The sequence below is a fragment of the Alkalihalobacillus sp. MEB130 genome (genome assembly GCF_032335535.1).
Taxonomy (GTDB): domain Bacteria; phylum Bacillota; class Bacilli; order Bacillales; family Bacillaceae_D; genus Halalkalibacter.
Map to the genome: position 1 here is coordinate 115,344 of NZ_JAOANA010000002.1, position 57,671 is coordinate 173,014.

Annotated in this window: 56 protein-coding genes and 1 other annotated feature (2 of these 57 cut by a window edge); of the genes, 2 read left to right on the forward strand and 54 right to left on the reverse strand. The window is 38.9% G+C overall.

Annotated features, from left to right (window positions below):
- The 8 genes from plsX to N0O92_RS02425 form a co-directional block, all read right to left on the reverse strand.
- Window positions 1-505: the 5' portion of a phosphate acyltransferase PlsX gene (gene plsX / locus N0O92_RS02390; RefSeq protein WP_315613012.1), read on the reverse strand. Its footprint begins 491 nt before the window's first position; only the first 505 of its 996 coding nucleotides appear in the window; it begins with the start codon at window positions 503-505; the stop codon falls past the left edge of the window.
- Window positions 505-1,083 (reverse strand): transcription factor FapR, encoded by a 579-nt coding sequence (gene fapR / locus N0O92_RS02395; protein WP_315613013.1) that lies wholly within the window; start codon window positions 1,081-1,083, stop codon window positions 505-507. The genes plsX and fapR overlap by 1 nt, the downstream gene beginning before the upstream one ends.
- 83 nt (window positions 1,084-1,166) lie before the next feature.
- Entirely contained in the window at window positions 1,167-3,215 is a 2,049-nt protein-coding gene (gene recG, locus N0O92_RS02400; protein ID WP_315613014.1) for an ATP-dependent DNA helicase RecG, read from the reverse strand.
- The gene (gene sdaAA, locus N0O92_RS02405) at window positions 3,212-4,099 is read right to left on the reverse strand and encodes an L-serine ammonia-lyase, iron-sulfur-dependent, subunit alpha (RefSeq protein ID WP_315613015.1); all 888 of its coding nucleotides are present in this window, start codon (window positions 4,097-4,099) and stop codon (window positions 3,212-3,214) included. Before sdaAA ends, recG begins: the two co-directional genes overlap by 4 nt.
- A gap of 29 nt (window positions 4,100-4,128) precedes the next feature.
- Entirely contained in the window at window positions 4,129-4,791 is a 663-nt protein-coding gene (gene sdaAB, locus N0O92_RS02410) for an L-serine ammonia-lyase, iron-sulfur-dependent subunit beta (protein ID WP_315613016.1), read from the reverse strand.
- A gap of 165 nt (window positions 4,792-4,956) precedes the next feature.
- A complete protein-coding gene (locus N0O92_RS02415; protein WP_315613017.1) occupies window positions 4,957-5,811 on the reverse strand; it encodes a DegV family protein in 855 nt (284 codons plus the stop codon).
- Between the two features lie 22 nt (window positions 5,812-5,833).
- Window positions 5,834-7,486, reverse strand: coding sequence for a DAK2 domain-containing protein (locus N0O92_RS02420; RefSeq protein WP_315613239.1), 1,653 nt, complete (start codon window positions 7,484-7,486; stop codon window positions 5,834-5,836).
- Between the two features lie 61 nt (window positions 7,487-7,547).
- On the reverse strand, window positions 7,548-7,907 hold the full coding sequence (locus N0O92_RS02425; RefSeq protein ID WP_315613018.1) for an Asp23/Gls24 family envelope stress response protein: 360 nt from the start codon (window positions 7,905-7,907) through the stop codon (window positions 7,548-7,550).
- Between the two features lie 219 nt (window positions 7,908-8,126).
- On the opposite strand from N0O92_RS02425, the gene rpmB reads away from it, so the two are divergent.
- Window positions 8,127-8,315, forward strand: coding sequence for a 50S ribosomal protein L28 (gene rpmB / locus N0O92_RS02430; protein WP_250095351.1), 189 nt, complete (start codon window positions 8,127-8,129; stop codon window positions 8,313-8,315).
- Between the two features lie 81 nt (window positions 8,316-8,396).
- On the opposite strand, the gene spoVM is transcribed toward rpmB, so the two are convergent.
- The 15 genes from spoVM to N0O92_RS02505 form a co-directional block, all read right to left on the reverse strand.
- On the reverse strand, window positions 8,397-8,477 hold the full coding sequence (gene spoVM, locus N0O92_RS02435; RefSeq protein WP_034629734.1) for a stage V sporulation protein SpoVM: 81 nt from the start codon (window positions 8,475-8,477) through the stop codon (window positions 8,397-8,399).
- Between the two features lie 419 nt (window positions 8,478-8,896).
- Window positions 8,897-9,541 carry a ribulose-phosphate 3-epimerase gene (rpe, locus tag N0O92_RS02440; RefSeq protein ID WP_315613019.1) on the reverse strand — a complete coding sequence of 215 codons (645 nt, stop codon included), beginning with the start codon at window positions 9,539-9,541 and terminating at the stop codon, window positions 8,897-8,899.
- A complete protein-coding gene (gene rsgA / locus N0O92_RS02445; protein ID WP_315613020.1) occupies window positions 9,541-10,425 on the reverse strand; it encodes a ribosome small subunit-dependent GTPase A in 885 nt (294 codons plus the stop codon). Before rsgA ends, rpe begins: the two co-directional genes overlap by 1 nt.
- Before the next feature lie 77 nt (window positions 10,426-10,502).
- Window positions 10,503-12,509, reverse strand: a complete 2,007-nt coding sequence (pknB, locus tag N0O92_RS02450; protein ID WP_315613021.1) for a Stk1 family PASTA domain-containing Ser/Thr kinase — start codon at window positions 12,507-12,509, stop codon at window positions 10,503-10,505.
- Entirely contained in the window at window positions 12,506-13,264 is a 759-nt protein-coding gene (locus N0O92_RS02455; RefSeq protein WP_315613022.1) for a Stp1/IreP family PP2C-type Ser/Thr phosphatase, read from the reverse strand. The genes pknB and N0O92_RS02455 overlap by 4 nt, the downstream gene beginning before the upstream one ends.
- Window positions 13,265-13,273: 9 nt before the next feature.
- On the reverse strand, window positions 13,274-14,362 hold the full coding sequence (gene rlmN / locus N0O92_RS02460) for a dual-specificity RNA methyltransferase RlmN (protein WP_315613023.1): 1,089 nt from the start codon (window positions 14,360-14,362) through the stop codon (window positions 13,274-13,276).
- A gap of 24 nt (window positions 14,363-14,386) precedes the next feature.
- Window positions 14,387-15,724, reverse strand: coding sequence for a 16S rRNA (cytosine(967)-C(5))-methyltransferase RsmB (gene rsmB / locus N0O92_RS02465; protein WP_315613024.1), 1,338 nt, complete (start codon window positions 15,722-15,724; stop codon window positions 14,387-14,389).
- On the reverse strand, window positions 15,717-16,667 hold the full coding sequence (fmt, locus tag N0O92_RS02470) for a methionyl-tRNA formyltransferase (RefSeq protein WP_315613025.1): 951 nt from the start codon (window positions 16,665-16,667) through the stop codon (window positions 15,717-15,719). The genes rsmB and fmt overlap by 8 nt, the downstream gene beginning before the upstream one ends.
- A 303-nt stretch (window positions 16,668-16,970) precedes the next feature.
- Window positions 16,971-19,370 (reverse strand): primosomal protein N', encoded by a 2,400-nt coding sequence (gene priA / locus N0O92_RS02475; RefSeq protein ID WP_315613026.1) that lies wholly within the window; start codon window positions 19,368-19,370, stop codon window positions 16,971-16,973.
- A complete protein-coding gene (gene coaBC / locus N0O92_RS02480) occupies window positions 19,367-20,578 on the reverse strand; it encodes a bifunctional phosphopantothenoylcysteine decarboxylase/phosphopantothenate--cysteine ligase CoaBC (RefSeq protein WP_315613240.1) in 1,212 nt (403 codons plus the stop codon). Before coaBC ends, priA begins: the two co-directional genes overlap by 4 nt.
- A gap of 147 nt (window positions 20,579-20,725) precedes the next feature.
- Complete coding sequence (rpoZ, locus tag N0O92_RS02485; RefSeq protein ID WP_315613027.1) at window positions 20,726-20,947, reverse strand: DNA-directed RNA polymerase subunit omega; 222 nt, start codon at window positions 20,945-20,947, stop codon at window positions 20,726-20,728.
- Window positions 20,947-21,561 carry a guanylate kinase gene (gmk, locus tag N0O92_RS02490; protein ID WP_315613028.1) on the reverse strand — a complete coding sequence of 205 codons (615 nt, stop codon included), beginning with the start codon at window positions 21,559-21,561 and terminating at the stop codon, window positions 20,947-20,949. The genes rpoZ and gmk overlap by 1 nt, the downstream gene beginning before the upstream one ends.
- 56 nt (window positions 21,562-21,617) lie before the next feature.
- Window positions 21,618-21,878: an extracellular matrix/biofilm regulator RemA gene (gene remA / locus N0O92_RS02495; protein WP_315613029.1), complete on the reverse strand. Its 261-nt coding sequence runs from the start codon at window positions 21,876-21,878 to the stop codon at window positions 21,618-21,620.
- 96 nt (window positions 21,879-21,974) lie between these two features.
- Complete coding sequence (locus N0O92_RS02500; protein WP_483860622.1) at window positions 21,975-22,856, reverse strand: YicC/YloC family endoribonuclease; 882 nt, start codon at window positions 22,854-22,856, stop codon at window positions 21,975-21,977.
- Window positions 22,857-23,014: 158 nt separating this feature from the next.
- Window positions 23,015-25,720, reverse strand: coding sequence for a cation-translocating P-type ATPase (locus tag N0O92_RS02505; protein WP_315613030.1), 2,706 nt, complete (start codon window positions 25,718-25,720; stop codon window positions 23,015-23,017).
- 183 nt (window positions 25,721-25,903) lie between these two features.
- On the opposite strand from N0O92_RS02505, the gene N0O92_RS02510 reads away from it, so the two are divergent.
- Window positions 25,904-27,613 (forward strand): Rqc2 family fibronectin-binding protein, encoded by a 1,710-nt coding sequence (locus N0O92_RS02510; RefSeq protein ID WP_315613031.1) that lies wholly within the window; start codon window positions 25,904-25,906, stop codon window positions 27,611-27,613.
- A gap of 69 nt (window positions 27,614-27,682) precedes the next feature.
- On the opposite strand, the gene N0O92_RS02515 is transcribed toward N0O92_RS02510, so the two are convergent.
- From N0O92_RS02515 to N0O92_RS02665, 31 genes are all read right to left on the reverse strand, one after another.
- A complete protein-coding gene (locus tag N0O92_RS02515) occupies window positions 27,683-28,342 on the reverse strand; it encodes a methyltransferase domain-containing protein (protein ID WP_396334460.1) in 660 nt (219 codons plus the stop codon).
- A 127-nt stretch (window positions 28,343-28,469) separates the two neighbouring features.
- A complete protein-coding gene (gene pyrE, locus N0O92_RS02520) occupies window positions 28,470-29,102 on the reverse strand; it encodes an orotate phosphoribosyltransferase (protein WP_315613033.1) in 633 nt (210 codons plus the stop codon).
- 3 nt (window positions 29,103-29,105) lie between these two features.
- Window positions 29,106-29,813, reverse strand: coding sequence for an orotidine-5'-phosphate decarboxylase (gene pyrF / locus N0O92_RS02525; protein WP_315613034.1), 708 nt, complete (start codon window positions 29,811-29,813; stop codon window positions 29,106-29,108).
- Window positions 29,795-30,724 (reverse strand): dihydroorotate dehydrogenase, encoded by a 930-nt coding sequence (locus tag N0O92_RS02530; protein ID WP_315613035.1) that lies wholly within the window; start codon window positions 30,722-30,724, stop codon window positions 29,795-29,797. The genes pyrF and N0O92_RS02530 overlap by 19 nt, the downstream gene beginning before the upstream one ends.
- The gene (locus N0O92_RS02535) at window positions 30,721-31,500 is read right to left on the reverse strand and encodes a dihydroorotate dehydrogenase electron transfer subunit (RefSeq protein ID WP_315613036.1); all 780 of its coding nucleotides are present in this window, start codon (window positions 31,498-31,500) and stop codon (window positions 30,721-30,723) included. Before N0O92_RS02535 ends, N0O92_RS02530 begins: the two co-directional genes overlap by 4 nt.
- Before the next feature lie 16 nt (window positions 31,501-31,516).
- Window positions 31,517-34,708, reverse strand: a complete 3,192-nt coding sequence (gene carB, locus N0O92_RS02540) for a carbamoyl-phosphate synthase large subunit (RefSeq protein ID WP_315613037.1) — start codon at window positions 34,706-34,708, stop codon at window positions 31,517-31,519.
- A gap of 19 nt (window positions 34,709-34,727) precedes the next feature.
- Window positions 34,728-35,816: a carbamoyl phosphate synthase small subunit gene (locus N0O92_RS02545; protein WP_315613038.1), complete on the reverse strand. Its 1,089-nt coding sequence runs from the start codon at window positions 35,814-35,816 to the stop codon at window positions 34,728-34,730.
- Window positions 35,813-37,096, reverse strand: a complete 1,284-nt coding sequence (locus N0O92_RS02550; RefSeq protein ID WP_315613039.1) for a dihydroorotase — start codon at window positions 37,094-37,096, stop codon at window positions 35,813-35,815. The genes N0O92_RS02545 and N0O92_RS02550 overlap by 4 nt, the downstream gene beginning before the upstream one ends.
- A 12-nt stretch (window positions 37,097-37,108) precedes the next feature.
- Window positions 37,109-38,023 carry an aspartate carbamoyltransferase catalytic subunit gene (locus N0O92_RS02555; RefSeq protein ID WP_315613040.1) on the reverse strand — a complete coding sequence of 305 codons (915 nt, stop codon included), beginning with the start codon at window positions 38,021-38,023 and terminating at the stop codon, window positions 37,109-37,111.
- Between the two features lie 160 nt (window positions 38,024-38,183).
- A complete protein-coding gene (locus N0O92_RS02560) occupies window positions 38,184-39,479 on the reverse strand; it encodes a solute carrier family 23 protein (protein WP_315613041.1) in 1,296 nt (431 codons plus the stop codon).
- 119 nt (window positions 39,480-39,598) lie between these two features.
- Entirely contained in the window at window positions 39,599-40,165 is a 567-nt protein-coding gene (gene pyrR / locus N0O92_RS02565; RefSeq protein WP_315613242.1) for a bifunctional pyr operon transcriptional regulator/uracil phosphoribosyltransferase PyrR, read from the reverse strand.
- 186 nt (window positions 40,166-40,351) lie between these two features.
- On the reverse strand, window positions 40,352-41,263 hold the full coding sequence (locus N0O92_RS02570; protein ID WP_315613042.1) for an RluA family pseudouridine synthase: 912 nt from the start codon (window positions 41,261-41,263) through the stop codon (window positions 40,352-40,354).
- The gene (gene lspA / locus N0O92_RS02575; protein ID WP_315613243.1) at window positions 41,263-41,730 is read right to left on the reverse strand and encodes a signal peptidase II; all 468 of its coding nucleotides are present in this window, start codon (window positions 41,728-41,730) and stop codon (window positions 41,263-41,265) included. Before lspA ends, N0O92_RS02570 begins: the two co-directional genes overlap by 1 nt.
- Window positions 41,731-41,799: 69 nt before the next feature.
- Entirely contained in the window at window positions 41,800-42,450 is a 651-nt protein-coding gene (locus tag N0O92_RS02580) for a TraR/DksA C4-type zinc finger protein (protein WP_315613043.1), read from the reverse strand.
- Between the two features lie 186 nt (window positions 42,451-42,636).
- Window positions 42,637-45,399 carry an isoleucine--tRNA ligase gene (gene ileS, locus N0O92_RS02585; protein ID WP_315613044.1) on the reverse strand — a complete coding sequence of 921 codons (2,763 nt, stop codon included), beginning with the start codon at window positions 45,397-45,399 and terminating at the stop codon, window positions 42,637-42,639.
- 61 nt (window positions 45,400-45,460) lie between these two features.
- Window positions 45,461-45,678 (reverse strand) — a binding site (T-box leader).
- 70 nt (window positions 45,679-45,748) lie between these two features.
- Complete coding sequence (locus tag N0O92_RS02590; RefSeq protein ID WP_315613045.1) at window positions 45,749-46,237, reverse strand: DivIVA domain-containing protein; 489 nt, start codon at window positions 46,235-46,237, stop codon at window positions 45,749-45,751.
- Between the two features lie 135 nt (window positions 46,238-46,372).
- Window positions 46,373-46,987, reverse strand: a complete 615-nt coding sequence (locus N0O92_RS02595; protein ID WP_315613046.1) for a YlmH family RNA-binding protein — start codon at window positions 46,985-46,987, stop codon at window positions 46,373-46,375.
- 181 nt (window positions 46,988-47,168) lie between these two features.
- The gene (locus N0O92_RS02600; RefSeq protein ID WP_315613047.1) at window positions 47,169-47,426 is read right to left on the reverse strand and encodes a YggT family protein; all 258 of its coding nucleotides are present in this window, start codon (window positions 47,424-47,426) and stop codon (window positions 47,169-47,171) included.
- Between the two features lie 25 nt (window positions 47,427-47,451).
- Window positions 47,452-47,907 carry a cell division protein SepF gene (locus N0O92_RS02605; protein WP_315613048.1) on the reverse strand — a complete coding sequence of 152 codons (456 nt, stop codon included), beginning with the start codon at window positions 47,905-47,907 and terminating at the stop codon, window positions 47,452-47,454.
- A gap of 22 nt (window positions 47,908-47,929) precedes the next feature.
- Entirely contained in the window at window positions 47,930-48,610 is a 681-nt protein-coding gene (locus N0O92_RS02610) for a YggS family pyridoxal phosphate-dependent enzyme (protein ID WP_315613049.1), read from the reverse strand.
- 2 nt (window positions 48,611-48,612) lie between these two features.
- Entirely contained in the window at window positions 48,613-49,440 is an 828-nt protein-coding gene (gene pgeF, locus N0O92_RS02615) for a peptidoglycan editing factor PgeF (RefSeq protein WP_315613050.1), read from the reverse strand.
- Between the two features lie 108 nt (window positions 49,441-49,548).
- Window positions 49,549-49,845, reverse strand: coding sequence for a YlmC/YmxH family sporulation protein (locus N0O92_RS02620; protein WP_315613051.1), 297 nt, complete (start codon window positions 49,843-49,845; stop codon window positions 49,549-49,551).
- 205 nt (window positions 49,846-50,050) lie between these two features.
- Window positions 50,051-50,836, reverse strand: coding sequence for an RNA polymerase sporulation sigma factor SigG (gene sigG, locus N0O92_RS02625; RefSeq protein ID WP_034740762.1), 786 nt, complete (start codon window positions 50,834-50,836; stop codon window positions 50,051-50,053).
- 273 nt (window positions 50,837-51,109) lie between these two features.
- Window positions 51,110-51,823 carry an RNA polymerase sporulation sigma factor SigE gene (gene sigE / locus N0O92_RS02630; protein WP_034740756.1) on the reverse strand — a complete coding sequence of 238 codons (714 nt, stop codon included), beginning with the start codon at window positions 51,821-51,823 and terminating at the stop codon, window positions 51,110-51,112.
- Window positions 51,824-51,845: 22 nt separating this feature from the next.
- A complete protein-coding gene (spoIIGA, locus tag N0O92_RS02635; RefSeq protein WP_315613052.1) occupies window positions 51,846-52,769 on the reverse strand; it encodes a sigma-E processing peptidase SpoIIGA in 924 nt (307 codons plus the stop codon).
- Between the two features lie 225 nt (window positions 52,770-52,994).
- Entirely contained in the window at window positions 52,995-54,131 is a 1,137-nt protein-coding gene (ftsZ, locus tag N0O92_RS02640) for a cell division protein FtsZ (protein ID WP_315613053.1), read from the reverse strand.
- A gap of 38 nt (window positions 54,132-54,169) precedes the next feature.
- Window positions 54,170-55,450, reverse strand: coding sequence for a cell division protein FtsA (ftsA, locus tag N0O92_RS02645; protein ID WP_315613054.1), 1,281 nt, complete (start codon window positions 55,448-55,450; stop codon window positions 54,170-54,172).
- Between the two features lie 195 nt (window positions 55,451-55,645).
- Window positions 55,646-55,996, reverse strand: a complete 351-nt coding sequence (locus N0O92_RS02650; protein WP_315613055.1) for a small basic family protein — start codon at window positions 55,994-55,996, stop codon at window positions 55,646-55,648.
- Between the two features lie 3 nt (window positions 55,997-55,999).
- The gene (locus tag N0O92_RS02655; protein WP_315613056.1) at window positions 56,000-56,710 is read right to left on the reverse strand and encodes a DUF881 domain-containing protein; all 711 of its coding nucleotides are present in this window, start codon (window positions 56,708-56,710) and stop codon (window positions 56,000-56,002) included.
- 4 nt (window positions 56,711-56,714) lie between these two features.
- Window positions 56,715-57,431 (reverse strand): DUF881 domain-containing protein, encoded by a 717-nt coding sequence (locus tag N0O92_RS02660; protein ID WP_315613057.1) that lies wholly within the window; start codon window positions 57,429-57,431, stop codon window positions 56,715-56,717.
- Window positions 57,415-57,671, reverse strand: partial view of a cell division protein FtsQ/DivIB gene (locus N0O92_RS02665; protein ID WP_315613058.1) — the 3' portion only. It continues 523 nt past the right edge of the window; 257 of the gene's 780 nt are visible here — the last part of the coding sequence; its start codon lies off the right edge, out of view; the stop codon is at window positions 57,415-57,417. Before N0O92_RS02665 ends, N0O92_RS02660 begins: the two co-directional genes overlap by 17 nt.

A 57,671-nucleotide genomic window follows, 5' to 3' on the forward strand; every position in this document is an offset into this window, starting at 1 on the left:
TTTTAACGTTTCGTACCATTTCCATATATGTCTTACCAATAATGGCATATTGTTGTAGGTGTTCAGGCTTTGCATCCATATTGGCACCTACATCTAATAATAAAAATCCTTTCCCATCAAGTGTAGGTAACATAGGAGATAATGCAGGACGATCAATCCCTTTTATGCGACCCACATGTAATAACCCTGCAGTCATTAACGCCCCTGTATTCCCTGAGGAAATACATGCATCAGCACGGCCTTCCTTGACCTCTCTGACGGCTAATACCATTGAAGAATCTTTTTTTCTTCGAACAGCTGTTGTTGGTTGATCTGTATCTTCAATTTTTTCCGTTGTATGTAATATCTTTAATTGCTTTTCGCTCGTAATATGTTTTTTAATTTCTGCTTCATTTCCTACTAATGTAATCTCCAGTTCAGGAAACGCTTGAATCGCTTTTTGAGCAGCTTCTACTTGTGCTTTAGGCGCATGATCTCCTCCCATAGCATCAATGGATATGTTCATTAGGACTCTCTCCTTCTCGTCTCTCTTTCCGTTGTCCGAAACATCACAAATTCACCTGAAAATACTAGCTCTTGATCTACATAGCTTTTCACTTCTACTGATGTTCTTCCTTTTTCAATACCTGTTATATTTGCTTTTGCTATAACTCTTTCCCCAGCTTGTACTTGTCTAGTGAATCGAATGGTTGCCTTTTGTGTAAGAGCCATCTCATCATCAATTATTGCCACCGCTAACGAATTCGCTTGAGCGAATAAATGATGTCCACGAGCAATTCCGCTCCGAGTAAAAACATGTTCAGTTCTTACGTCTAAAATGGAGATTGCCCGTTCATCTAATTGCAAATCAACAATTTCTCCAATCACTTCTTCTGGAGAAAGTGCTTTAACATCGTCAAGTTGTTTCTTAGCCACACCTTTTATTCGTTCTCTTAACTCAGGAATAGCTAGCTCTAGTCGATCAAGGCGGATCGTTTGGATACTAACAGAAAATTGATCGGCAAGATCTTCATCTGTCATAAAAGGATTCTCTTCTAACGTTACTTTTAAGAGGTCTTGTCTTTCCTTTTTCTTTCGTTTCATGGCATGCACCGCCCACTTTGCTCATTGAATATATGACTAGGTCCTAAGAGTAGTATATAATTGCTGTTCACTGATTTCAATAGTCAATCGATCTTTTGACCGTTTAAGACCCCTTTTTCCTCAATATAACGACGTAATCCTTCATACCTTTTTTCAGTCCAAAATTCAGCTGATTCAACTAGTTTTACAGCATCTTGCCTCGCTACTTCCAGCGCCCGATAATCATGGACAACATCCGCAACTTTAAAATCTGGGAGTCCGCTTTGCTTCGCACCAAAGAAGTCACCTGGACCTCTCAACTCTAAATCCCGTTCAGAAAGAACAAAACCATCATTCGTTTCCGTCATAATTTTCATTCGTTCTTTCCCAACTTCAGACTTAGGATCTGCTAGTAACACGCAATACGACTGAGCCTCTCCTCGACCCACTCTGCCTCGTAGTTGATGAAGCTGCGCTAGCCCAAAGCGTTCCGCATCATAAATGACCATAATAGTAGCATTAGGAACATTTACTCCTACTTCTACCACTGTTGTAGAAACTAGAATTTGCGTTTCATTCACACTGAACGATTCCATTACAGCTTCTTTTTCAGAGGCATGAAGACGCCCATGCATTAAACCGACTTTCCATTTCCCTTTATAGTGTTGCTCTAAAATCATGTGAACATCAATGGCATTTTGGACATCGAGTTTTTCTGACTCTTCAATGAGTGGACAAATTACATATGCTTGTCTACCTGCCCGAAGCTCTTTTTCTATAAATTCTAACACCCGCTCGAGCATGTCTGGCTTAGCCCAATACGTTTCAATTTTCTTTCTTCCCGCTGGCATTTCATCAATAATCGACACATCCATATCACCAAATACTGAAATAGCCAAAGTTCGCGGGATAGGAGTAGCTGTCATAAAAAGAACATCTGGATTTTCTCCTTTGTCCCGTAAAACTCTCCTTTGTTCCACACCAAAACGATGTTGTTCATCCGTAACAACCAATCCTAGTTTATGAAACTTCACATCGTCTTGAATCAAAGCATGTGTACCGACTACCAAAGGCAAATCACCATTTTCCAATAACGCCAATCGCTCAGCCCTTTTTTTCCCTTTAACAGAACCTGATAACAGTTCAACAGGAATTCCGTATGGTTCTAAAATGCCTTTTAATGATTGAACATGTTGTTCAGCAAGTATTTCTGTCGGAACCATTAATGCAGCTTGATAGCCTGCACGAATGACGGCGTACATACAAATAGCTGCAACAACCGTTTTTCCTGACCCAACATCACCTTGAAGCAACCGGTTCATCCGATAACTTGATTGAATGTCGGTAATAATTTCATGGACTACTCGCCTTTGCGCACCTGTTAAAGGAAATGGAAGATTGTCTATAAATACTGAAATCTCATAATCAGGAACTTGAAGGGCTCTCCCATTCGTATGATCTCTATTTGCCTTTCGGAACGCTTGCATTTTTAATTGAAATAATAAAAATTCCTCATAGACCATTCTTCTTCGAGCATGTTTCATTGATTCCGCATTGGGAGGAAAATGAAGTCTAGATAACGCTTCTTTTTTACTAGGAAGTTTGTACATATGTAAGATTTCACTTGGAAGAATATCATCAATCTCAGAACCATATTGATTCATTGCTTGATAAATAAACTTATGAATACCTTTTGTTGTTAACTTACCCGATACCGAGTAAATCGGAGAAATCGTCTGCTCTTTTTCTTCCCGACCTTTATGTAGTTCACTTCCCGTAATCGTCATCCTATGCTGATCCCATTTCCCCGTAATCGTCAGTTCGGATCCAACACTAATTTGACTTTTTAAAAAAGCTCGATTGAAGAATGTAACGGTTATTAAAATTTGATTAACTAAAAATCGAAAGGAAAGGCGATTTTTCTTCTTGCCAAAATAGCGAACAGTCGGTTCACTCTGGACAGCCCCATTTACGGTTACCCGTTCTTCGTGTTTTACTTCATGTAAATCTTTTAATTTGTAGTCTTCATAACGAAAAGGAAAATGCTCCAGTAAATCGCCAACTGTATAAATTCGTAAGCCTTGTAATTGCTTTGCCGTTTCTTCTCCAACGCCCGCCACTTCTGTAACGGGCCTATTCATTGCATCATTCATTTCTTATCGAGCGACACACCATAAATTTTCGCTTCAAGCTCACGCCCTGTTGGTGTCGCAGCCAACCCTCCTTGTGCTGTTTCTCTTAACGCTTCAGGCATTGTTTGACCTATCTTATACATCGCATCTATTACTTCATCACAAGGAATTCTGCTCGTAATTCCTGCCAGAGCCATATCTGCTGCTACGACAGCAATTGAAGCTCCAATTGCATTTCGTTTCACACAAGGGACTTCCACCAGACCAGCAACAGGGTCGCACACTAGTCCTAACATATTTTTTAGAGCAATGGCCATTGCTTCAGCAGATTGACTTGGAGTGCCTCCTGCAAGTTCAACAAGAGCAGCAGCAGCCATTCCAGTAGCAGACCCTACTTCTGCTTGACATCCCCCTGCTGCACCCGAAATGGATGCATTATTTGCAACAACAAATCCGAAGGCACCTGCTACAAATAAATAATGGACCATTTGTTCATCTGTCGGCTCTAGTTTTTTTGTCATTCCAAATAAGACACCTGGAACTACTCCTGCAGAACCAGCTGTAGGTGTAGCACAAATGGTTCCCATGGCAGCATTCACTTCATTCGTTGCCACCGCTTTACTTACTGCATCCAAAACGGTTTCACTTGATAGGTAGTTTCCTTTTTTTATATATTCTTGAAGCAAAACCGCATCTCCGCCGGTTAAACCTGACACAGAGCGAACCTTCTCGGTTATTCCTCTTTCTACCGCCGCTTTCATAACCTGTAGATTTTTTTGCATCTGCCCCTTAATCTCTTCCACTGTGCGACCTGTTACCTCTACCTCTTGTTCAATCATCACGTCTGAGATTTTCTTATTACTAGATTCAGCAAGTTCAATTAATTCAGCTACGTTTCTAAACACAAAAGCCACCTCCACTTCGTACACTTTTTCTAATCGTGAATTTTTGTTACATTCATAATATTCGGCAATTTCTCTAATTGAAGCAAAATTGAATCGTCTACATTTTGATCTACTTCAATAACCATTAACGCCTCTTTTCCACGTTCTTTCCGCGATACTTCCATATGTCCGATGTTTATTTCATATTTCGCGAGTACATTAGACACACTAGCAATAACCCCATATCGATCGTTATGAACAACAAGGATAGCAGGATGATTTCCTGATAAGCGAAGAACAAAACCATTTAATTCAATAATTTCAATTTTTCCTCCTCCAATCGATATACCCACAAGTTCTATCGATTCCCCATCTTTTGTTAGCACAACTTTCGCTGTATTTGGATGGTCAGTGATAGCCTCCTCTTCATGAAAGTTCACTTCGATCGCTTGATCTTTGGCAATAGTTAATGCTTCAGTAATACGAGTATCAAAAGTGTCAAAGTCCAACACTCCACCGACAATGGCAACATCTGTCCCATGCCCTCTGTATGTTTTTGCAAAAGAACCGTAAAAATAAATATCTGCTCGGTCTGGTTTTTGCCCAAATAACGTACGAGCAACCCTCCCAATCCTAGCTGCGCCCGCTGTATGTGAGCTCGATGGTCCAATCATTACTGGACCTATAATGTCAAAGACTGTACGATACTTCATTGTAACCCCCCTATTCTAATGCCATTATACAAAAAAAGAAAAAGTGACTCAGGAGAAGTGCCGACTAGCGAACACAATATCGTTTCAACGAAAAGGTGGAACCATTTTCATTGTCAATTGCACACTAGATGTCAGGCATCTTCAACGTGAGTCACCCTAATATAATTAAGCTTTTGTCATAGCTATAGAAACCGTTCCAGGTCCAACATGCGAACCAATAACGGCTCCTATTGATGTAATTACATCGCTTTTTACATCAAACTCTTTTTTAATGTTTGACATCATTTCTTGAGCCAACGAATCATTAACAGCATGTGAAATTCCTACATGTACTGGATCGGTCCCGTATTTTTCTTTTAAGATTTCAAGAATACGGTTCATTGCTTTTTTCTGACCACGCACTTTCTCAAATGGGTACACTTCCCCTTCTTCTGATAAAGATAAAATAGGTTTTATCTTTAACATAGACCCAAAAATGGCTGAAGCTTTGCCAATTCGTCCATTTTTTTGTAGGTACTCAAGTGTATCAACCATAAAAAACACATTCGTATCTTGAAGGAGTTCCTCTAATCTGGCACGACAATCTTCTAAAGAATGACCTTCTTTGGCCATTTTTGCTAATTCAACAACGATGATTCCAACTGCATAAGACGCTCGTTTTGAATCAATAACGTGGATCGAATCTTCAGCTTCCATAGATTGCTTAGCAATGGTAGCAGCTTGGTACGTTCCACTCATCTTAGAAGATAAATGAATAGAAAGAATCGTGCATTCCTCATCATTTAAAAGGGAGCGGTATACTTCTTCAAACTGGTAAGGTGTTGGCTGAGATGTAGATGGTATCGTATTTGTTTCCTCGACTTTTTTGTAAAAATCATCAGCTAACAAGGTTACTCCATCTTCATACGATTCTGTTTCTGAGAAGATGACATTTAACGGTACGATCGTAAGACCTAACTCTTCAGCTAAATCAGCTGGAATATCTGCCGTGCTATCTGTTACAATTTTCACTTTTGGCATGACTTTCCTCCTTCACTCTACTTTACTCAACAGAGATAATATACGAGTAAAGTGGCTGATTTCCTACGTGTACATCGACTTCAACATCTGGGAACTCGTCTTCTATAAAACCAACAAGCGAATTTGTCTGCTCTTCAGACGCGTCTTCGCCTTGCAAAAGAGTAACAATTTCACTTTCATCGTCAATCATCTGCTTGAAAAGTTCTTTTGTTACTTCAAGAATATCGGCACCAGAACTAACAATTTTCTTCTCAGCAATACCCATAAAATCATCTTTTTTAATATCAATTCCATCAATATTCGTATCACGAACAGCAAACGTCACCTGACCTGACTTAACTGTCGACAACGCGTCTTTCATCATGCCAGCATTGATCTCTAAACCTTGAGTTGGATTAAATGATAATAAGGCAGCTAGACCTTGTGGAACGGTTTTTGAAGGAACAACGACTGCTTTCTCACCGACCACTTCGGCAGCTTGCTCAGCAGCCATAATAATGTTTCCATTGTTAGGTAAGATAATCACTTTTTCTGCATGAACTTCCTCAATTGCATTAATGATATCTTCCGTACTTGGATTCATTGTTTGGCCACCTTCAATTACAACCCCAGCACCTAACCCTTTAAAAAGATTAGCAATACCTTCTCCCATTGCAACCGTTACAATTCCAAATTCACTCTTTTCCTTTTTCTTATCAACAGGAGTTGATTCTTGTCCGTACACTTCTTTTGTTTCATCAAGAAGGTGAGTATGTTGTTCACGCATATTCTCTATCTTAATATTAATTAATTCCCCATACCTTTGCGCCTTCGTTAAAACTTCTCCTGGCTGCTCAGCATGAATATGTACTTTAATTAAATCATCATCTGAAACAACAAGAAGTGAATCACCAACCTGACTTAATTCTTCTCTAAAATCAGTTTCAACAAATGGATGTTTCTTTGTTTTTTCAGTATCAATTCGAACCATCACTTCTGTACAGAACCCAAACTCAATATCTTCAGTAGCCATATGACTTTGAGCATTGTGATGTTCAACCTTTACTAGATTCTCCATGGAAACTTCGTCTACTGGTGAAATATTTTCTGAGAGCTTTTCCCCTTTTAATACAGCAAGAAAACCTTCATAAATATAAACCAATCCTTGTCCTCCAGAATCGACTACACCTACCTCTTTTAAGACAGGAAGCAAATCTGGTGTTCGCTTTAACGAAGCTTTTGCTTCTTTTAACGTTTCTTCCATCACATAAATAACATCATCATGTTTCTTCGCTACTTTTAAAGAGTGTTTGGCAGCATCTTTGGCGACAGTTAAAATCGTACCTTCTACAGGTTTCATAACCGCTTTATAGGCTGTTTCAACTCCACTCTCAAATGCCTGCGCTAAATCAGAAGCTGTAATTTGTTTTTTTCCTTCAACCTGCTTAGAGAACCCTCTAAATAGTTGTGAAAGGATTACACCTGAATTCCCTCTTGCTCCCATTAGCAACCCTTTTGCAAACGAAGCAGCTACTTTACTCGAGTCATCTTGAATGTTTTGTTTTACTTCCTTTACTCCAGAAGTAATAGACAGGTTCATATTTGTCCCTGTGTCTCCATCTGGTACAGGAAACACATTTAATGCATCTACCACTTTCACGTGCCTCGCTAAATTAGCTGCTCCTTCAATAAACATATAGGCAAGCTTATTACCCTCAATTTGTTTTGCCACGAACTTTTTCCTCCTAACCAAGCGCTTACGGCGTGACGCGGACCCCTTGAACAAAGATATTCACAGAATCAACATCAAGACCCAACATTTGTTCTAGTTGATATTTCACTTTTGTTTGTACGTTGTAAGCCACTTCAGAAATTTTTGTTCCATAGCTGACAATGATGTACATATCAATATGAATTTGTTCTTCGTCTTCACGAATGACGACACCCCGACGGAAATTTTCTTTCCCTAATAAATCGGAAAGACCGTCTTTCAATTGCTTTTGAGAAGCCATACCTACGATCCCATAACAATCTATCGCAGCTCCACCAGCAATTGTTGCAACAACATCCTTTGAAACATCTACAACACCTAGTTGAGTTTTCATTTCAATTGACATTTCCATTCCTCCCTCTCGAAGACAAACTTGATTCATTAAGGTTATTTTACTATACTATACCTCAATTTAAAAGCGTATTCGAATTGCAACCTTTTTGCAAGTGTCAAGCAAGATTACTTGATAAAGTTTCTAGGAAGCTATTGCATTATACCAAGGGCTATGCTACTATATTCAAGTATGATTTCAAGTGTCTGTATTGGGAATAAGGAGGTGCATATCATGGCACGTAAATGTTATATTACTGGAAGACAAGCTCGTACTGGAAACAAACGCTCTCACGCACTTAATAAAACGAAGCGCCGTTGGGGTGCAAACGTTCAAAAGGTACGTATTTTAGTAGACGGCAAACCTAAACGTGTATACGTTTCGACTCGCGCACTTAAGTCTGGTAAAGTTGAACGCGTATAAGTTGTGAATATTCATTCACACAGGTAGTGAAGAACTTTTACTACTGTAGCAAAAAAGCACCGTATACCGGTGCTTTTTTGTTTACCCTTTTTTTAATGAGTTCAATACTGCCTTGACAAACCCACCTAAAAACTTAGGTAGCTTGATCGTGTAGAATTTCATAGCTCCTCCTCCTCAACGTGAATAGCCACCACGGGGATAATGTTAAAGAAACTTGACTCACGACCTAGGACGCGAAGCATGTGCTCCTATCCACCAAGCCATTTTGTTTCAGACAAGAATCAATGATAAGGATTAAAATAATTGCTCTTTTAAAAATATATAACTAGATACGACAAACTATTCCTATTTTTTTAGATTCCCGATTGTCTTATCTTTTTGCCAATGAGCAATTTATCCTTGTCTCTTTATCATTATGCATATGCCCTATACCTCAATATATGTCTAGAGAAAAAGAATGTTCATCTTCAAAGAAAATAATCGCCCCCTCTAAACCACCCCTCACCGCACTACATAATTGATCGATCAATCAAAAATAAACCTATAAAAAAACAACACACTACTGGAGTGTGTTGTTACCCTTACCCTCTAATTTCCGCTATGGCTTGAGCACGATCTTCTTGATTATAAATAGCAGACCCGGCTACTAACACATTAGCACCAGCTTCCACACATTTTTTAGCTGTCTTCGGATTCACTCCACCATCAACCTCAATTTCAATTGATAACTGACGATCGTTAACTAAGCGCGCTAATTTCTCAATCTTATTTAATACAGCTTCAATGAATCGTTGACCACCAAATCCAGGATTAACGGTCATTAAAAGGACGAGATCTACTTCCTCTAGTATAGGTTCAATCAACTCTACAGGTGTAGCTGGATTTAAAACGACCCCAGCTTTTACCCCTTGTTCTTTTATTAAATGGATGGTTCTGTGTAAATGAGGGCAGGCCTCAACATGTACAGATATAATATCCGCTCCTGCTTTTGCAAATTGCGGGATATAAACATCCGGATTTTGAATCATTAAATGAACGTCTAAAGGTAAGTTTGTAATTGGTCGAATGGCTTCCACAACAAGTGGCCCAATCGTAATGTTCGGAACAAAATGTCCATCCATGACATCAACATGAATGTAATCAGCTCCAGCGTTCTCCACATCTTTAATATCCTTAGCTAAATTAGCAAAATTAGCCGATAAGATTGACGGTGCAATTTTAACCATTAATCATATCTCCTTCTCTGACTTTTAATCTCTTCTAAAAATTGCAGATAATGCTTCATTCTTGTAGGACTAATTTGTCCTTGATCAAAAGCCGCTTTAACCGCACACTTTGGCTCTGATGTATGAGTACAGCCTCTAAACTTGCAATCTGCTGATAATTCTTCCATCTCAGGAAAACAACGAGATAAATCCTCTGCCTCTAAATCAATAAAGTCAAGAGAACTAAAACCAGGTGTATCAGCGACTAACCCTCCGCCGATAGACAATAATTCAACATGCCTCGTTGTATGTTTTCCTCTACCTAAATGAGATGAAATCTCATTCGTTTCAATATTTAATTCAGGCTTCAAGCTGTTCAAAAGCGAAGATTTCCCTACACCTGATTGCCCAGCTACGACACTTACTTTTCCTTGTAAATAGGGAAAAATATCTTCCATGCCATTGTTTTTTAACGTAGATGTTAATAAAACAGAATAACCGATTTCTTCGTACTCTTTTTTATAAACTTCAATCTCATGTAGGTTCGATTCATCAAGGAGATCCACCTTACTAATGATGATAACTGGAGTTAGATCATTTGCTTCAATATGTACAAGAAAACGGTCCAGTAGCAATGGACTAAAGTCTGGTTCTAATGCAGAGAACACGAGTAGAGCCTGATCGACATTTGCTATTGGCGGTCGCACTAGTTCATTTTTACGCTCAAATACATCAAGAATATAGCCATCAGTGACATTTTCAGCTTCGAACTCTACTTCGTCTCCTACTAAAGGTTTAATTTGACGCTTCCTGAAATTTCCTCTCCCACGACATTGGAAAATACCGTCTTCTGTTTGAACATAATAAAAACCACTCAATGCTTTAACAATCATTCCAGTTGCCATTCAGGAACCTCCTAATTTAGTAACCAATGATTTAGAGGCACATACTACCCATGCATGCCTCTAATCACTTTGTAAATTTAACGTCTCCGGTACTCATATGGACCTAAATTCTTTTCCAACTGACCATTTATATAAATATCGATATATCCACTTTGCGACGGGGTTGTTTGTAACGGGATTTGAAATAACTTCGTCTCGTCGATGGTATCTTCAAAATACACCTTATCTTGCCCATCGGTCGTCTTATCTCTAAATACAATCCGAACATCAAATGATTCACCTGCATCACGTTCCTCTTGTGACATATGAATTTCTTGATTCACTTCGTAGTTAAATACAGGCTCCTCTTCTGGCTCTGGTGCTGGTTCTCGGCCTTGCGAGACGGTTAATCGAACACCTTCTCCCTTGCTCAATTCTGTATTTGCGGAGGGGGATTGTCTTAAGACCCTACCAGATTCAATCGTATTAGAATATTCGTAACTAAAATTATACGTAAGCCCGACTTCGTCTAAATAATTAATAACGTCAGATTCTCTTTCGTTCACTAGATCACGTAACGTAATCATTCTTTCTACACTGTATGTTAAGTGGACCGTTGTTTCATCAGGAATGACAAGAGTTCCTTCTGCAGGAATTTGGGTGAGAACAATACCCTCTGACTCCTCATCCGTCTCAGTCTCAGATGTCTCAACAGTAAAACCAAGCCCTCTTAAAATATTCTCAGCACGTTCAATTCGCATTCCGACTACATCTTCAAGTTCAATCTCTTCTTTCCCAAGACTTACAAATAACCGTATAGAAGAACCCTCTTTTACTATAGAACCTGGTGTTTGACTTTGTCTAATAACACGATTATGCGGGATATCATCATGCTCTTCATCTTCCCTTACAACAACAAGGTTTAAAGCTGTTAATTGTTCTTCTGCTTCATCAAAAGGAAGTTCTAAAACATTGGGAACTTCCACTTCTCCCACTTGAAAAATGGATGGCAGTAACGCAAACGCTGCAACAAATCCACCTAGAATAAGAAAAGCTAAGATAACTAAAGTAGCAAACCATTTTTTCCCTTTGCTCTTCTTACTTTTTTTAGGTTTTTGAGGTTCTATGTTTTTATTCACCTGCTCTACAGGTTGATTCATAGGTTTTACTGGCGCTTCAACCGTCTTATCTAAATCAGCGTTTTGGTGATCATTCCGAATAATTGGAATAGCTTTCGTTGCTTCGTCATCTTCACTCGTTAGTACGAACACTTTTTCGTTGAACCGCTCTGGTGATAATGCCGTTGCAACATCCTCTTCCATCTCTTGAACACTCGGATATCGTTTAAGAGGATCTTTCACTGTTGCCTTTTTGATAATATTTTCAATACTTTGCGGCAAGGTTGGAATTTTTTCTTTCGCTGAAGGAACATCCGTTTGCAAATGTTTGATTGCAATAGAGACAGCTGTATCCCCTTGAAAAGGAAGCTCTCCTGTTACCATTTCATATAAAACGATACCTAACGAATAAATATCTGACTTATAGGTAACATGTCCTCCTCTGGCTTGTTCTGGCGAAAGGTAATGAACTGAACCCATAACGGAATTTGTATGAGTAATCGTAGCGGCAGAGATAGCTCTAGCAATCCCAAAATCAGTTACCTTTACGATCCCATCTTTACTGATTAGAATATTATGCGGCTTTATATCACGATGGATGATATGATTGGCATGCGAATGTTCTAAAGCTGCAAGCATTTGCTCCATATAGTCAGTGGCTTCTTCAACGGAAATGGGTCCACGGGATTGAATTAATTCTTTTAACGTTTGACCCTCTACATATTCCATTACTATGTAGTACGTGTTTCCTTCTTCTCCAACATCATAAATATTGACAATGTTAGGGTGAGCTAGACTGGTAGCCGATTGTGCTTCACGTCTAAACCGTTGAATAAATTGTTCATCGTCTGAAAACTGAGGTTGCAACACCTTTACGGCAACATGGCGGTCTAGAATGACATCGAGCGCTTTATAAACATTTGCCATTCCACCGCCGCCAATCGTCTCAAGGATCTGATAACGACCACTAATACGCTGACCGATCATTGAGCGTTGCTCCGCTCATTTGATTCTTCTTTATAGTGGACAAGAGCAACTGTTATATTATCTTCCCCACCGCGCTCGTTTGCCAAATGAACTAACTTCTCCGCTTTTATTGACAATTCTCCAGCGCCCTCAAGATGCGCCTTCAATTCATCGTGGTTAACTTTATTCGTCAAGCCATCCGAGCATAGCAAAACATGTTGCTCCTCTTCAACTTGTAAAGTTGTCACATCAATTTTAATTTCACGTTCTGTCCCAAGTGCCTGTAATAAAACATTTCGTCTTGGGTGATGCTCGGCTTCTTCTTCAGATATTTGACCGTTACGAACAAGCTCTTGAACAAGAGAATGATCTGATGTTTTTAATTGAAATCCAAATTCATTATATATATAAGCTCGACTGTCTCCAATGTGGGCAATTGAGATAAATTCTTCCGTACATAAAGCAACCACAAGTGTCGTTCCCATTCCCCTGCATTCAGAATGTTTCTCTGCATGAGCATATAAATGTTCATTAATTTGTTCAAACTGTTCTATTAGCCACTTTTCTGCATCGACCACCGTAGCCATTTCTTCTACTTCTCCCCATACATCCTGCAGATAGGTTGTAGTCATTGCACTAGCCACATCTCCAGCACGGTGTCCACCCATGCCATCAGCTACAACAGCGAGAACACCTATGTCATTTTTAAAAACACCACCACTGTCCTCGTTGTGTGCACGAATTTTCCCTACATCTGTTCGAAATGTAAACTCCATCTCCTACAATCACCTCGTCTCCTCTTTTCGCTCCTTTGCCCGAAGCTGACCACAAGCTGCATCAATATCATGACCTTGCTCTCTTCTGATCGTTACATTCACATTTTTGCTTTTCAATACTTTTTCAAAAGCAAAAATTTGTTCTCTTGGTGTTCGTACATAATCACGTTCTAACACATAGTTTACAGGAATTAAATTAACATGACATTTAATTCCTTTAATTAGCTCTGCCAATTGATGTGCATGTTCCTCTTGATCATTTACACCACCAAACAATCCATATTCAAACGTAACTCGTCTACCTGTTGTCTCTATATAATATCGAATAGACTCCATCAGTTTCTCAAGTGGCCAAGCGCGGTTTACAGGCATAAGTTTACTGCGTATTTCCGTTGTTGGTGCATGTAAAGAAATAGCAAAGTTAATTTGCATTTTCTCATCAGCAAATTTATAAATTTTCGGAACAACACCACTCGTAGAGACCGTGATATGTCTAGCACCTATATTTAAGCCTTTTTCATGATTGATTGTCTTCAAGAAAGGAACAAGCTCGTCATAATTATCAAAAGGCTCACCGATTCCCATAACGACAACCGAACTAACTCTTTCTTCCACTTCGTCCATCGCTCTTTGCGATTCTAACACTTGTGCAACAATTTCCCCAGCTTCTAAATTACGCTTTAATCCACCTAATGTTGATGCACAAAACGTACAGCCAAGTCTACATCCAACCTGTGTTGTAACACAAACACTATTTCCGTAATCATGGCGCATGACAACAGTCTCTATTGAATATCCATCATGCAATTCAAATAAAAACTTTACCGTTCCATCCGAGGAAACTTGTCTAGTGACAATTTTCAAGGTTGTGATTGTAAAAGAAGCTTTTAGTTTTTCACGTAAATCTTTTGATAGGTTTAACATATCCTCAAATGTAGTAACACGCTTTTGGTATAACCACTCAAATATTTGCGTAGCACGAAATTGAGGCTCCCCTTGTTCTTTTAACCATTCTTGTAAATCTTCGAATTTCAACGAGTAAATGGACCGAAGTTGATCCATCTCCGGTACTTTTACTGTCTTTTTTAATTCTTCCATAGTCGCACACCTTTCGCCTTTTAGTTATTGTTTGACTAGGCTTGCAATGAAAAAGCCATCCGTTTGGAAATCTTGAGGAAGGATGGTGACCATTCCTTCTTCATAACGAGCTAGTGCTTTCTCGGGAAGCCTGTCTTTTAACGTTTTGTCTAGTTGGAATTCTGGATGTTCAGCTAAGAAATTTGCGACACTTTCTTCATTTTCATCTTTATCTACCGTACAAGTGCTATAAATGAGCGACCCACCTTGTTTTACGAAAGGGGCGACAGCTTTTAAGATTTCTTGCTGAATCTGTTTAATTGCTTGAATATCTTTTTCACGTTTGGACCACTTAATATCTGGCTTGCGTCTTATCACACCAAACCCACTACAAGGTGCATCAACTAAAACGCGATCAAATTGTTCCGTTACCTTATCATGAAGGTTTCTTGCATCCATTGCCTCTGCCTGAATACAAGTTAATCCAAGTCTCTTAGTCTGATCATGAATGAGCTTTACTTTGTGATCATGTAAATCAAACGATAAGACTGTTCCTGTATCATCCATTTGTTCAGCGATATGCGTAGATTTCCCTCCAGGTGCAGCGCACGTATCGGCGACCCTCATTCCTGGTTTGGCTCCTAGAGCTCGTCCAACTAACATCGAGCTTTCATCTTGCGCCGTGACATATCCTTGTTTATACGCATCTGTTTGGAAGACATTCCCTTTTTCTATCACAATAGCATCTGGAGACAAGACCCCTTTTTTTACTTTTAGTCCATCTTTTTCTAATAAGAAAAGTGCTTCCTCCACCGTTGCTTTCACCTGATTCACACGAACTGTCACATGAGGCGGTTCTAAACCAGATTGGCACATAGCCTTTGTTTCGGTCAACCCATATTGATCTTCCCAACGCTTTACTAACCAAACTGGATAACTAAATTCTAGAGCTACCTTTTTTGTTTCATTTTTTATTCCTTCTAAAGAAGGAAGACCTTCTCTTAAAATAGATCGTAACACTCCATTAACCATGCCACTAATTCCTTTATGACCACGTTTTTTGGCAATTGTTACGGCTTCATGAACAACAGCACGGTCTGGCACTCGATCTAAGTAAGCTAATTGATAGACCGATAATCGTAACAGCACCTTAACCCAGTCTTGTAGCGAGTCTACCCCTTTTTTAACAAATGAATTCAAGTAATAGTCTAGCGTATCTCTTCGCTGTATCGTGCCGTACACGATTTCAGTCAATAAACCAACATCTCTAGGATCTAGTTTGCTTCGATTAACGGTTTGATTTAGCAGTAGATTGCTGTATGCCTGATTTTTTTCAATTTGTAGCAATATTTCTAAGGCTACTTCACGAACTGGTTTACTCATTAGATTCTCCTAGCTTCATGCCTTTTTCTAGATGGGATCCTGCCCCTCGAATAAAAGATGTTGCATCCATCTTCTTTTTACCAGAAGGCTGAAGTTCTGTTATTTTTATCGCTGTAGTTGACCCTGTTGCAACAACGATCCCATCTTCATCAATCTTTTCAATTGTTCCAGGTACAACTGTTTGATTAGATGGTACTTTCTCTCCCCACCATACTTTTAACGGCTTCCCTTCCATGATAGTGTAAGCTACCGGCCATGGGTGTAATCCTCTTATTTGATTGTACAACTCTTCTCCTGAACGATTCCAATCCAGTAATTCCATATCACGTGTAATATTTCTAGCAAAAGAAACATGTGATTCTTCCTGTTTTTGAGGTGAAATCGTACCATTGATTAATTCAGGAATCGTATCTAACAGGAGTTTCGCCCCTGCAACACTTAGCTTATCGTGCATCGTTCCAACATGATCATGTTCTTCAATAGGAACACGAACATGAGAAAGCATGTCACCTGCATCTAATTTTTCAACCATATACATGATCGTTACACCAGACTCGTTTTCTCCATCGATAATCGCTTGATGAATCGGAGCTCCTCCGCGATACTTTGGCAAAAGAGAGGCATGAACGTTTATACAACCATGCTTTGGGTAATCTAACAACTCTTTCGGCAAAATTTGGCCAAAAGCAGCTGTAACAATCAAATCAGGCTGGTAGGCCAAAACTTTATCTAACTCAGACCTTTCGCGAATCTTCTCTGGTTGCAACACATCTATTTCATGTTTCTGGGCTTCTATTTTAACGGGAGGTGGTGTTAAGACCCGCTTTCTTCCAACTGGTCGATCTGGCTGTGTCACGACCGCTGCAATTTCGTATCCTGCATCAACTAAATTTCTTAAAACCGGAACGGAAAAATCAGGTGTTCCCATAAAAACTATTTTCATGTTTGACCGCCTTTCTGCAGTCACTATTCTTTATATATAGTACTGCTTATGTAATTCTAAATTTCAATCTATACAAAAAGGCAAAGAACCTTCTAATAAACATACGGATCCGAATTACTTCAAATTCAACCAAAAGGGAAAAAGGCACTCTTATCTCTTCTTTTGTGCGAACATGTGCGATGCTCCTCTCGCCGTGCGCTTTTTTGAGAAAACCGCTCAAAAAAGCTTAAAACATGACGGCTGCTCCGAATCGCTTCGACTTCAACCAAAAAGGTAAAGAGCGACCTTTTTGGTTGAAGTCTTTTATGTAAATAGATAGGGTTGCATGTCGATCGAGACTTGCAATTGTCCTTGGTTCATTTCTCGTGAGAAATGTTGTTGTATTTCACGTAATGTTTCATGCAACCTCGGCTCGTTTCTGTATTTTACCATGCATTGGTAGCGATATCTATCTTTTATGCGTGCTAGCGGAGATGCAACCGGACCAAGAACTGTCGTTGATTCTTGAAGTTCTCTTTTTAAAAAAGAAGCTATTTTTTCAGAGACAGTGATGACATTTGTTAACTCTGGGTGAGAAATCGTAACCAGGACAATAAATACATACGGTGGATATAACCCTGTCTTCCTTTGAGCCATTTCCGTTTGGAAAAAGGCCTCATAATCATGACTCTTAACCAACTCAATGCTATAATGTTCTGGAGTATATGATTGAATAATTACTTTCCCTTCTAGTTCATGTCTCCCCGCTCTTCCACTTACTTGTTCCATTAGTTGAAACGTTCGTTCTGCTGACCTGAAATCTGGAATATGAAGCATGGAATCAGCTGCTAATACACCAACTAGCGTGATTTTAGGATAATCTAATCCTTTTGCAATCATTTGTGTCCCAAGTAAGATATCTGCCTCACCTCGACCAAATGCAGATAGAAGTCGTTCATGAGAACCTTTTTTTCTTGTCGTATCAATATCCATACGAATCACTTTTGCTTCTGGCAACACACGTGCTAGTTCTTCTTCTACTTTTTGCGTTCCCGAACCGAAAAAACGAATATGGTCACTACCGCATGATTCACACGTATTCGGCATCTTTTCTTCATGACCACAATAATGACATTTTAACGAATGATGAGTACGGTGGTAGGTAAGTGAGATATCACAATGTTCACATGTCGCTACATATCCGCAGTCTCGACACATTACAAATGTTGAATACCCTCTTCGGTTCAAAAATAGAACGGACTGTTCGCCTTTTTTCATTCGTTCTCTTAACAGTTCTAATAAAATTAATGAAAACATCGATCGGTTGCCACTTCGTAGCTCTTCACGCATATCAACTACTTCTACTGCTGGCATGGCTCGTTGATTAACTCTTGTTGTTAAAGGTAATAAACGATAGACATCTTTCTTAGCTCGTGCATATGATTCTAGTGACGGAGTAGCACTTCCTAAAATAACGGGGCAACGATGGTAGTCTCCCCGAAATATGGCTACATCTCTGGCATGATACCTTGGATTTTCTTCTTGCTTGTAACTTGTTTCATGTTCCTCATCAATGATAATGATTCCAATATTCGTAAATGGAGCAAAGATAGCTGAACGTGCCCCGACTACTACTTGTACTTCTTTCCTTAGTATCTTTCTCCATTCATCGTATTTTTCTCCCATTGATAAACCAGAGTGGAGGACAGCTACTTTCGAACCAAATCTCCCTTTGAATCGTTGGACCATTTGAGGTGTTAATGAAATTTCAGGAACAAGAACAATTGCTTCTCTCCCCATTTGTAGTGCTTGATCAATCGATTGAAGGTAAACTTCTGTTTTTCCGCTCCCGGTCACTCCGTGTAGCAAAAACGTTTCATGATTATGATCCTCAAGTGATCGCAAAATAGGAGTAATCACTTTTTGCTGCTCACTTGTCAAAGTCAATGCTTTTGTTTGATCGTATTGAACGCCCGCTAGTGGGTCACGATAAACTTCCTTTTCAAACTCTTCAAGAACCCCTTTTTTTACTAAGGTTGTTATTAGCGACCTAGTTGTTTCCATTTGTTTTATAAGAGATTGAACAGCGATTGGCTGTTTTACTTCTTTCAAAAAGGCAATAACCTCTTTCTGTTTGGCCGCTCGAGTTGGAATTAATTCCTCTAGGTTATCCACTTCCACTAATTTAATATAGCGTTCCGTTTTCTTTTTCCCTTTTTCTTCAACTTGATAGCGTACTTCAAGTTGACCTGCTTCTACTAATTGCTGAACTTCTTTTAAACTAGCTTTATCATTCGTGATGACATCAGTCCACAAAACCTTTTTATCTGATTTGAAGTACGTTTGCAAATGAAACGGTAATTGATGAAGTTCACCACATAACACAATTTCCTTTTTCACCTTTGTCCTTAAAGCAGCAGGAATCATTAATTGATAAGCTGATAATTTATAACTAAGTGTTTGATTTGATAACCATTCACCAAGCTGAAGAAGTTCCTCCGTCAATACAGGAACAACATCTAATACATCTGCAATAGGTTTAATCTTATCCAGATCAGACTCTCGTACAATCTCAATAACAAACCCTTGTATTTTTCTTGGGCCAAAAGGGACGACGACTCTCATTCCTGGCTGAATGCTCCCCTCCCATACTTCCGGAATTTTATAATCGAATAACCGGTCCGTTTGAGATGCTGGAACATCCACTATCACTTTTGCAATCATAAACGATGATGCCTTTCCATATAGGAGACGATGTCAGAAATAATACATGTAGCCGCTTCTTTCTTCGCTAAAACTGGGTACTCTTTTTTCGTATCATCTTTGGTTATAATCGTAATGATATTCGTATCCCCTTTGAAGCCTGCACCTGCTTGTGTAATATTGTTCGCCACAATTAAATCAAGATTTTTAGAATGTAGTTTTTTTCGGGCATAGTCTTCAACCTGCTCCGATTCAGCTGCAAAACCAACTAAGATCTGCGCTTCTTTCTGTTCCCCCATAGTTTTTAGGATATCGGTCGTCCTTTCCATTTCAATTGACCAAGCACCTGGTTGTTTTTTTCGCTTTTGATCGAACGTTTCTTTTGGTCGATAATCCGCTACTGCTGCTGACTTAATTACAATATCTGCTTCGTGATAGTACCTCATAGCAGCATCGAACATCTCTTTTGCCGATACAACGTCAACTATTTTCACCCCTGTTGGTGGTGAAATATGGGTCGGTCCTGAAATGAGAATAACATTAGCTCCTTCTTCCCTTGCAGCCTCTGCAACAGCATATCCCATCTTCCCAGAAGAGTGATTGGTAAAATAACGCACTGGGTCAATCCGCTCTTGTGTCGGACCTGCTGTAATTACAACTGTCTTGTCTTTCAAGCGCCCCTCTTTATTTGTAAAGTGATGTTCAAGTAACGCTAGAAGGTCGTCTGGTTCAGCCATTCTTCCTTTTCCCGTCCACCCACAAGCCAGATATCCTTCAACACCGTCAATGATTTGATAACCATCTTGCCTTAGTGTCCTAACATTTCGCTGAACAGATGCCTTATCATACATATTGACATTCATCGCTGGTGCCAGATAAACCGGGGCTGTTGTAGCGAGTAATGTGGTTGTCAGCATATCATCCGCAATTCCAGTAGCCAATTTAGCCATGATATTAGCGGTTGTCGGCGCTACAAGAACAACATCCGCCCAGTCAGCAATATCAATATGAGCAATTTTTGACGGGTCTGGTTCTACAAACGTATCATCATATACAGGTTGACGTGAAAGTGCTTGAAAAGTAAGAGGAGTTACAAACTCCTTAGAGGATTTTGTCATAATTACTTTTACATTTGCTCCAGCTTGTACGAGTTTGCTTGTTAATGCGGCAGCTTTAAATGCAGCAATTCCCCCACAAACTCCAAGTATTATATTTTTCCCATTTATCACCTTTTCAACTACTCCCTTCTTAGCAAAGTATGCTTCCTTTGCCTCTTCATAGAAAAAAGGCTGACTCAATCAATCAACCCCCATAACTAAAAAATCAGTGTTGTGCATAGTCGGGGTTTGAAGCAGCTGAGTCAGCCTCCAATCATTTTATTCCTCATCGTCTAACGGATTAATTCGTTTAAAATGCAAGTGGTCGTCGATAATTTCTTCGAGAGCAACCCCTACTGGCTTATGAGAAACAGGACGACTTACCATTGGACCACGAGATAAATCCTCACGTATCTCACGTGCACGTTTCGCCGAAACTGTAACGAGTGTGTATTTTGAATCTAATTTTGTTAATAGTGAATCAATCGAAGGATATAGCATTAGTCAACCTCCACAAGTTCTTTATATTTTTCAATCAGGCGTTCGCGTTTACAATGCTCCGCCGTTACAATTGATTTAATCCGATCAACTGCAAGGTGCACTTGATCATTTTCTACAACATAATCATATTTCTTCATCATTTCAATTTCTTCACGGGCAACAGTCATTCGCTTGTTAATAATATCTTCTGTTTCCGTTCCGCGTCCAACAATTCGACTTCTAAGTTCAGCTAAGCTTGGTGGCATTAAGAAAATAAAAACACCTTCCGGAAAGCGTTCACGAACCTTTAGAGCTCCTTGAACTTCAATTTCAAGTATGATATCTTGGCCGCTTTCTAACGTTTCTCGTACATATTCAATTGGTGTTCCGTAGTAATTTCCTACATATTCTGCCCATTCTAGCAACTGATCTTGCTCAATCATCTTTTCAAATTGCTCTCTCGTTTTAAAAAAATAATTAACTCCGTCCTGTTCTCCCTCTCTTGGAGAGCGAGTTGTGGCAGAGACAGAATATTGAACGGACGTATTTTCTTGGCGTAACGCTGAACACACAGTCCCTTTACCAACACCTGCAGGACCTGATAATACAAGTAATAGACCTTTCTCTTTCTTCATGGAAACCTCCTACACACTTCATACATTCATGCTTATGTATCCTACCACATTATTGACTAGTCTTCACTTGTATCGTCTTTGCTAGTCAACCTTTGAGCGACTGTCTCAGGTTGAACTGCACTTAAGATCACGTGATCACTATCTGCAATAATAACCGCTCGAGTTCGCCGACCATACGTTGCGTCAATTAACATATTACGATCTCTTGCATCTTGAATAATTCGTTTAATTGGTGCTGACTCTGGACTTACGATGGAAATAATTCGATTAGCTGAAACAATATTCCCAAAACCGATGTTTATTAATTTAATGTTCATTTCTTTTACCCCCACTTTAGGAGAGTCGCATCCACTCTCAACATTGTTATCCAAACTAATCTAACTATATACGAAACTCCTTACGAATTCTAGCTCCTATTCAACATTTTGTACTTGTTCCTTTAATTTTTCTAGGAACCCTTTCATTTCAACAACATATTGCCTAATCGTGGAGTCTGCCGCCTTTGAACCAATCGTATTCACTTCTCGATTCATTTCCTGTATGAGAAAATCAAGGCGCCTTCCCATTGCTTCTCCTATAGTGAGATAATTCTCATATTGTTTGACATGAGCTCTCATGCGTACTAGTTCCTCACTTATATCCATCTTTTCTGTGAAGATCGCAACTTCCGTTAGCAACCTAGTTTCATCAATCTCGCTTTCTTCATTGATATATGATCTAATTCTTCCTTCAATTTTCTCACGGTAACGTTCAATTAATAACGGTGCTACTCTTTCGATCTCGTCACAACATTCAATTAATTTTTCTAACCAACTCCGCATATCCTGAAGTAAATAACGGCCTTCCGTTTCACGCATTTCATTAAATGAGCCGAGCGCTTCTTGTACCCCTTTAAGTACGAGTTCCTCATTTTCACTCCAGTCCAATTCACTTACTTCTTCTACTTTAACTAGACTGCTATCAAGTAAAAGGGAACTCACATCTACCGGTGATTCTTGACCAAGCTTATTGTTTATTAGAATGGCAGCCTTTTTATACTGCTCTAGCAGATCTTCATCTAGTGTAAGAATGCGGCTCGAATTCACGTTTTCATTTATATGGATGAAAACGTCAACCTTGCCACGAACCACATTGTTTTTTACAAGCTTTCGGATTTTCTCCTCCATGAACAAAAAAGTAGGAGGGATTTTCACTTGTAATTCTAAAAATCGATGATTCACAGCTTTTACTTCAATCGCTAACTCTGCATGTTTGACGTTAACAGTGGCCGAACCATATCCTGTCATACTTTTCACTTTTATCACATCCGACATTTATTTTACAAAAAAATAGACTAAGCAACAAGTGTAACCAATACTAGCAGAGTTCGTATCTACGCGTAAGGAAAAACGTTCGGATAGAATTAGGAAAGGCCATGGTCGTATACCATGGCCTTTCCTTTTCTTCCTCTATTCTATTTCCTTTTCATAAGTTGAAATCCTCCTAGTACAACTGTTGGTATCGATGCCATTCCAAGTACAAGCAGCCATTCAGTTCCTGTAAGCGCAACGGTATGGAAGACCGTTTGTAACGGAGGATAATAAATGACAGCTATCATTAGTAACGTTGATATAATGACCGCACCAACTAAGTAGCGATTTTCAAATGGGTTACGGTGGTAAACAGAATATTCACTTCGACAATCAAAAACGTGAATTAACTGTGCCATAACAAGGGTAACAAATGCTACCGTTTGAGCTCTTGTTAGATCTGTTGGATCCGTTTGTAACGTAAGCCAAAAGGCAATAAGAGTTACAACTCCTATCATAAATCCACGACTGACAATCTTCCAAGTTAAGCCACGTGCAAACACACCTTCATTGGGATTCCTAGGAGCCCGCTTCATCACGTCTCCTTCAGCTTGATCCATCCCTAATGCCATAGCAGGTAATCCGTCTGTTACAAGGTTGATCCAAAGAATCTGGATTGCAACAAGCGGCAATGGCATACCTAGCATCATTGCAAATAACATAACTAAGATTTCTCCTACATTGGAGGCCATCATATAACGGATAAATTTTCGAATATTTTCGTAAATGTTTCGGCCTTCTTTAATAGCTGCTTTAATTGTAGCAAAATTATCATCACTTAATATTAGCGAAGATGCCTCTTTTGCAACATCCGTTCCTGTTATCCCCATCGCGATTCCAATATTAGCGGCCTTAATAGCTGGTGCATCATTAACACCATCTCCGGTCATTGCCACGATATGACCTTTTGCTTGTAATGCTTTGACAATTTTTAATTTATGTTCCGGTGAGACTCGTGCGTAGACATCGACGTCATCAACAATTTCTTCTAACTCTGCTACACTTAGTTTAGAAAGCATTTGACCATCTAACACTTTGCCTTTACTCGTTAAAATGCCTAGTTGTTTTGCAATAGCCGATGCCGTTATTTTATGGTCACCAGTAATCATAACGGTTTTAATTCCGGCTTGACGGCATTCATCAATCGAGCCTTTTACTTCAGGTCTAGGCGGATCAATCATTCCTTGCAGTCCAATAAATGTTAATCCTCGTTCTGCTTCAAATGGCTGCTGGCAATTTTCGTTTGCTCCTAATGGACGATAAGCAATCGCAATCGTTCTTAGTGCCTTGCTAGCTAATTGCTCAACCGCACCTTCTACCTCTAGTTTCCTTTTTGAAGTTAGAGCTTCTTCTCCTGCCCCATAAGCAATCTTCATACATTGCCCTAAAACAACATCAGGAGCCCCTTTTGTAATAACGTAAGATCTTCCTTTTTGATCTTGAACGATAACAGACATCATTTTACGAGCTGAATCAAATGGAAATTCTCGAACTCTTGTAAAATGCGCCACCAGCCCTTCCTTTGTATAGCCAGCTTTCATAGCAGCTACAACAAGAGCCCCTTCTGTTGGATCACCGTCCATCACGTATTCAGTAACCTGTTTTCTTAACATCCCTTGCTTCACTGTTTTTTCTAGTAAGTTCGCATTATTACATAACCATCCATAACTTAATAATTGTTGTAGCTTTCGTTCTTTACTAGGATCTACTTTTTTGTTATTTTGACTAAACGTACCCTGAGGTTCATACCCTCCCCCAGAAATGTGCCATAGCTTCCCCTCACTCCATGCATGAGTAACTGTCATCTTGTTTTGAGTAAGCGTCCCTGTTTTATCAGAACAAATAACTGATGCACACCCTAAAGTTTCAACAGCGGGCAGCTTTCTGACAATGGCCTTTCGTTTGATCATTCGTTGAACTCCTAGAGCCAATGCAACAGTGACAATTGCAGGAAGACCTTCAGGAATAGCTGCTACCGCTAAAGACACCCCTGAAAGGATCATCGTATAAACATCGTGTCCTTGTAATACACCAATAATGACAACGAGTGCTGTTAAGATCAAGGCAACGGCAATTAAGATTTTTCCAAGTTGTTCTAATCTTCTTTGTAGAGGTGTAATAATCGTAGTTGTCGATTGAAGAAGATGAGCAATTTTGCCCATTTCCGTTTTCATTCCTGTACCAATCACAACACCAATTCCACTTCCTTGTGTCACAAGCGTTCCCATAAATGCCATATTGGATTGATCTCCAAGTTCGATATGAGTTCCACTTAAAGACTGGTGTTGCTTTTGCACAGCAACAGATTCACCCGTTAAAGACGACTCTTCAATTCGTAGCCCATTTGTTTGTATAAGACGTAAATCGGCTCCAATCCGATCCCCACTTGTTACTTTAACAATATCCCCAGGCACAATTTGAGCAGACAAGACTTTTTTCCACTCACCATTTCGAAGTACCTGCATTTGCGGGGCTGATAACTCTTTTAACGCATCAAGTGATTTCTCTGCCTTCCTTTCCTGTACAAAACCGAGTATCCCATTTAATAGAACAATAATCATAATGGTGATGGCATCAATATATTCTCCAAGCACCCCGGAAATAAAGGTGGCAGCTAAAAGAACGAGAACCATGAAATCTTTAAATTGACCAAGAAAGACAAATAATGCAGATGGCCTCTTGCCTTCATCAAGTTTGTTCGCCCCATATTTCTTTAAGCGCTTTTCAACCTCTTTGTCTGATAACCCCTTTTCCATATTTGTACCAATAGATGAGGTAACTTCATGCTCCTCTAACTTGTACCATTTCATCTCGACACACCCCACATATTCTCTTTTCACAACACGTTTTCTAAAGGCTTATCCAACTGTTTATACAAGCCATCTTATTCAGTGAAAATGAAAAACATGCTATACTTACTAGAGCATTCAAAAAAAAACTAAACAGTTGCAAAAATAGAGCTAGTATGGAACGAAGGAAAGGATGAACAAGCCATGTCATTTGATGGATTTATGACAAGGGCGATGACACACGAACTAAAAACGTTGTTAACGTCAGGAAGAATCTCAAAGATATATCAACCATATAAAACAGAATTATTGTTTACCATTCGTGCAAAAGGAAAAAATCATCAGTTATTATTATCAGCTAATGCTAATTTTGCACGATTACATGTAACAAAAGAAAAATACGACAATCCTTCCACTCCACCGATGTTTTGTATGTTACTTAGGAAGCATTTGGAGGGCAGTATTATTGAGGAAATAGAACAATTAGATATGGAGAGAGTCATTGTTTTTCATATAAAAAACAAAGATGAATTAGGTGACGAAACGTTCAAACTACTTTATATCGAAATTATGGGACGACATAGCAACATAACGTTAGTCGATAAACAAACTGGGGTCATATTAGATAGCATCAAGCACATAAGCCCTACTCAAAGCAGTTATCGTACCGTCATGCCTGGTCAATTATACAAGTTGCCACCAGAACAAAATAAGGCGAACCCATTCAAACTAGATGCTGACGAGTTACTAAAGCTTATCGATTTTAATGCCGGAAAGATTGATCGACAACTCGTCTCCCAAATTGCTGGACTATCGCCACAATTAGCGAGTGAAATTCTTTTCCAAGCCGGCTCGTTTGTTAATAGAACTACACTGCCACCTGCCTTTTTAACTATAATGGATCGTTTATACAAACATGATTACCAACCTGAGATGGTGACAGTAGACGGGAAAGAGTCTTATTCCATTATTCCACTCGAACATCTAAAAGGAGAGCGGAAACTATATCAAACGGTTAGTGAATTACTTGATCGCTTTTACTACGGAAAAGCAGAAAGAGATCGAGTGAAACAACAGGCTCATGATTTAGAGCGATTTTTAAGAAATGAGTGGCAGAAAAACAATAAAAAAATAAAAAAATTACAACAAACGTTGAATCAAGCGGAAAGAGCAAAAGAGTATCAAAAATTAGGAGAGCTTTTAACTGCTAACTTACATATGGTGAAACGTGGTGACAAGCAGGTGGAAGTGATTGATTACTACGACTTGGAAGGTGGAACAACGATTATTACATTAGATCCGCAAAAAAGTCCTTCCGACAATGCCCAGGCCTATTTTAAAAAGTATAATAAAGCCAAAAATTCAGTTGCTGTCGTAGAAGAACAGATCAAAAAAGCCGAAGAAGAAGTCATTTATTTCGATCAACTCATTCAACAAATGGAAAGCGCAGCCCCTCGAGATATTGAAGAAATACGTGAAGAGCTAATGGAAGAAGGATATATCCGAAGACGTGTGAAACAACAAAAGAAAAAGAAGGAAACAAAGCCGCAACTTGAGCACTATATCTCGACAAATGGCATTGAATTCTTTGTTGGCAAGAACAATAAACAAAATGATTATGTTACGAATAAGTTTGCAAGACAGGATGAAATATGGCTACACACAAAAGATATTCCTGGATCTCATGTTGTTATTAGGAGTACAGAACCAGATGAAGAAACCCTATTAGAAGCAGCAACCGTAGCTGCCTTTTATAGTAAGGCGAAACAATCAAGTTCTGTTCCTGTTGATTACACCAAGATACGTCATGTAAAAAAGCCAAATGGAGCTAAGCCAGGCTATGTTATTTATGACAACCAGACGACCATTTTTGTTACACCTAACGAAGACATGGTAAGAGCACTAAAAAAATAACTCAAGATGCCCAAACGGTCTGTTTAGACGTTTGGGCCCTTCTTTTAAATAGCGATAGGCCATAAAAAACTACTTCGATGCCACTGTAATGGTAGCGAGGCCGTCTAAAACGTGAGTGTGATGAACGTGACGAGTTCCTAACTCTCTTAATAAGTGGTCAAGTTCTGTATTTGAATAGCGATGTCTTTTCGTCGAAACATTAGACCATGCAAGTAGAGAATCTCTTTCAAAGCCTCCCATTTCAAATGAGTCCGCATACGTTGCCGCCGTCTCAGGGGACATTTTAGGTGATGGATTTAACATAACCAGTGTTCCATTCGGTTTTACGACTCGAATCATCTCAGCTATCCCTCTTTGAGGTTCTGGAAGCAAGAACATAACACATGTAGATAAGGCAACATCTACACTTTTCTCCGCTATAGGCAGCTTATACGCATCGCCGACAAGCATTTTCGTTCTCGCAACAGCATTCTCTAATAGCAATCGACTTTTTTCAATCATCTGAGGTGACAAATCAATTCCTATTAGTTCAGAAGCCTCTCCCTTCCCTCGCTCTAACAATCTTCCTGTTCCGCAACCAATATCTAGGACGACTTTATCAATCCAACTGCCCGATAAATGTTTTAGTTGATCATGAACCGCGCCAAGCCATTTTGTTTGCGCCATCTTATCAAAAAAATCAACAAGATCATCAAAATCTGTTCCACTCATTTTCCTCAATTCTCTCACCCTTTCATACAAAATATCGTAACACAAAAAGGTGTTTTAAAAGATATGCACCTTTTAAAACACCTTTGAAACTTGCTATAACAGTACTCGCTTATCTTGTGCTATTAATACGTTCATGTAAAAGACTCTAAACTTGTTCTGTCATCCAGGCTTGTGAAGCTGGATCTTTACGCCATTCATTTAAACGATTCTCTTGATCTGATGTGATCGTTCCTTGCTCTTTTGCTACTGACAACAAGGTTGAGTATGAGGTTAACACATAAGTAGGGAGATCGGCTTCTTCTAATGCATCATATGCTTTTTGAAATTCATATGTAAAGATCGCTACAATTGCTACAACCTCTGCTCCACTCTCACGCAACGCCTCCGCTGCTTGAATGACACTGCCACCAGTTGAAATCAAATCTTCCACTAGTACAACTTTTTGACCTTTTTCAATTTTACCTTCAATTTGATTTTGTTTTCCGTGTCCCTTTGCACTTCCTCTAACATAAACCATTGGTAAGTCTAGCTGATCAGCTAAAAGAGCCGCATGTGGAATTCCAGCTGTTGCCGTCCCAGCAATAACATCAACCTCTACCTTCTCAAGAAGGGAAGCGAACCCGCTAATAATCTCTTTACGCACTGCTGGAAAAGAGAGTGTTAAACGGTTATCACAATAAATAGGTGACTTGATGCCTGATGTCCAAGTAAATGGATCATTTGGGCGTAGATGAACGGCTCCAATATCTAATAAATGTTTAGCAATTTGTTCTTTCATTTGTTACCCCTCCCAATCTTGTTTCATTTGTTGATATACGTTAAATGGATTTTCGGCACTAGTAATACTTCGCCCTACCACAATGCCCCAACTTCCAAGTTCTCTTGCTTCGTGTGGAGTGACAACCCGCTTTTGATCTCCGACTGCATCTTCTGCCCGACGAATTCCAGGGCATACTGTGTAAAAACTTGAACCACAAGCGTCATGAATAAGTGGAACTTCCTTAGCTGAACAAACAACCCCATCCACTCCACTTTCTTTCGCAAAGGACGCATAGGTTCTAACAACCTCATTAAGCGGTTGTTGAATTAACAATTCCTTTTGCATCGTCCCTTCATCGGTACTCGTTAATTGCGTGACAGCAATTAAAATAGGGCGTTCTTTCCCAACTGGCGTTCCTTGGTCTAAGCCTTCACGAGCTGCACTCATCATCTTTTTCCCACCTGCAGCATGAACATTGACGATATCAATATCTAAACTAGCCAATTCTTTCATAGTTCGTTGAACAGTATTAGGGATATCATGCAATTTCAAGTCAAGAAAAATTTGATGCCCTGCATCTTTTAATTCTTCAATTACTTGCCTACCTTCACGATAAAAGAGTTCCATTCCAACTTTGACAAATAGTGTCTCTTTGTCAAAATGTGATAAAAGTTCTCTTCGTTTTCCTGCATCATCTAAATCTAAAGCAATTATGAGTGGACGTTGCATGTTTTCCAACTCCCTCCGATAAGTTCCCGAACGTGATCAAACTCTAATTCATCAAGTAATGCTGGTAATTCTTCAATAATCGTTGGACAAACATACGGATCGGTAAAGTTCGCTGTCCCTACAGCGACCGCGCTTGCTCCCGCTAGCATAAATTCAACTACATCTTCAGCTGTATAAATTCCACCCATTCCTATAATCGGAATATCAACAGCTTGACTTACTTGATGAATCATCCGAATAGCGACAGGTTTTATAGCAGGACCTGACAATCCACCATAGCCATTAGCCAAAATTGGTTTTCTTCGTTTTAAATCAATTCTCATACCAAGCAATGTGTTAATCATCGAAAGACCATCGGCTCCTGCTTTTTCAACCGCTCTAGCAATCTCAACGATATCTGCTACGTTAGGAGACAATTTTACGTAAACAGGTACATCAGAAACACTTTTTACTTCCCTCGTTAATTCTGCTGCAACTTCTGGAATCGTTCCAAAAGCAATTCCACCTTGTTTCACGTTCGGACATGAAATATTTAATTCAATGGCATGAACATTTTCTGCTTTAGATAGCTTGGCTGTCGTCTCAACATAATCCGCAATTTCTGTTCCAGCTACATTAGCCACAATTGGAACGTTATATTGGTTAAGCCAAGGAAGTTCGTTTGCTAATACACCATCTAAACCAGGATTTTGGAGTCCAATTGCATTCAACATTCCAGCAGAGGTTTCCGCCACACGCGGTGTTGGATTTCCAAATCTCGGTTTATCGGTTGTAGCCTTGATCGCAATAGCACCTAACAGTTCAAGATCATAGTAATTTGCATATTCTTTACCAAATCCGAAACATCCAGAAGCTGGCATGATCGGATTTTTCATTGATAAACCTGGTAATTCTACTTGTAACCTATTCATAGTACAACCTCCCCAACCGGAAAGACTGGACCATCTGTACAGACTTTACGGTAACTCGTTCCTGACTCATCACCTACGACATGACATACGCAAGCAAAACAGGCTCCCACTCCACATCCCATTCGTTCTTCAAGCGAGATATAAAGACGTCTATCGCCATACACTTTTTCCAAGGCAGCTAACATTGGTGTTGGTCCACAGGAATACATCGTATCAAACTGAAGATTTTTTTCTTTAATGATATCCGTTACATATCCTGTTGAACCGTAAGTGCCATCAGCTGTTACAACATACGTTTCACCAAGCTCGGCAAAATTTTCTTCGTAGAAAACGTTCTCCGCGCTTTGAAAACCAAGTACGTGAATCACATTGACTCCTCTTTTTTTCAATTCCTTAGACAAATAATAAAGAGGAGGAACCCCAATTCCACCACCAACAAGGAGAGCTGTTTCTCCTTGTTGGGTAGCATCTAATGGAAAGCCATTTCCGAGTGGCCCTAACACATCAATTTTCTCACCTACTTGTTTTAGCGATAATCGTTTCGTCCCCTTTCCTTCCGCTCGATAAAGCATTGTGACAGTTTCATTTTGAATGTCTACATCACATATGCTTATCGGTCTTCTTAGCAAAAGGTCCTCACTCATATCAACCCGCAAGTGTAAAAATTGTCCAGGTTCTGTCATTTGTTTGGTTAAGCTACCCGAGCATGTTAGCTCCATTATGTTTGTAGCGATTTCTCGCTGGCTAGTAATTGTTAAGTGATCTTTTTTTATCATGGGTCCCTCCAACTTTCTACATTTGCATTTGTGGCATACTTTCAGAAGAAAACGTAATCGACTCAAGTACTCTTAGAAGTGCTTCACCTGTGTCAATAGACGTTAAGCAGACGACTCCATTTTCTACTGCTTCTCGGCGAATTCGGAAGCCATCACGTGCTGGTTGTTTTCCTCTTGTCAATGTATTAATTACAAATTGAGCTTGTCCTTCACGAATGACATCAAGAAGATTTGGCTTCTCCTCTCCAATTTTGTTTACAACTGTAACAGGAATGTTCGCTTCTTTAATAAAGCTTGCTGTACCAGCAGTAGCTAAAATATCAAAGCCAATATGATGGAATCGTTCAACAAGGCTTAGTGCCTCTTCTTTATCTTTATCCGCTACTGTGAATAAAACCGAGCCATGCGTAGGAATGCTCATTCCAGAGGCAATTAAACCTTTAAAAAGAGCTTTTTCAAGAGTCGTATCTCTTCCCATAACTTCCCCTGTTGACTTCATTTCTGGTCCAAGAGTAATATCTACTCGGCGCAATTTAGCAAAAGAGAATACAGGGACTTTTACAGATACTTCTTTGGCTTCTGGCTGATAACCTGTTTCATATCCTAATTCTGGTAATGTCTTCCCTAACATAACTTTCGTAGCTAGGTTAGCCATTGGCACACCTGTAATCTTGCTTAAGAATGGTACAGTACGACTAGAACGAGGGTTAACTTCAAGAACATAAACCTCATCCTTATGCCACACAAATTGAATGTTTAAGAGTCCAATAATATTAAGTCCTCTTGCAATCGAAATGGTGCGATCGATTAGTTTTTGTTTCAAGTCTTCTGGCACAGTTTGTGGAGGATACACAGCGATTGAGTCACCAGAGTGTACACCCGCACGTTCAATATGCTCCATAATTCCTGGAATAAAAACATTTTCTCCGTCTGAAATCGCATCTACTTCTAATTCTTTTCCCGTTAAATAGCGATCAACAAGCACGGGATGTTTCGGATTGACACTTACTGCCGTTTTCATATAGTTAAGAAGTTCTTCTTCTTTATAAACAATTTCCATTGCTCGTCCACCAAGAACGTAAGAAGGACGAACGAGTACTGGGTAGCCAATTTCATTTGCAATGGCTACAGCACCTTCCACAGACGTTGCCGTACGACCAAGTGGTTGTGGAATGTCTAGTGACAGTAGCGTCTGCTCAAACTTATCACGATCTTCTGCACGGTCCATACTCTCAAGTGAAGTACCAATAATCGGAACTCCTCTTGCTTCTAAATCTGCAGCTAGGTTAATCGCCGTTTGACCACCAAATTGGACAATGACACCTTCTGGTTGTTCTTGCTCATATACATGCATAACGTCTTCTACCGTTAATGGCTCAAAATAAAGCTTATCTGAAGTACTAAAATCTGTTGAAACGGTCTCTGGATTATTGTTAATAATAATTGCCTCGTATCCAGCTTCTTTAATAGCCCAAACAGTATGAACGGTAGCGTAATCAAACTCAATTCCTTGTCCAATTCGAATAGGTCCAGAACCTAGAACGAGAATGCTTTTCGTCTCTGTTTGAAGAGCTTCATTTTCGTCTTCATATGTGCCATAAAAATAAGGTGTTTCAGATTCAAATTCAGCTGCACACGTATCAACCATTTTGTAGACAGGACGAATATTTTGTTCCATGCGGGTGTTGTAGATCTCAATTTCTTGTTGATTCCAAAGTCTTGCGATAGCGATATCAGAAAACCCACGCTTCTTCGCTTTTTGTAACACTTCAACATTACCTACAGACTCTGTTAGCTCCTTCTCAAGGTCGACAATTCTTGCTAACTTCTGCATGAAAAAGCGGTCAATTTTTGTAAGGTCACATAAAGATTGAATCGATTGATTTCGTCTTAAAAGTTCGGCTAATACAAACAGTCGCTCATCATCTGTTTTATCTAGCCTTTTTACTAGTACATCTGTATCGGTATTAGCAATTTTCACGTCATAGATGTGATCGTATCCAGCTTCCAACGAACGGACAGCCTTTAAAAGGGATTCTTCTAAATTTCTACCAATCGCCATGACTTCCCCAGTTGCTTTCATTTGGGTTCCTAACGTTCGATTCGCAGCCTCAAATTTATCGAACGGCCAACGTGGGATTTTAGATACGACATAATCAAGAGCAGGCTCAAAGCTTGCATAGGTCTTACCAGTAATAGGATTCATTAGTTCATCTAAACTATAACCAACAGCAATTTTTGCCGCCATTTTTGCAATAGGATAGCCAGTTGCTTTAGAAGCTAATGCTGATGAACGACTCACACGTGGATTTACTTCAATAATGTAATACTGGTCACTCCATGCATCATGAGCAAATTGAACGTTACATCCACCTTCAATCCCTAGTGCACGAATAATTTTTAAAGACGAGTTACGCAAACGTTGATAATCACGGTCCGTTAACGTTTGGCTTGGTGCAACAACAATGGAATCACCTGTGTGAACACCAACTGGGTCAATATTTTCCATGTTACAAACAACAATGGCTTGATCTTTCGCATCTCGCATGACTTCGTACTCAACCTCTTTAAAGCCAGCAATGCTTTTCTCGATTAAACATTGTGTCACAGGACTATATTTTAAACCGCTTGTGACAATTTCACGCAATTGTTCTTCATCATGAACAATTCCTCCACCTGTTCCTCCAAGAGTGTAGGCTGGGCGAACAATAATTGGATACCCTACTTGTTCCACAAACTTATATGCTTCTTCAAGAGTGTGAACGATATCGCTCTCAGGTACAGGCTCATTTAATTCATTCATTAACGTTCTAAATAAGTCACGATCCTCTGCACGCTTAATAGCATCAAGATCCGTACCTAATAATTCAATATTATACGTTTTTAAAATCCCAGACTCATCAAGCTCCATTGCCATATTCAGACCTGTTTGTCCTCCAAGAGTCGCCACAATGCCATCCGGACGTTCTTTTCGAATAATCCGACTTACAAATTCTAATGTAATTGGTTCAATGTACACTCGATCTGCCATTGTCGTATCTGTCATAATCGTTGCTGGATTAGAATTAATTAAAATAACTTCATAACCTTCTTCTTTTAACGCTTGGCAAGCTTGCGTTCCTGCATAATCAAATTCAGCAGCCTGTCCAATGACAATTGGACCCGATCCAATTACTAAAATCTTTTTTATATCATTGCGTCTTCCCATGTTTAACTTCTCCCCTCAATTAGACCAGTACAGTTGATTTCTTTTCAGTTTCCATCATTGTTACGAACTGATTAAACAAGTTATTCGCATCATGAGGACCTGGTGATGCTTCTGGGTGATACTGTACACAAAATGCTGCATGCGTACGATGTCTAAGACCTTCTACCGTTCCATCATTGACCGCAACATGTGTTAATTCAAGATCTGTTTCTTCTAATGACTCTAGATCTACGGTGTATCCATGATTTTGAGCTGTAATATCAATTTTTCCAGTTGCCAGTTCACGAACTGGTGTATTCGACCCACGATGACCAAAGCGTAATTTACTTGTCGTTGCACCGCAAGCAAGTGCAAGAAGTTGATGCCCTAGACAAATACCGAAGATCGGAACTTTACCAATGATTTCTTTAATCATATCAATTGCACCTGGTACATCTACGGGATCTCCAGGACCGTTACTTAACATAATACCATCTGGTCGTAGACGAAGAATTTCTTCAGCACTTGTATTATAAGGAACGACTACCACATCGCATTGTCTTGCAATCAATTCGCGTAAAATACCGTGCTTCATTCCAAAATCAACTAGAACCACTTTGTTTCCTCTACCCGGAGCATGATAAGGTGATTTTGTCGAGACACGATGTACTTGGTCTCGAACAAATGTCATTTGTTTTAACTCCTCAATTACTTCTTGTGCATTCACTTCAACTGAGCAAATACGTCCACGAAGCGTTCCGTGCTCTCTAATTAAGCGAGTTAATTTACGAGTATCGATTCCTGCAAGACCAGGAATATCTTTTGCTCGAAGCAATGTATCTAATGATTCCTCTTCACGCCAGTGGCTTGGCTCAGGCTCATATTCTTTTACAATGAAACCGTTGATCGCTGGTGTAACAGATTCAAAATCATCACGATTAATCCCGTAATTCCCGATTAACGGATAAGTCATGGTAACAATTTGTCCACAATAAGATGGATCAGATAAGATCTCTTGATAACCTGTCATACCTGTGTTGAAAACTACTTCCCCACTCATTACTTTATCTGCTCCAAACCCTTCTCCAACAAATACATTTCCATCCTCTAAAATGAGTTGACGTTTCATGCTGTCACCTTTCCTTTCTCAAATACAAGCTTTCCATTAACAAATGTATATTCTGGCCATCCAAAACATGCCCAACCATGAAATGGTGTATTTTTCCCTTTTGACAAGAATGATTCCTTATCAATCGTTCGTTCTACTTCAAGATCAATAACGGTAATATCAGCCAATGCACCTTCTTGAAGAACCCCAGAGTCTAAATTAAAAGTACTTGCAGGTTTAACCGTTAACCAATCAACAAGTTGTTGTAATGTAGCTTTCTCGGTTTTTACTAAGTGCGTATATAACAAAGGAAAAGCTGTTTCTAGACCAACAATTCCAAAAGGAGAACGTTCCATTCCTGCTGCTTTTTCTTCTTCTGTATGCGGGGCATGATCAGTTGCTATAAAATCAATTGTGCCATCTAGAAGTCCTTCCCAAAGTGCTTCTTGATCTTCTTTTCCACGTAATGGTGGATTCATTTTAAAATTGGTATCTAAGCCTGGAATGTCGTCTTCGCATAGCAAAAGATGGTGAGGCGATACTTCAGCAGTAACGTGAATTCCTGCTTTTTTTGCATCTCTTATCACACGAACTGACTCCTTTGTACTTACATGGCATACATGATAATGACAATTTGCCGCTTCCGCTAATAACACATCACGCGCAATATGTACAGATTCACAAACGGATGGAATTCCCGGTACGTTATGTTCCTTTGAGAATGTTCCTTCATGAACACATCCACCATGAATTAATGTATTTTCTTCACAATGTGCAACAACCGCCATATTCACTTCTGCTGCCTTCTTCATAGCTTGAAGCATCATGTCAGCAGATTGAACTCCAACTCCATCATCTGTAAAGGCAAAGGCACCTGCCTGCTTTAATGCTTCAAAATCAGTTAATTCTTGACCTAATTGTCTTGTTGTTATAGATGCATATGGCAACACACGAACGTGCCCAGTAGATTGAATTCGCTCTTGTAACCATTCCATTTGTTCTTTTGTATCCGGAACAGGTCTTGTATTTGGCATCGCTGCAATAGTTGTAAAACCACCAGCTGCTGCTGACATCGTTCCTGTTTCAATGGTTTCTTTCTTTTCTCCACCTGGCTCACGTAAATGAACGTGAACATCAACCAGACCAGGTGCAATTAGTTTTCCTTCAACATTAATGACCTTCACTTGCTCTGTTGTTGGTGGGGGCGTAAATTGAATACGCCCATCTACCATGTACACATCTTTTCCCTTTAACGTTCCATCCTCAGCTAAAATCATTCCACCTTCAAGTTTAATTGTCATCCTGATTCCCCCTTATATTTGGTCCAAAGCGCGCTTCACAACCGCTTTTCTAACTGCAACACCGTTTTTCATTTGCTTAAATATTCTTGATTTTTCACATTCAACAAGTTCACTAGCTAACTCTACCCCGCGATTTACTGGAGCTGGGTGTAAAATAATCGCATTTGATTTCATTCTTTTTTCTCTTTCTATTGTTAGACCATATTGGTTATGGTAACTTTCTTTTGTAAATTCCATTTTCCCATCATGACGTTCATGCTGAATTCGAAGTAACATAACTACATCTACCTTAGGTAATTCACTGTCAAAGTCTACATATTGATAGGCCTGATCATACCCTGCCATCCATTCTTTTGGACCAGCTATTTTCACATTTGCACCAAGTCTGGTTAGAACGTCTGCATTCGAACGCGCCACTCGACTATGACGTAAATCCCCGGCAATCATAATGTTCAACCCTGAAAAAGTTGAAAATTCTTGTTGTATGGTTAGTAAATCAAGCAAGGATTGTGTAGGGTGGTGACCACTGCCATCTCCTCCATTTATGATCGGAATGCTTATTTGTTCACGGATATGCTGGTAATAGTCATTTTCTGGATGTCTAATGACAAGAGCATTTGCTCCAATAGCTTCAAATGTTTTAACCGTATCAAGTAACGACTCACCCTTTTGTACGCTTGAACTTTCTTCTGAGAAAGACAATACATGAAGCCCTAACATTTTTTCAGCAACTTCAAAACTGTATCGCGTTCTTGTACTTGGCTCAAAAAAAAGGTTTGCAATAAATAACTCTTTATTTGGCCGCCACTCTTTCCCTTCAGCAAAACGTCCTGCCTCTTCAAGAATCGTTGCAATTTCGACTGTTGACATTGTTTCTAATGTAAGTAATTCTCCTCTTATTGCTTTTTGATCGATTAATGTCGCCATCAAAACCAGCCTCCTCTTTAGTATGTATGTGTTACTCAGATATAAAAAATACCCTTAGAGAAAAGGACTCTAAGGGTATAAGGATGAAGAGAAGTATGACTTCCCGATCACCAAACCCCCTTTGAAGTCTCTCTGTACTTCGTTAAAAGGGACTATTCAATTACTCTGATTCAAACATCGCTTTTTTTCCATAACTTACTTCTTTTTCCGGTAATACAATGTGCAAGATGATACCAACGATCGTTGCTAAAGCCATACCTGCAATTTCAATGTTATCTCGAACTTGAATGAATGCTCCACCAATACCAATAACAAGAATAACCGAAGAAATAATCAAGTTACGCTTTAATCCAATGTTAATTTCATTGTCAATTAACATTCGGAGTCCAGATGATGCGATGATTCCAAATAAAAGGATAGATACTCCGCCCATAACTGCGGTTGGAATCGTCGAAATTAGAGCTGCAAACTTGCCAATGAAGGAAAAGATAACAGCAAGGACCGCAGCACCGCCTATTACAAACACACTAAACACTCGTGTAATCGCTAATACTCCAATATTTTCTCCATATGTTGTATTCGGAGGCCCGCCTATGAAGGAAGCAATCATTGTCGCTACACCATCTCCTAAAATGGATCTGTGTAAACCTGGCTTTTTCACAAAATCTTTTCCAACTACTTTACTAAGAACCATTTGGTCTCCAATATGCTCTGCAATTGTTACAACAGCTACAGGGACCATAATAAAAGCGATTTCCCAGGAAAATGAAGGAACATAGGTTACAAACGGCACTAACACATCTGGCGTTGCAAACCAGTTAGCATCACGAACCGGTTGCCAATCAACTAATCCTAAAAACAATGCTGTTATATACCCACCGACAATCCCGAACATAATTGGTACGAGACTGAAAAAACCCTTAAAGAACATAGATGCAAGCACGGTAATTGTTAATGTAATGAGAGCGACAATAAAGTGCGTTGTCGAATACTCACCTGAAACTGGTTCGTTCATTGCCATGTCAATAGCTACCCCTGCTAGACCTAACCCGATTACCATAATAACTGGCCCTACTACAATTGGTGGTAAGAATCGCATGATGGATTGCACTCCATACGCTTTAATAATAAGAGCGATCAACCCATAAACCAATCCAGCTAGAAAGCTTCCGATCATGGCCCCTTCAGGACCATTTAACGATGAAGCCGCGATGATCGGTGCAATGAAAGCAAATGATGAGCCTAAGTAAGCTGGAACCTGCCCTTTTGTAACTAAAAGATACGCTAACGTTCCTAATCCACTTGAAAGAAGAGCAACTGCAGGACTTAAACCTACTAAATAGGGAACAAGGATGGTTGCTCCAAACATCGCAAACAAATGTTGCAAACTTAATACGATCCATTTATCTAATCTTGGCACTTCTCGGATGCCTACTTCTTTTGTCTCTACTGCCATATCTGTTCCTCCTAAAACTTCAACAAAAAAACTCTTTGCTTTAAGGCAAAGAGGTTCAATTCTTTCTAACCATATAAGATTAGAAAGCTTGACCCTCTTACTAGCCTCACTGGACTACCTTAAAGAGGTATTTTATTATTTTGTTCAATTGTTACTTCATCTGTTGAATCGACTTCACTTAAATTTGCAACAATTTTTTCGCTTTTTGATGTTGGAACGTTTTTCCCAACATAATCAGGACGAATTGGTAACTCTCTATGTCCACGATCAATCAAAACAGCCAATTGAATTTGTTCCGGCCTGCCAATATCAATAAGCGCATCTAAAGCAGCTCTAACCGTTCTTCCTGTGTAAAGAACATCATCAATTAAAATAACTTTTCGGTTACTAATATCGACTGGGATATCTGTACCTTGTAGAATTGGTTCTTCGGAAGGTGTTTTTACTGTTAAATCATCTCGATAAAGTGTTATATCAATTTCTCCTACAGGAATTTTTTCACCTTCAATTTTCTCAATTCGCTCAGCTAGTCGCTTTGCAAGATAAATTCCACGAGTTTTAATTCCAACAAGAATACAATTATCAATACCTTTATTGTGCTCAATTATTTCATGAGCAATACGAGTTGTTGCTCTTCTGATTGCTTGTTCATCTAAAATGACTCTCGACATTCTTTCCACCTCCATTTTTTCCAGAAACGAAAAAACTCTCATGCCACTATAGACATGAGAGGATTAGTACGTAAGGGAATATAGACGTTACTACGTCTGTTCCAATTACTCCGTTTCCTTCTCAGCCTCACGGGACTAAGTTAAAGGACTATTAAATTCTTTCTATAGTATGACCTATGATGAATATAATGTCAACAAGTTTTATTGACTTCGTAATTGCAATAATACTTGTTCCATATCTTTTGGAAGCGGAGCTTCAAAAACCATTTCTTCCCCTGTTTTAGGATGAGAAAAACCAAGAACTGCTGCATGAAGGGCTTGTCCTTCAATATCCAGCGTCTTTTTCTTTGGTCCGTATTTCGGATCTCCAGCTAATGGATAACCAATATATTTCATATGAACCCGGATTTGATGGGTCCTACCCGTTTCCAACTCACATTGAACATATGTGTACTTCTCAAACGTTTCAAGAACTGTAAAATGCGTTACGGCATCTCGGCTATTCTCTTCTGTTACCGTCATGCTTTGACGATCTTTTTTATCTCGTCCAATTGGTGCATCAACCGTACCATGTTGATGTGGAATAATCCCATGCACAATCGCTTTATATAGTCGGCGAGTAGTTTTCGCTTTTAATTGGTCAACTAAAGATTCATGAGCTTGATCGTTTTTAGCTACCATAATTAAACCAGACGTGTCTTTATCAATCCGGTGAACAATCCCTGGTCTTATCACTCCATTAATGCCTGATAAATCCTGACAATGATACATTAAAGCATTTACTAAGGTACCTGAATAATGACCTGGAGCTGGATGAACCACCATCCCTCTAGGCTTATTAATAACAATTACATCCGCATCTTCGTAAACAACATCTAATGGAATGTTTTCTGCTTCCACTTGTAACTCCTCAACATCAGGAATGTCTAAAGTGATTACATCCCCCTCGCTAACTTTATAATTGCTTTTTACTTTTTGATTGTTTACTTTTACATGATCATCCTTAATCCATAACTGCACTTGAGTTCGTGACCATTTCCCGTCCATGGTTAAGAACTTATCAATACGTAATGACGCATGATCAAGTGAAACTGTCCATTCAAATTGTTCCATTACTTACTCTCCTTCTTCAATTTACGCTCATCATTTATCATTTTCACAAACAATAACCCTACTCCAACACATAAAGCTGCATCTGCTACATTAAAAATGGCAAAATTATAACCGAATATGTATGTATCTACAAAATCAACTACTTCTCCTCGGAATAGACGATCAATAAAATTGCCAATTGCTCCCCCGAGCAATAATGCTAAAGAGATCCCAAATAAACGACTGTTCTTGGCTTCTTTCTGCATATAATAGACGATCCCAATAATAACAATGGTTGTAATGATATAAAAGAACCACATTTGACCTTGAAGAATTCCAAAAGCAGCGCCTTTATTTCGGTGTGATGTAATATAAAAAACTTGCTCTATTACAGGAATTCGTTCTCCAATAGCCATTTGTGTATCAACAATCCATTTCGTTAGTTGATCAACTATAATAACAAGAAGAGCGATAAGATAATATCTCAACATAATTCCCCCATTCTGTGCCTACTTGATACGTAAAGCATTATAGCACAAAAAGAGGGGGATGACCCCCTACTTTCCGTTCAAGTATTGGTCGTAGTGAACATTCCTCTCAAAAGTAACATCTTCATCCCCTGTATAGCCTTCAATTCCAGTTGAAAGGAAACCTTCTATCTCTTCAACATAACCAATGAGTTCACCATTTTCATCTAAAGATGAATCTTCAAATGTCATTGAATTCTCGTTAAATTCTGCTACGGATTGATAAGCATCCTCTGCATCAAATTGTGTTTCATGATCATCATGATCAAAATTGAATTTTTCAAACCCTTCAAGAACATCTTCCTCAGGAGGCCTATCATCAGTAATTCGATTGTCTACAGCGCCCACAACAGCTCTAGCAGCTGGATTGGCTTCTAAACGCTCGTATGGAATTACCTGCCCTGTCACTTCACAAATACCAAAGGTACCATTTTCAAATTTGGCTAATGCATGTTCTATTTCTTCATGCTCTCTCTCGACTTGTTCTAAAAGTGCAAAATCTTTCTCACGCTCATATAGGTCTGTAGCAGTATCGGCTGGGTGATTATCATACTGAGATAACTCTCCGGTGGAAAAGGAAAGCGTTCGAGACTGCTCTTCTTTAAAGTGGTCATTTATTCGTTTTTCTAATTCAGATTTCCGCTCCAGTAACTGTTGTTTTATTTGTGTATAATCTGTCATTTTCATCTCCCCCATAACAAATCGCGCTACTATATAGGCGCTCCTTCTTATTGTGACCAACAGATGGAGATATAGCCAACACAACATTTGTCAAAGTAAGAAAAAGAGGTGTTCCAAAAATCTGATTCCGACTTTTGGAACACCCCGAAAGAAATAAACATTTATCATACTGGTTACGTGTTTATATTAGCTATTCACGTAATGTTTTTTAACCGTTTCTGCACAAGAAGTACACAGTCCAGAATGCTCTTGGTCAGTTCCTACTGTTTCAGAAACAACCCAACAACGCTCACACGTTTCGCCTTTAGCAGACTCAACAACAATCGCTAATTGTTCAAACACAACCGCATCCGATGGGGCTTCACTAACGTCTCCCGCTAATGTTACGTTAGAGACAATAAATAATTTTTCAAGTTGTGAAATTCCTTTAAGTAATTCTGCCACTTCACCACTTGAATAAAGCGTAATAGCCGCCGTTAATGACTTCCCAATTTTCTTTTCATTTCTAGCTTGCTCAAGAGCTTTTAAGACATCATCTCTTACAGCCATAAAATGATTCCATTTCGACTTTAGCTCTTCTACTTCACCAAAAGAAGTAACTGTTGGCATATCCGTTAACTGCACACTTTCTTCACTTACTGCCGGAATATGTTCCCACACTTCATCTGCCGTATGGCTTAAAATTGGAGAAACTAGTTTTGTTAAACTAACAAGAACTTCATACATCACGGTTTGAATCGCACGGCGAGCTGGATGGTCTGCATGCTCAATGTATAAAGTATCTTTCGCTAAGTCCATATAGAATGAACTTAATTCGATCGTACAGAAGTTATGAATGGTATGGTACACCGTAGAGAATTGATATTGATCATACGCTTGTTCAACCTTCTCAATCACTTCGTTTAACTTAACGAGCATAAATAGATCGACGTCTTTCAAATCTTTCACATAATGTTTCGCTGGATCAAAATCATGTAAATTTCCTAATAAGAATCGGAACGTATTACGAATCTTACGATAGGATTCCGATACTTGTTTTAAAATTTTATCTGAAACGCGTACATCTGCTTGATAATCTACAGAAGCTACCCATAAACGTAAAATATCAGCTCCAAGCTGCTTCATAACATCATTAGGAATCACAACATTCCCAATGGACTTACTCATTTTGCGTCCCTCACCATCAAGAGCAAATCCATGACTCAAAACACCTTTATATGGTGCTTTTCCTGTCACAGCAACACTTGTAGAAAGCGATGAGTTAAACCATCCACGGTATTGATCAGATCCTTCTAAGTAAAGGTCGGCCGGGCGTTGTAAGTCGTCACGTTCTTCTAGCACAGCTTGATGAGAGGAACCTGAATCAAACCAAACATCCATAATGTCCATTTCTCGAGTGAAAGTTCCATTTGGACTATGTTCAGATGTGAAACCTTCAGGTAACAATTGCGCAGTTTCCCACTCAAACCAAATATTGGATCCATGTTCACGGAACAAGTTCGACACATGATCGATCGTCTCATCTGTAATAATAGGCTCTCCGTTTTCACCATAAAAAACTGGAATTGGGACACCCCAAGCACGTTGACGAGAAATACACCAATCTCCACGATCGCGTACCATATTAAATAAACGAGTTTCTCCCCACTTTGGCATCCACTCTACCTCTTCAATCGCCTTTAGTAAATCCGTACGGAAATTTTCAATTGAAGCAAACCATTGAGCGGTTGCACGATATATAACGGGTTTCTTTGTACGCCAATCATGTGCATAAGAATGGGTAATAAACGTTAATTTTAGCAGAGCACCTAGTTCATCCAATTTTTCAGTAATTGGTTTATTTGCAGCATCATAAAATAGACCTTCAAATCCAGGTGCTTCTTCTGTCATATGCCCTTTATCGTCGACCGGACAGAGTACATCAAGTCCATACTTTTGTCCAACAATGAAATCTTCTTCCCCGTGACCTGGTGCTGTATGAACACAACCGGTACCAGCATCAAGCGTGACATGATCTCCACACATAATTAAAGAGTCACGACCATAAATCGGGTGTACTGCTTTTACGTACTCAATTTCTGATCCTTTAAACGTTTTTACAACTTCCACGTTTTCCCACTCAAATTCTTTTTGAAGTGTCTCAAGAAGACCAGCTGCAACCACGTATTTTTTTCCAGAAACAGCAACAACGTTGTAATCAAGATCTGGATGAACCGAAATACCAAGATTCGCTGGAATGGTCCATGGTGTCGTTGTCCAGATAATGATAGCCTCATCACCAGAAAGTACTTCATTTCCTTCTTTTATGTTAAAAGCGACATAAATGGAAGGCGAACGCTTATCTTGATATTCAATTTCGGCTTCTGCTAGTGCAGACTCAGAAGAAGGCGACCAGTAGACAGGTTTTTTCCCTTTATAAATATGGCCCTTTTTTGCCATTTCTCCGAACACTTTAATTTGTTGAGACTCATATGCCTTATCAAGAGTTATATATGGATTATACCAATCCCCACGTACTCCTAAGCGAATAAATTGCTCACGTTGACGATCAATTTGTGTTTTTGCATACTCTTCACATAATTTGCGAAACTCGGCAACGCTCATTGACTTACGGTCAACTTTACCACTCTTTGTAAGAGCAGTTTCAATTGGTAAGCCATGTGTATCCCATCCTGGAACATACGGAGCATGGAAACCACTCATTGACTTATAACGAACGATCATATCTTTAAGAATTTTATTAAGGGCGTGCCCCATATGAATATCTCCATTTGCATATGGAGGACCATCATGCAAAACAAATAAAGGTCTTCCCTTTGTACGATCTTGTACTTTTTTATAAATATCCATTTCGTTCCATTGTTCTTGTCTTTGCGGCTCGCGGTTTGGCAAGTTTCCTCTCATTGGAAACTCTGTTTTTGGCATTAATAGCGTGTCTTTGTAATCCATTAACGTTCTTCCTCCTAGTAACTATGAAATTGTTCGACAAATACAAAAAACTTCTCATCCCAAAAGGGACGAGAAGTTAACCCGTGGTACCACCCTGATAGAAAGCAAAAGCTTTCCACTCAATCATTCGTAACGGGAATAACTCGTTGCAGCCTACTTTAACTTTTCAGTGCAAAACTCAAGGGTGATTTTCCAATGTGAACGTGTTCAGGCTCACACCACCCCTGAATCGCTTCTCACGTTTTTAGTCATTGTACTCTTCCCTATCATTGTCTTTATCAACATTCATTTAATGATTATCATTATATGATAGCATGGCAAGAAGTGCAAGGCTCTCTCAAAAAAAGCGTTATGTCCGCTCTTCCATTAGTTCCTCTTCTTCTGTTACCTCATCCCAATCATCTGATTGAAGCATTTCTAACTGAGCTTCAATGAGCATTTTAAATCTCATCTTATAAACGGAAGCTTGCTTTTTCAACTCCTCCATATCCATCATCACTTTTCTTGATTTCATCAAGGAGTCGTTAATGATACGATCGGCATTCTTCTCTGCTTCTTTAACAATAAGCTGCGCTTCTTTTTGCGCACTCCGTCTAACTTCTTCGGCTGCTTCTTGCGCTACTAAAATGGATTTGTTTAATGTTTCCTCGATATTTTTAAAATGTTCCAGTTTTTCGTCAAGGTCCGTAACTCGTTCAAATAAATCCTTTTTTTCACGAAGAACAGCTTCGTAATCCTTAATGACTTGGTCCAAAAATTCATTCACTTCATCTTCATCATATCCACGAAACCCTCTAGTAAATTCTTTGTTATGGATATCCAAAGGGGTCAAAGGCATATAAGCCACCTCCAAGTTGTTAACATCATTTAGTCAAAAATGAACCTTTCAAATCCCTTGATTTTTACTGGCTCGCTTCTTTTATTTGTAATTTCGACACAGATTTCGAATTTCCTGCATTTTTTTATAAATCTCTTATTGTTTCTTTCCAAATCGAAGTCGATATTTCTCCTTTTTCGTCAAACCTTCAATCGCTATTATTTTTGCCCTTCCATATCCTCTGACCGATATGTAGTCCCCTGCTTCTAACGTAAAATCAGTTCGATCAACTGTTTTCCAGTTTACTTTTACTAATCCTTTTTCAATATAGGGCGACACTTTCGATCTTGATAACTTGTATATCTTAGCCATAATCACATCAAGTCTCATTGAAGAAGTCGTAGTGACATCTTCAATCCATTCATCTTTAGGTATAATGTGCTCAGATATTGGGATTCGATTCAAATGGACAGGGGCTTTTCCAATCGTTTGAACATTCATCTCTACATAATCAGAAATTTCTGACGCGATAATAATTTGAGCCACTCCATTATCGTTCAACGAAATATCTCCAAACTTCTCTCTCTTTATACCAATATTCATAATGGATCCTAAAATATCTCGATGCTGCAAAGTAACAAATTTAGATGGGTAGTCTATGGAAAAAAGGGTAAGATTAAAATCTTCGTCAGAGGTTTCTAAATAGGGCGGGGTTAAACGCAATCGACAACGCTCTGCATAACGAGAGCCTCCCGAAAAGGAGAGGCTCACATCTTCATCATGTCCAATTATAGTTCGTGCAATTTCTTGTTGGCGCGGATCTAGAAAATCAGTTAAACGATCTATATGTCTGTATTTGACATCTTCTTGCCACTCAATTACTTGGTCAACAAAGGGACGTTCTTCCTCACGAAAGTGCTGATAGATACTTATGGTTGCTCACTCCTAACTGCTAAATGCCAAAAAGGGCACGAACACCGCCACCCGCTAAGCGAAGTACGATAATAGCGACGATTGGAGAAAGATCAATCATTCCAAGGGGTGGAACAAATTTTCTAAATGGCTCTAAATATGGCTCAACGATTCGGCCAATAAATTGTCCAATTGATGATTCACGGGCGTTCGGAAACCATGACATTAGTATATAACCAATAATAAAGAAAGAATAAATATATAATGCTTGATGAAGTAATAATCCAATTGTTTGCAAAACATTCACCACCTTCTACTTGCTTCTATTCAAAATGCTCCTGCATCATTTCTGTAATTGTACCTGTAACATCTACATTATCAGGTGTACATAAAAAAATGTTTGAGCCTATCTTTTGAATGTCCCCCCCAATAGCATACACTGTTCCACTTAAAAAATCGACTACTCGTTTCGCTTGGTCATGAGAAATACGTTGTAAATTGATGATCACTGCTTTTCTATTTTTTAAATGATCAGCAATTTCTTGAGCTTCATCATACGTACGAGGCTCTTGTAATATTACTTTTGCTCCTTTTTGAACACTTTGTAAACTTACTACATTCTGAGGAGTTGGCCCACTTGCTGGTTGCTTTTGTTGGCTTCGCGAACGACGTTTTTGTTCTGGTTCGTCGTTTTCATAACGCTCGTCCACATACTCCTCAATTTCCTCATATTCATCTTCTAATTCAAAAAAACGTTTAAATTTTGACTTCATCCCCATTATTATTCTCCTCTCACTTCTGTTATTCTTTACCGACTAAAGCGGAACCAATCCTGATAAACGTTGCACCTTCTTCAATAGCTACATGATAGTCATTGGACATTCCCATTGATAGTTCTTTACATGGTGCATGCGCTAGTTCTAATTCTTGAACAGAGTCACGAATTTCTCTAAGCTTTCTAAAAATTGGTCTAGTTAATTCAGGATCATCATAAAAAGGCGCCATTGTCATTAACCCCACAATTACAATTCGTGGATAGTCAGCTAGGTCATTTATAAACGGAATAACTTCTCCTGGAGTAAGTCCCGACTTAGATTGTTCTCCAGAGACATTAACTTGAACAAAACATTTCATCACTTGTCCATCTTCTAGTCGCTTGTCCAATTCTTTTGCTAGAGAAAGCCGGTCAAGAGAATGGAGATACTCAAACTTCCCTGTAATCTCTTTCACTTTCCTTGATTGCAATGATCCAATGAAATGCCAAATTCCCCGATCACCGAGGCCGTTCCATTTTTGAACAGCCCCCTCGGTCCGATTTTCTCCAATATGTAACAACCCTGCATCGAGAGCTTCCGCCGTTGTTTCCATACTTACATATTTCGTTACGGCTACAATTTGGACCGATGAAGGATCACGATTGCAGCTCTCACATACATCATTTATTTTTTTTTGCAATTGACTAAACCTTTCTTTCACAGTCATCGTCATTCACCATCCAGTCTTAATCCAATAAAACTCATTAATCTCCCTGTCTTACCACTTTCAGCCCGATGTGAAAACATTCTCTTATCTTCCGCTGTGCAAATAGCTGATACAAGTACTTTAGACTCTTGAACCCCAGCTTCAATTATTAACTGTTTGTTTACTTCTCTTAGATCCAGAAAAAATTTCTGATCACGCGAAGGATTATATGGTTTATAAGGAAGGTCCTCAGGCCAAACTTTATCTACTTCCGCTATCACTTTTTCGTCAACTTCATAAGCTTGTTGACTTATGCACGGACCAATTGCAACATGAATATCTTCTAAGGGGATCCCTTCATTTTCTGCCCACATTGTTATCATCCCAGAAGCAATGTTTTGAACCGTCCCACGCCAGCCGGCATGTGCAAGTCCTACTGCATTATAATGTGGTGCATAAAAGTATAAAGGGACACAATCAGCATATAAGCTAGTCAATAGTATGTTTTTTTCTAATGTGTATATTCCATCTGTACTTTTAATTGCTGTTTCAATGCTTTCACTACCTAATCCTACATCATTATTAGTTACTTTTTTAATAGTCGCTTCATGAACCTGTTCAGTCCCAACCCATCTAGTTAGCTCCATATTGAGATCAGATGCTAATAGTGACCGATTACGTCTAACTACTTCAGGTTCATCCCCAACATGAAAGCCTAAGTTTAAGCTCGTATAAGGTGATTGACTGTTCCCGCCATTTCTCGTAGAAAATCCAGAAATGAGGCGAGGAAAAGCTTGATGCCATGGTTCAATTGATACATAGCGTTCACATTTTTGAATAAACGGTTCCATCTGCATCTCTCCTCTCCTCATTTTCATCAACTTTCCTTTGCAGGAAAACTTTTCATTATTTATATTTTAGCATATGAACACACTTACAAGAAACGACTTTCTTTTTATTCATCTTTTTCTCATTGTCGAAGGATGCTGTTCTTGGTTTTGCGGTGACCTACCATAATGATTAGGTACTTCAACTAAGATGACATCCGATCCGATACGAATGATATTTTTCCATGGAATAACAACCTCCTCCGATTCTTTCCCAAACAAACCCATCATTTTTCCAGAACTATTAATAACCAATGCATCAATCGCACCTGTTTTCAGATTTATCTCCAAATCCGTTAAATGGCCTAATCTTTTTCCATTATCCATATTCACAATATCCTTAACTTGTAGCTCCGAAATTTTCATCATGTTTTGGCACCTCTTTTTTATAGGATTCTTTCTTCACTATATGCGAGGTTGTATTAGGAATATGAACAAATACGTGTACATGACAAAAGAGATTTAAGCATAAAAAAGATGACTTCTCTTTTCACATACTTACTTAAGATTCTAAAGGATTCCCTCATGAATCTTAAGTAAGCAAAATGGATAAGAAGAAGTCATCTTTCATCTGTTAAATTTGAGCGTGTTTATTCATTTGTTGAATGGCAGCTTTTTCTAATCGCGAAACTTGCGCTTGCGATATTCCAATTTCATCAGCTACTTCCATTTGTGTCTTCCCTTGGAAAAAACGCATATTCAATATCATTTTTTCTCGATCATTCAATCTGACCATTGCTTCTTTGAGAGCAATTTCTTCAACCCAATTGACATCTTTGTTCCGTTCGTCAGAAATTTGATCCATGACGAAAATCGGATCCCCACCATCATTATAAATTGGTTCAAACAGAGAAACTGGATCTTGAATCGCATCTAACGCAAAAACAACATCCTCTTTCGGTACGTCTAATACCTTTGCAATTTCTTGGACAGTTGGTTCTTTTTCACGTTTTTTCTCTGACATGATCTGATCTCGAACCTGTAGCGCTTTATAGGCGATATCTCGTAAAGAACGAGAGACACGGATCGGATTATTATCACGTAGGTAGCGACGAATTTCACCTATAATCATAGGAACCGCGTATGTAGAGAATTTAACGTTTTGGCTCAAATCAAAATTATCAATTGATTTCATTAGTCCAATACAACCTACCTGAAAAAGGTCGTCTACGTATTCTCCGCGATTGTTAAATCGTTGAATTACACTAAGCACTAGACGTAAATTTCCATTCACTAATGTTTCACGTGCACTTTCTTCACCATTTTGCAATCGCTGAAATAACTCTCGCATTTCAGTGTTCTTTAGAACAGGTAACTTCGAGGTATCTACACCGCAAATCTCAACTTTATTTCGTGTCAATTCTTTCCCTCCTATCGCGGGAGATGATGTCTAAGAAAAGTATCTCCTCAAGAGGAAAAAATATGCACGAGTGAAGTCGAATTAAATCGTTCGACTTCACTCGTGCACGTCATGACAACAAAAATAAGTACTAAATTTTTTTTGAATTAAATTGTATATAAAACTGCAAAAAATTAGACGTTTTATCAAAACATCCTGAAAAACATTGAGAGCCGCTCCGCTCCCCGCTTAGAGTGAAACCCAATAGGGAAGGGCGCCCTATTGGGTTTCACTCTATACCATCTTATTAAATTCTTTTTGGAGTCTTTTGATAATTCTTTTTTCTAAGCGCGAAATATATGATTGTGAAATACCTAGCATGTCAGCTACGTCTTTTTGTGTTTTTTCTTCGTCGCCTGCTAGTCCGAATCGAAGCTCCATTATTTGTTTTTCTCGGTCATTCAACGTATGAAGTGCCTTAACTAAAAGTCTTCTGTCTACTTTCTCTTCAATTCCTCTTGTGATGATATCTTCCTCCGTTCCAAGGACATCTGAGAGCAACAACTCATTGCCATCCCAATCAATATTCAATGGTTCATCAAAAGATACTTCAGAGCGTGTTTTATTGTTTCTGCGTAAATACATTAAAATTTCATTCTCAATACATCTTGATGCATAGGTTGCCAATTTAATTTTCTTTTCAGGATTAAATGTATTCACTGCTTTAATTAACCCAATCGTACCAATACTAATTAAATCCTCAATGTTAATACCAGTATTTTCAAACTTTCGTGCAATATAAACAACTAGTCGTAAGTTTCGTTCAATTAGCATTGATTTTACTGCCTTGTCACCGGATGGTAACTTTTTTAGCAGAACAGCTTCTTCTTCTTTAGAAAGTGGTGGTGGTAATGCCTCACTTCCTCCTATGTAATAAATCTCATCAGCTTTCATTCCAAGTCGATACATTAATTTGTACCACAATAAGGTTAGCTTTAGTTTTAACATGTTGTGCCTCCTAATTACTGGATTATGCTAGCTTATCAGTGGAAACACCGAGAACTAACTTTGGATGAACTATACATTGAAAAATTCCATCTGGAGATAAATCCTTATCTTGTAAACCTAATAGAACATTTTTTGTTTCAAACCGTTCTCCCTGCTGATAAATGATTACTTTATCTGGTCTCAGTCCCGTAAGAAAAGGTTGTGATTGGCCGATTACTTGATAAGGGATAATGGATGCTCGTTCTAATAATTTCTTCTCCACGCCCTCTTCATTAACATGTTCATGAAAATCTAATATGTTAGTAACTGCCTGTTCTCCAAAAAAAGGGTAAAGTAATTTTGCTTCAATAATCATTACCGGCTTTTTTGTTAATGGATCAGATAATTGATTCCCACTGTCAATCAACCCTTTTGCCCTAAACGTGTAACCAGCAACTGAAATATCTACATCAACAATTTGATCGTATTGAACCCTTTTCATTTCAATCGTGTCAAAACGGTGCTTGGAAAAATACCAGATTAATGGAAAACCAATAAGAACAAACACCCAACTAATGCCACTTCCAAAATAGCCAGAATTCACTTGCGCCATTCCATTTAAAACTTCAATTTCTGTGTGCCAAAAATAATGAAGAGCAAATAAACCTCCCCCCGTCATAAAAGCGACAAAGTAAAACATAAGTAAGCCTTGAAGAAAATATTTCAGCCTTTTGTAACCAAAAACAATCCATACAATGACACCAGAATAAAGAAATTTCATCCAAGGCTCATTAAATAATGATGCAACGGGACTGAACATCAAAAATACAATTAATGATGCAAAAAGTGCTCCTAGGATCATTCGAATGTGATGGAAACGCCTCTTTAATACTAACGCCGTTAGCGCAATTAATAAGTAGTCAATACAAAGATTCAGTAACCAAATCACATCAATATATAAGGTCATATTCATCCTCACATCCATTGATTTGAAACTAGTATATTACACATTCTATTAAGAAGTCTGTCGCTTCATGACAAGCATGAGGGGGTTATTTTAGGAGATTTTTAGTAATATTGTCATCTTCTTTTTCAGGAAATAAAAAAGAGGGGATTGTGGAAATACCGTAAAAAAAAACGCCTTCCTTTTTCTTTGTTACTTACAAAGAATAGGAAGGCGAAATAGCTGTATTTATCTATTACGATTTCTACGATTACGTAAGAATGTTGGGATATCTAACGTATCTGTTGGCTCAGTGGAAGCTTGACTTGTTTGAGTGAATCTAGACTCTTTCTGTTCTTCTTGAACTGGAGCTTGATTAGCAGATGTCTTAGATACTTTCGGTTGCATTTGACGAGGCTGACCATTGTTTTCAACATCATCAAATCCTGTTGCAATAACTGTTACCACTATTTCATCTTTCAAGTTTTCATTAATAACGGAACCGAAAATCATATTCACTTCTTGATCGGAAGCAGCAGATACAATTTCTGCAGCTTCATGTACTTCATACAGAGAAAGGTTAGAACCTCCTGTAATATTCATGAGTACACCTTGCGCCCCATCTACAGAAGTTTCAAGCAACGGACTCGAAATAGCTTTTTTTGCAGCCTCACTTGCTCGATTCTCACCAGTTGCAATACCAATTCCCATTAAAGCAGAACCTTTTTCACTCATAATTGTTTTCACATCAGCAAAATCTAGGTTAATTAAACCAGGTACAGCAATTAGATCTGAGATACCTTGCACACCTTGACGTAAAACATTATCAGCTTCTCTAAATGCTTCAAGCATTGGTGTATTTTTATCTACAATCTCTAGTAATCGATCGTTTGGAATAACGATTAACGTATCTACTTTTTCCTTTAATGCTTGAATTCCAGCAGCTGCATGTGTTGAACGTTTACGACCTTCAAATGTGAAGGGACGAGTAACTACACCAACAGTTAGAGCACCTAATTCTTTTGCCACTTCAGCAATGACAGGTGCAGCACCGGTACCTGTTCCTCCGCCCATTCCAGCAGTAATAAAGACCATATCTGCACCTTGTAGGACTTCTTCAAGTTGCTCTCTGCTTTCTTCCGCTGCTTTTTTACCAATATCTGGATTCGCCCCTGCTCCAAGTCCTCGAGTTAATTTTCCACCTAGTTGCAACTTCGCTTCAGCTTTTGACAGGTGCAATGCTTGAGCATCTGTATTAACTGCGATAAATTCGACTCCTTGTAATCCATTCTCAATCATTCGGTTAACGGCATTGCTACCTCCACCGCCAACTCCAATAACTTTAATTTGTGCCAATTGATCCATATCCATTTCAAACTCTAACATGTAAGGTCCCCCTAATCAGACTAAATCCCGTTCATTGTCTATTCAAAAAAAACTTTAAACCAGTTCTTCACTTTTCCTTTTGACTTTGTTTTTTCTTTTTTTGGTTCTGATGTTGTTTCCTTTCGCTCGCGTTTTGGTTCCTGATAAGAGTCCTGTTCAGATACAGACGCAGCGACTTCTTTCCCTTGAACTTTGGCGTTTTTATAGGCAAACTGAATAAGACCAACACCTGTTGTATACTGCGGTTCGCGAACACCTAAGTAATCAGGAACAGCAACACGAACATTACCTTGTAACAATTCACTAGCTAATTCTAACACACCAGGAATCATAACCGTTCCACCTGTTAATACATAACCACTTGGAAAATCACGATAACCTAAGCGTGTTACCTCTCTGTAAATCAGTTCAAACATTTCTTCTACTCGAGGTTCAATAATGTGAGCCAATTCAAACTGAGAGTACTCCTCTGCCTCTGAACGTCCAATTGTCGTTACATCAAAGCGTTCTTCTTTTGATGCATCGTCAATATAGGCATGTCCATGTTTCGTTTTAATACGTTCCGCTTCTTCCGAAGATATCCGAAGACCAATGGCAATATCATTTGTAATATGGTCTCCCCCTATTGGAAGAACACTTGTATTTTGAAGCGTTCCTTGTTCGAATGTTGAAATAGTGATAGAACCACCACCAATATCAATCAAGCAAACTCCTAAGCTTTTCTCATCTTTGGAAATTGCCACAGAACTTGTTGCTAAAGGTTGTAAACAGATCTCTGCAACTTCTAATCCAGCACGCTCAACGCACCGCAGTAGATTATGTAAAACCGTTTTTGAACCTGTTATAATCATGCCTTCCATCTCAAGTCTAACACCAATCATACCACGTGGATCATTAATTTCATCTAAACCATCCACAATAAATTGTTTCGGAATTACATCAATTATTTCACGTTCTGGTGGAATAGAAAGGACTTGAGATGCATCAATGACACGAGTAATATCTTCATCACCGATTTCTCTATCAGGACTCGAAACAGCTACTACCCCATGACAAGGTTGTAGTTGAATATGATTGCCATTCACACCAACAACTACTTGCTTTATTGATAGTCCAACCATACGCTCTGCTTGTTCTACTGCTCGGCGTATAGACTGAACTGTTTCATCAATATCAACTATTGATCCTTTTTTTATTCCTTCAGAGTTTGCTTTCCCAACTCCAATAATATTCATCGTTCCATTTGACATTTCCCCAATGATCACTCGGACATTGGATGTACCGATGTCTAAACTTACGTAAATCTCGTTGCTGTTCAATCTATGGCACCTCCTCGTGTAATCCATCGCGTCAATTTAAATTAAAGATATTTTTTGAATGTATTTGCGATATTAACATAATCATAGATTATAGACTAATTCAACACTCAATACTATTATCCTTTTAATTAAACGTCGATTTCCTAAATTTTTTGTGTTTTTTCACGTATTTTCATATGTTTGGTTCAAATTTTGTTATTTTTGGTGATTTGCTTGCCATTTTGAAAGTAACATTCGACGTATGACAGCAATGTTATTAAAGAGACGAACACCAAAAGCAAAAATAGCAGCTAGGTATAAGTCTACACCAAGATGGACCCCTAGAAAAGCTAAACCTGCAGCTAATAGAATATTAAAGAAAAAACCTGATAAAAATACATTTGAATCAAACGTATCTTGTAAATAGGCTCTGATTCCACCAAATAATGTATCTAATGCAGCTAACAAGGCAATGGACAAATAACTTGAATACTCTGCAGGTACTCGAAAGTCCGTCATTAACCCTAAAAACACTCCAATTATTAGCCCAATTATTGGCAACCACATTGATTACCCCTCCTTTACTTCTTCCATAAAACGAACTCTTCTCGTCTGATCATATGCTGGAACTGTCACTTCTTCGGATTTTTCGATTGTTAAAGAAAATCCTCTAATCTCTAAATACTCGACCGAGGCAGACACAACCATATGATTATGCAGGCTTTCAGATTTATCTGAGAGAACGTTAATCTGTAATGGAAGAGGTGGTAATCGACGGTTATTGAGATATGTTATTTCATTAACATCTCGGAAAGCAGAAGTTGTAATAATTCGCTCTGTTCCAACTGCTATTTCTTCTGCTCCATAAATATTTAATTCATTCACTAAATATCTAAGCACTTCTGAAGGAGGTGAGCGCCTCGCTTGTCCAATAAATTGGTCATTATAAAGGGAGTCAATGGTAATGATAATACCTTCTCCTTGTTTTTCCTCTAATCCCGCGGCGCTACGTAATTGGTCAATCTGATTGGAAAGAACAAGAGTTACATCTTCATCTCTACTTTCTAACGATCTTTCATATTGTACCAAAAGAGCTTGTGCTTTATCTATCTCGCTATTTAGCTGTTGTCTTTTCTCTTGTTCAGATAACAACTCTCTTCTAAGTTCCCGAATATCCCGCGTATCTCGAATAACTGGTTCTTGTGTTGTTTGGAATTGGATCGCTAACATTAGCCCGATAATAAAAGTTACGACCGTAAATATCCATATATTATGTTTCAATTCCTCACCCACTTTCTGATAGATAAGGATCTAGTGTAAGGGTGCTTTTTTTCTGAATTCTAACCGTTATTTCATCATTTAGTAACTGATGTTGAACGCCTCCGGGTAACGTTAAGGCAGATTCTAAATGATCGGAATCACCAATTGCAGTAATAACAAATGGAGCTGCTGAAGTATGTCCATCAACCCGAATAACAGGCCCAATACATTGAATATAGGATTGATGTGAAAGCCTAAATCCATTAATCGCAATGGCCTCTGCTCCTGCAACAAAAAGCTCATGAACAACACGCTGTATATGAAACTCATGAACAATGTAATCATTTGGGTTAGCACCATCAGGTAAATAATCAGAGTCTTCAAGTGACACTTCAATTCCCTGTCCTTGAACGGGGACCTGACCAACTAACTTGCGTAATCGTTCTATATCTTCTAGTAAATTTTTTGCCTTCACTTCTTGTTCTTCGTCCATTGAAGCAAGATTCGTTTCAAGATCTCTAATTTGAGCCTGATATAATCGTAGATCTTCTTGCAATTTTCGATTTGTCGTTTGCTCCATGATCACTTGATTTCTAAGTTCATCTTCGAGTTCCCACTGTCGCTCATACCCTGGTAAAAGCACAGAACTTCTCTCGCTCGTTAGTTCATAACTAAGTGCTAGAATAAATCCAGTAACTAGTAAGACGAAGGATAGAATAATGTGTTTACCCTTCACCTTCACTTTCTGTTTCCTCCTCCGTGTTAAACTCTTCAAAGTAAGGGCTCATTCGTAAATGAAGAATCCCTTGTTTTTCCTGATCCAACTCTCTAACAATAGATGGATATGGAGCTAGATACTCCGAGAAATTCCGAATAGACGTATGCACTTCAATCCCATCTGTCATAAATAATACAATCGATAACGAATCGCTCTCCGTCGGTTCGTAGAATATCTCTGAAATTCTTTCTATTAATTGACTCG

Bases quoted from the DNA above. Each gene is read 5' to 3' on its own strand.
- N0O92_RS02535 (WP_315613036.1), bottom strand. From the start codon at position 31,500: ATGATAAAAAAAGATCACTTAACAATTACTAGCCAGCGAGAAATCGCT.
- rlmN (WP_315613023.1), bottom strand. From the start codon at position 14,362: ATGGAAGAATTAAAAAAGACAGTAAAAGTACCGGAGATGGATCAACTT.
- N0O92_RS02545 (WP_315613038.1), bottom strand. From the start codon at position 35,816: ATGAAACGTCAACTCATTTTAGAGGATGGAAATGTATTTGTTGGAGAA.
- N0O92_RS02570 (WP_315613042.1), bottom strand. From the start codon at position 41,263: ATGGAACAATTTGAATGGACAGTTTCACTTGATCATGCGTCATTACGT.
- N0O92_RS02425 (WP_315613018.1), bottom strand. From the start codon at position 7,907: ATGTCAATTGAAATGAAAACTCAACTAGGTGTTGTAGATGTTTCAAAG.
- N0O92_RS02610 (WP_315613049.1), bottom strand. From the start codon at position 48,610: ATGACTGTGAAAGAAAGGTTTAGTCAATTGCAAAAAAAAATAAATGAT.
- priA (WP_315613026.1), bottom strand. From the start codon at position 19,370: ATGATTGCAAAAGTGATAGTGGATGTTCCAGCATCTCAAACGGACCGG.
- N0O92_RS02580 (WP_315613043.1), bottom strand. From the start codon at position 42,450: ATGACAGATTATACACAAATAAAACAACAGTTACTGGAGCGGAAATCT.
- rpoZ (WP_315613027.1), bottom strand. From the start codon at position 20,947: ATGCTATATCCTTCGATTGATTCACTATTAACAAAATTAGATTCAAAA.
- fmt (WP_315613025.1), bottom strand. From the start codon at position 16,667: ATGAAAATAGTTTTTATGGGAACACCTGATTTTTCCGTTCCGGTTTTA.
- recG (WP_315613014.1), bottom strand. From the start codon at position 3,215: ATGAATGATGCAATGAATAGGCCCGTTACAGAAGTGGCGGGCGTTGGA.
- sdaAB (WP_315613016.1), bottom strand. From the start codon at position 4,791: ATGAAGTATCGTACAGTCTTTGACATTATAGGTCCAGTAATGATTGGA.
- rpmB (WP_250095351.1), top strand. From the start codon at position 8,127: ATGGCACGTAAATGTTATATTACTGGAAGACAAGCTCGTACTGGAAAC.
- spoVM (WP_034629734.1), bottom strand. From the start codon at position 8,477: ATGAAATTCTACACGATCAAGCTACCTAAGTTTTTAGGTGGGTTTGTC.
- N0O92_RS02530 (WP_315613035.1), bottom strand. From the start codon at position 30,724: ATGAATAGGTTACAAGTAGAATTACCAGGTTTATCAATGAAAAATCCG.
- N0O92_RS02550 (WP_315613039.1), bottom strand. From the start codon at position 37,096: ATGACAATTAAACTTGAAGGTGGAATGATTTTAGCTGAGGATGGAACG.
- sigE (WP_034740756.1), bottom strand. From the start codon at position 51,823: ATGTTAAAACTAAAGCTAACCTTATTGTGGTACAAATTAATGTATCGA.
- N0O92_RS02605 (WP_315613048.1), bottom strand. From the start codon at position 47,907: ATGGGGATGAAGTCAAAATTTAAACGTTTTTTTGAATTAGAAGATGAA.
- pyrE (WP_315613033.1), bottom strand. From the start codon at position 29,102: ATGAAAGAACAAATTGCTAAACATTTATTAGATATTGGAGCCGTTCAT.
- rpe (WP_315613019.1), bottom strand. From the start codon at position 9,541: ATGGTTAAAATTGCACCGTCAATCTTATCGGCTAATTTTGCTAATTTA.
- N0O92_RS02555 (WP_315613040.1), bottom strand. From the start codon at position 38,023: ATGGCGACATTAATCGATCAAAAAGCAATAAGAGGAGAATTACTTACA.
- N0O92_RS02650 (WP_315613055.1), bottom strand. From the start codon at position 55,996: ATGTGGTTGCCAATAATTGGGCTAATAATTGGAGTGTTTTTAGGGTTA.
- pyrF (WP_315613034.1), bottom strand. From the start codon at position 29,813: ATGCAACGTCCACTCATAATTGCTTTAGATTTAGATGATGCAGGAAAA.
- N0O92_RS02505 (WP_315613030.1), bottom strand. From the start codon at position 25,720: ATGAAATGGTACAAGTTAGAGGAGCATGAAGTTACCTCATCTATTGGT.
- N0O92_RS02510 (WP_315613031.1), top strand. From the start codon at position 25,904: ATGTCATTTGATGGATTTATGACAAGGGCGATGACACACGAACTAAAA.
- N0O92_RS02620 (WP_315613051.1), bottom strand. From the start codon at position 49,845: ATGATGAAAATTTCGGAGCTACAAGTTAAGGATATTGTGAATATGGAT.
- N0O92_RS02420 (WP_315613239.1), bottom strand. From the start codon at position 7,486: ATGTTTATTGAAGGAGCAGCTAATTTAGCGAGGCACGTGAAAGTGGTA.
- N0O92_RS02415 (WP_315613017.1), bottom strand. From the start codon at position 5,811: ATGCCAAAAGTGAAAATTGTAACAGATAGCACGGCAGATATTCCAGCT.
- rsmB (WP_315613024.1), bottom strand. From the start codon at position 15,724: ATGAGTAAACCAGTTCGTGAAGTAGCCTTAGAAATATTGCTACAAATT.
- rsgA (WP_315613020.1), bottom strand. From the start codon at position 10,425: ATGGCAACTGGAATGATTGTTAAAGCATTGAGTGGTTTTTATTATGTT.
- N0O92_RS02455 (WP_315613022.1), bottom strand. From the start codon at position 13,264: ATGGAGTTTACATTTCGAACAGATGTAGGGAAAATTCGTGCACACAAC.
- pknB (WP_315613021.1), bottom strand. From the start codon at position 12,509: ATGATCGGTCAGCGTATTAGTGGTCGTTATCAGATCCTTGAGACGATT.
- carB (WP_315613037.1), bottom strand. From the start codon at position 34,708: ATGGGAAGACGCAATGATATAAAAAAGATTTTAGTAATTGGATCGGGT.
- N0O92_RS02560 (WP_315613041.1), bottom strand. From the start codon at position 39,479: ATGGCAGTAGAGACAAAAGAAGTAGGCATCCGAGAAGTGCCAAGATTA.
- remA (WP_315613029.1), bottom strand. From the start codon at position 21,878: ATGAACATTAAATTAATAAACATCGGTTTTGGGAATATTGTTTCAGCT.
- ileS (WP_315613044.1), bottom strand. From the start codon at position 45,399: ATGGATTACAAAGACACGCTATTAATGCCAAAAACAGAGTTTCCAATG.
- N0O92_RS02590 (WP_315613045.1), bottom strand. From the start codon at position 46,237: ATGCCTTTGACCCCTTTGGATATCCATAACAAAGAATTTACTAGAGGG.
- pyrR (WP_315613242.1), bottom strand. From the start codon at position 40,165: ATGGAGGTGGAAAGAATGTCGAGAGTCATTTTAGATGAACAAGCAATC.
- pgeF (WP_315613050.1), bottom strand. From the start codon at position 49,440: ATGGAACCGTTTATTCAAAAATGTGAACGCTATGTATCAATTGAACCA.
- gmk (WP_315613028.1), bottom strand. From the start codon at position 21,561: ATGAAGAAAGAGAAAGGTCTATTACTTGTATTATCAGGTCCTGCAGGT.
- spoIIGA (WP_315613052.1), bottom strand. From the start codon at position 52,769: ATGACCTTATATATTGATGTGATTTGGTTACTGAATCTTTGTATTGAC.
- fapR (WP_315613013.1), bottom strand. From the start codon at position 1,083: ATGAAACGAAAGAAAAAGGAAAGACAAGACCTCTTAAAAGTAACGTTA.
- ftsZ (WP_315613053.1), bottom strand. From the start codon at position 54,131: ATGTTAGAGTTTGAAATGGATATGGATCAATTGGCACAAATTAAAGTT.